This is a genomic window from Nonomuraea sp. NPDC026600, from assembly GCF_040638335.1.
GTDB lineage: Bacteria > Actinomycetota > Actinomycetes > Streptosporangiales > Streptosporangiaceae > Nonomuraea.
On record NZ_JBEZYD010000001.1, the window covers coordinates 56670 to 113747 of the forward strand.

53 protein-coding genes (2 of these 53 running past the window's edge) are annotated in these 57078 nt (G+C 68.9%); 24 read left to right on the forward strand and 29 right to left on the reverse strand.

Annotated elements, in window-relative coordinates; translation table 11 throughout:
* The 3 genes from AB0F17_RS00265 to AB0F17_RS00275 form a co-directional block, all read left to right on the forward strand.
* A protein-coding gene (locus AB0F17_RS00265) for a tyrosine-type recombinase/integrase (protein WP_358013803.1) crosses the window boundary here: on the forward strand, positions 1–467 show its 3' end. It extends 526 nt beyond the left edge of the window; the window shows 467 of its 993 coding nt (coding positions 527–993); the start codon falls outside the window, past its left edge; its stop codon occupies positions 465–467.
* Between the two features lie 488 nt (positions 468–955).
* Positions 956–1399, forward strand: a complete 444-nt coding sequence (locus AB0F17_RS00270) for a hypothetical protein (protein ID WP_358013805.1) — start codon at positions 956–958, stop codon at positions 1397–1399.
* A gap of 518 nt (positions 1400–1917) precedes the next feature.
* A complete protein-coding gene (locus AB0F17_RS00275; protein WP_358013807.1) occupies positions 1918–2844 on the forward strand; it encodes a hypothetical protein in 927 nt (308 codons plus the stop codon).
* A 55-nt stretch (positions 2845–2899) separates the two neighbouring features.
* Here the strand turns inward: AB0F17_RS00275 and AB0F17_RS00280 are convergent, their stop codons facing one another.
* Together AB0F17_RS00280 and AB0F17_RS00285 are read right to left on the reverse strand one after the other, a co-directional pair.
* Positions 2900–3259: a YbaB/EbfC family nucleoid-associated protein gene (locus AB0F17_RS00280; protein WP_358013809.1), complete on the reverse strand. Its 360-nt coding sequence runs from the start codon at positions 3257–3259 to the stop codon at positions 2900–2902.
* A 25-nt stretch (positions 3260–3284) separates the two neighbouring features.
* Entirely contained in the window at positions 3285–3599 is a 315-nt protein-coding gene (locus AB0F17_RS00285; RefSeq protein ID WP_358013811.1) for a hypothetical protein, read from the reverse strand.
* Positions 3600–3705: 106 nt separating this feature from the next.
* Here AB0F17_RS00285 and AB0F17_RS00290 point away from each other — a divergent pair, with 106 nt between their 5' ends.
* Entirely contained in the window at positions 3706–4209 is a 504-nt protein-coding gene (locus AB0F17_RS00290) for a hypothetical protein (RefSeq protein WP_358013813.1), read from the forward strand.
* Here AB0F17_RS00290 and AB0F17_RS00295 read toward each other — a convergent pair.
* Positions 4197–5351, reverse strand: coding sequence for an RtcB family protein (locus tag AB0F17_RS00295; protein ID WP_358013815.1), 1155 nt, complete (start codon positions 5349–5351; stop codon positions 4197–4199). The genes AB0F17_RS00290 and AB0F17_RS00295 overlap by 13 nt on opposite strands.
* Before the next feature lie 184 nt (positions 5352–5535).
* Between AB0F17_RS00295 and AB0F17_RS00300 the strand changes: the two genes are divergently transcribed.
* From AB0F17_RS00300 to AB0F17_RS00310, 3 genes are all read left to right on the forward strand, one after another.
* A complete protein-coding gene (locus AB0F17_RS00300; protein WP_358013817.1) occupies positions 5536–6150 on the forward strand; it encodes a hypothetical protein in 615 nt (204 codons plus the stop codon).
* Positions 6151–6289: 139 nt separating this feature from the next.
* A complete protein-coding gene (locus AB0F17_RS00305) occupies positions 6290–8524 on the forward strand; it encodes an ATP-dependent RecD-like DNA helicase (protein WP_358013819.1) in 2235 nt (744 codons plus the stop codon).
* A 160-nt stretch (positions 8525–8684) separates the two neighbouring features.
* A complete protein-coding gene (locus tag AB0F17_RS00310; protein ID WP_358013821.1) occupies positions 8685–9866 on the forward strand; it encodes an Ig-like domain-containing protein in 1182 nt (393 codons plus the stop codon).
* An 18-nt stretch (positions 9867–9884) separates the two neighbouring features.
* Here AB0F17_RS00310 and AB0F17_RS00315 read toward each other — a convergent pair whose 3' ends face one another.
* The 3 genes from AB0F17_RS00315 to AB0F17_RS00325 form a co-directional block, all read right to left on the reverse strand.
* A complete protein-coding gene (locus AB0F17_RS00315) occupies positions 9885–10616 on the reverse strand; it encodes a TetR/AcrR family transcriptional regulator (protein ID WP_358013823.1) in 732 nt (243 codons plus the stop codon).
* A gap of 90 nt (positions 10617–10706) precedes the next feature.
* Positions 10707–11414, reverse strand: a complete 708-nt coding sequence (locus AB0F17_RS00320) for a hypothetical protein (protein ID WP_358013825.1) — start codon at positions 11412–11414, stop codon at positions 10707–10709.
* Between the two features lie 50 nt (positions 11415–11464).
* On the reverse strand, positions 11465–12094 hold the full coding sequence (locus AB0F17_RS00325) for a class I SAM-dependent methyltransferase (RefSeq protein ID WP_358013827.1): 630 nt from the start codon (positions 12092–12094) through the stop codon (positions 11465–11467).
* Positions 12095–12254: 160 nt separating this feature from the next.
* Here AB0F17_RS00325 and AB0F17_RS00330 point away from each other — a divergent pair, with 160 nt between their 5' ends.
* Positions 12255–13193, forward strand: a complete 939-nt coding sequence (locus tag AB0F17_RS00330) for a TauD/TfdA family dioxygenase (RefSeq protein WP_358013829.1) — start codon at positions 12255–12257, stop codon at positions 13191–13193.
* Between the two features lie 28 nt (positions 13194–13221).
* On the opposite strand, the gene AB0F17_RS00335 is transcribed toward AB0F17_RS00330, so the two are convergent.
* Positions 13222–14433 carry a cytochrome P450 gene (locus AB0F17_RS00335; RefSeq protein ID WP_358013831.1) on the reverse strand — a complete coding sequence of 404 codons (1212 nt, stop codon included), beginning with the start codon at positions 14431–14433 and terminating at the stop codon, positions 13222–13224.
* A gap of 69 nt (positions 14434–14502) precedes the next feature.
* Positions 14503–15432, reverse strand: a complete 930-nt coding sequence (locus AB0F17_RS00340; protein WP_358013833.1) for a radical SAM protein — start codon at positions 15430–15432, stop codon at positions 14503–14505.
* A 99-nt stretch (positions 15433–15531) separates the two neighbouring features.
* Between AB0F17_RS00340 and AB0F17_RS00345 the strand changes: the two genes are divergently transcribed.
* Positions 15532–15897, forward strand: a complete 366-nt coding sequence (locus AB0F17_RS00345; RefSeq protein ID WP_358013835.1) for a multidrug efflux SMR transporter — start codon at positions 15532–15534, stop codon at positions 15895–15897.
* Between the two features lie 121 nt (positions 15898–16018).
* Complete coding sequence (locus AB0F17_RS00350; protein ID WP_358013837.1) at positions 16019–19390, forward strand: BTAD domain-containing putative transcriptional regulator; 3372 nt, start codon at positions 16019–16021, stop codon at positions 19388–19390.
* On the opposite strand, the gene AB0F17_RS00355 is transcribed toward AB0F17_RS00350, so the two are convergent.
* Positions 19287–21599, reverse strand: a complete 2313-nt coding sequence (locus AB0F17_RS00355; RefSeq protein WP_358013839.1) for a DPP IV N-terminal domain-containing protein — start codon at positions 21597–21599, stop codon at positions 19287–19289. The genes AB0F17_RS00350 and AB0F17_RS00355 overlap by 104 nt on opposite strands.
* A gap of 127 nt (positions 21600–21726) precedes the next feature.
* Between AB0F17_RS00355 and AB0F17_RS00360 the strand changes: the two genes are divergently transcribed.
* A complete protein-coding gene (locus tag AB0F17_RS00360) occupies positions 21727–22281 on the forward strand; it encodes a GNAT family protein (RefSeq protein ID WP_358013841.1) in 555 nt (184 codons plus the stop codon).
* Positions 22269–22571 carry a DUF952 domain-containing protein gene (locus AB0F17_RS00365; protein WP_358013843.1) on the forward strand — a complete coding sequence of 101 codons (303 nt, stop codon included), beginning with the start codon at positions 22269–22271 and terminating at the stop codon, positions 22569–22571. Before AB0F17_RS00360 ends, AB0F17_RS00365 begins: the two co-directional genes overlap by 13 nt.
* A gap of 10 nt (positions 22572–22581) precedes the next feature.
* Here the strand turns inward: AB0F17_RS00365 and AB0F17_RS00370 are convergent, their stop codons facing one another.
* From AB0F17_RS00370 to AB0F17_RS00380, 3 genes are read right to left on the reverse strand one after another with little or no spacing between them, the layout of a single operon-like run.
* The gene (locus tag AB0F17_RS00370) at positions 22582–23385 is read right to left on the reverse strand and encodes an ABC transporter permease (RefSeq protein WP_358013845.1); all 804 of its coding nucleotides are present in this window, start codon (positions 23383–23385) and stop codon (positions 22582–22584) included.
* 2 nt (positions 23386–23387) lie between these two features.
* The gene (locus AB0F17_RS00375) at positions 23388–24146 is read right to left on the reverse strand and encodes an ABC transporter permease (RefSeq protein ID WP_358013847.1); all 759 of its coding nucleotides are present in this window, start codon (positions 24144–24146) and stop codon (positions 23388–23390) included.
* Positions 24146–25078, reverse strand: coding sequence for an ABC transporter ATP-binding protein (locus AB0F17_RS00380; RefSeq protein WP_358013849.1), 933 nt, complete (start codon positions 25076–25078; stop codon positions 24146–24148). Before AB0F17_RS00380 ends, AB0F17_RS00375 begins: the two co-directional genes overlap by 1 nt.
* 65 nt (positions 25079–25143) lie before the next feature.
* On the opposite strand from AB0F17_RS00380, the gene AB0F17_RS00385 reads away from it, so the two are divergent.
* Positions 25144–25518 (forward strand): nuclear transport factor 2 family protein, encoded by a 375-nt coding sequence (locus tag AB0F17_RS00385; RefSeq protein ID WP_358013851.1) that lies wholly within the window; start codon positions 25144–25146, stop codon positions 25516–25518.
* 887 nt (positions 25519–26405) lie between these two features.
* On the forward strand, positions 26406–26660 hold the full coding sequence (locus tag AB0F17_RS00390; protein WP_358013853.1) for a hypothetical protein: 255 nt from the start codon (positions 26406–26408) through the stop codon (positions 26658–26660).
* A 331-nt stretch (positions 26661–26991) separates the two neighbouring features.
* Here the strand turns inward: AB0F17_RS00390 and AB0F17_RS00395 are convergent, their stop codons facing one another.
* From AB0F17_RS00395 to AB0F17_RS00420, 6 genes are all read right to left on the reverse strand, one after another.
* Positions 26992–27123, reverse strand: a complete 132-nt coding sequence (locus tag AB0F17_RS00395) for a hypothetical protein (RefSeq protein ID WP_358013855.1) — start codon at positions 27121–27123, stop codon at positions 26992–26994.
* A 185-nt stretch (positions 27124–27308) separates the two neighbouring features.
* Complete coding sequence (locus AB0F17_RS00400; protein WP_358013857.1) at positions 27309–28565, reverse strand: amidohydrolase family protein; 1257 nt, start codon at positions 28563–28565, stop codon at positions 27309–27311.
* Positions 28562–29371, reverse strand: coding sequence for an ABC transporter ATP-binding protein (locus AB0F17_RS00405; RefSeq protein ID WP_358013859.1), 810 nt, complete (start codon positions 29369–29371; stop codon positions 28562–28564). The genes AB0F17_RS00400 and AB0F17_RS00405 overlap by 4 nt, the downstream gene beginning before the upstream one ends.
* Positions 29364–31067 (reverse strand): dipeptide/oligopeptide/nickel ABC transporter permease/ATP-binding protein, encoded by a 1704-nt coding sequence (locus tag AB0F17_RS00410; protein ID WP_358013861.1) that lies wholly within the window; start codon positions 31065–31067, stop codon positions 29364–29366. The genes AB0F17_RS00405 and AB0F17_RS00410 overlap by 8 nt, the downstream gene beginning before the upstream one ends.
* A complete protein-coding gene (locus AB0F17_RS00415; protein ID WP_358013863.1) occupies positions 31054–32121 on the reverse strand; it encodes an ABC transporter permease in 1068 nt (355 codons plus the stop codon). Before AB0F17_RS00415 ends, AB0F17_RS00410 begins: the two co-directional genes overlap by 14 nt.
* An 18-nt stretch (positions 32122–32139) precedes the next feature.
* Complete coding sequence (locus AB0F17_RS00420; protein WP_358013865.1) at positions 32140–33645, reverse strand: ABC transporter substrate-binding protein; 1506 nt, start codon at positions 33643–33645, stop codon at positions 32140–32142.
* Positions 33646–33927: 282 nt separating this feature from the next.
* Here AB0F17_RS00420 and AB0F17_RS00425 point away from each other — a divergent pair, with 282 nt between their 5' ends.
* The 5 genes from AB0F17_RS00425 to AB0F17_RS00445 all read left to right on the forward strand — a co-directional run bounded on the left by AB0F17_RS00425 (position 33928) and on the right by AB0F17_RS00445 (position 41060).
* Positions 33928–34956 (forward strand): Lrp/AsnC family transcriptional regulator, encoded by a 1029-nt coding sequence (locus tag AB0F17_RS00425; RefSeq protein ID WP_358013867.1) that lies wholly within the window; start codon positions 33928–33930, stop codon positions 34954–34956.
* Between the two features lie 146 nt (positions 34957–35102).
* Entirely contained in the window at positions 35103–36356 is a 1254-nt protein-coding gene (locus AB0F17_RS00430; RefSeq protein ID WP_358013869.1) for an amidohydrolase, read from the forward strand.
* Between the two features lie 379 nt (positions 36357–36735).
* The gene (locus tag AB0F17_RS00435; RefSeq protein ID WP_358013871.1) at positions 36736–38439 is read left to right on the forward strand and encodes an enoyl-CoA hydratase-related protein; all 1704 of its coding nucleotides are present in this window, start codon (positions 36736–36738) and stop codon (positions 38437–38439) included.
* A 16-nt stretch (positions 38440–38455) separates the two neighbouring features.
* The gene (locus AB0F17_RS00440) at positions 38456–39985 is read left to right on the forward strand and encodes a UDP-N-acetylglucosamine 1-carboxyvinyltransferase (protein WP_358013873.1); all 1530 of its coding nucleotides are present in this window, start codon (positions 38456–38458) and stop codon (positions 39983–39985) included.
* 64 nt (positions 39986–40049) lie between these two features.
* Positions 40050–41060 carry a tyrosine-type recombinase/integrase gene (locus AB0F17_RS00445; protein WP_358013875.1) on the forward strand — a complete coding sequence of 337 codons (1011 nt, stop codon included), beginning with the start codon at positions 40050–40052 and terminating at the stop codon, positions 41058–41060.
* Positions 41061–41160: 100 nt separating this feature from the next.
* On the opposite strand, the gene AB0F17_RS00450 is transcribed toward AB0F17_RS00445, so the two are convergent.
* A complete protein-coding gene (locus AB0F17_RS00450) occupies positions 41161–41415 on the reverse strand; it encodes a helix-turn-helix transcriptional regulator (protein WP_358013877.1) in 255 nt (84 codons plus the stop codon).
* Positions 41416–41462: 47 nt separating this feature from the next.
* Here AB0F17_RS00450 and map point away from each other — a divergent pair, with 47 nt between their 5' ends.
* Positions 41463–42230, forward strand: a complete 768-nt coding sequence (gene map / locus AB0F17_RS00455) for a type I methionyl aminopeptidase (RefSeq protein ID WP_358013879.1) — start codon at positions 41463–41465, stop codon at positions 42228–42230.
* Between the two features lie 430 nt (positions 42231–42660).
* On the opposite strand, the gene AB0F17_RS00460 is transcribed toward map, so the two are convergent.
* From AB0F17_RS00460 to AB0F17_RS00470, 3 genes are all read right to left on the reverse strand, one after another.
* Complete coding sequence (locus tag AB0F17_RS00460; protein ID WP_358013881.1) at positions 42661–43545, reverse strand: 5'/3'-nucleotidase SurE; 885 nt, start codon at positions 43543–43545, stop codon at positions 42661–42663.
* Positions 43546–43698: 153 nt separating this feature from the next.
* Positions 43699–44211, reverse strand: coding sequence for a hypothetical protein (locus tag AB0F17_RS00465; protein WP_358013883.1), 513 nt, complete (start codon positions 44209–44211; stop codon positions 43699–43701).
* Positions 44208–45200, reverse strand: coding sequence for a MerR family transcriptional regulator (locus AB0F17_RS00470; RefSeq protein ID WP_358013885.1), 993 nt, complete (start codon positions 45198–45200; stop codon positions 44208–44210). Before AB0F17_RS00470 ends, AB0F17_RS00465 begins: the two co-directional genes overlap by 4 nt.
* Before the next feature lie 71 nt (positions 45201–45271).
* Between AB0F17_RS00470 and AB0F17_RS00475 the strand changes: the two genes are divergently transcribed.
* A complete protein-coding gene (locus tag AB0F17_RS00475) occupies positions 45272–46024 on the forward strand; it encodes a MerR family transcriptional regulator (protein ID WP_358013887.1) in 753 nt (250 codons plus the stop codon).
* Positions 46025–46114: 90 nt separating this feature from the next.
* On the opposite strand, the gene AB0F17_RS00480 is transcribed toward AB0F17_RS00475, so the two are convergent.
* From AB0F17_RS00480 to AB0F17_RS00495, 4 genes are all read right to left on the reverse strand, one after another.
* Positions 46115–46414, reverse strand: a complete 300-nt coding sequence (locus AB0F17_RS00480; protein ID WP_358015631.1) for a DUF6204 family protein — start codon at positions 46412–46414, stop codon at positions 46115–46117.
* Positions 46411–47064 (reverse strand): TetR/AcrR family transcriptional regulator, encoded by a 654-nt coding sequence (locus AB0F17_RS00485; protein WP_358013889.1) that lies wholly within the window; start codon positions 47062–47064, stop codon positions 46411–46413. The genes AB0F17_RS00480 and AB0F17_RS00485 overlap by 4 nt, the downstream gene beginning before the upstream one ends.
* Positions 47065–47133: 69 nt before the next feature.
* The gene (locus AB0F17_RS00490) at positions 47134–48186 is read right to left on the reverse strand and encodes a methyltransferase domain-containing protein (RefSeq protein ID WP_358013891.1); all 1053 of its coding nucleotides are present in this window, start codon (positions 48184–48186) and stop codon (positions 47134–47136) included.
* Between the two features lie 167 nt (positions 48187–48353).
* On the reverse strand, positions 48354–49361 hold the full coding sequence (locus AB0F17_RS00495; RefSeq protein WP_358013892.1) for a DUF4037 domain-containing protein: 1008 nt from the start codon (positions 49359–49361) through the stop codon (positions 48354–48356).
* Between the two features lie 190 nt (positions 49362–49551).
* Between AB0F17_RS00495 and AB0F17_RS00500 the strand changes: the two genes are divergently transcribed.
* Positions 49552–50628 (forward strand): M4 family metallopeptidase, encoded by a 1077-nt coding sequence (locus AB0F17_RS00500; protein ID WP_358013894.1) that lies wholly within the window; start codon positions 49552–49554, stop codon positions 50626–50628.
* Between the two features lie 133 nt (positions 50629–50761).
* Positions 50762–51031 (forward strand): protealysin inhibitor emfourin, encoded by a 270-nt coding sequence (locus AB0F17_RS00505; protein WP_358013896.1) that lies wholly within the window; start codon positions 50762–50764, stop codon positions 51029–51031.
* An 18-nt stretch (positions 51032–51049) separates the two neighbouring features.
* Here AB0F17_RS00505 and purB read toward each other — a convergent pair whose 3' ends face one another.
* Together purB and AB0F17_RS00515 are read right to left on the reverse strand one after the other, a co-directional pair.
* Positions 51050–52480 (reverse strand): adenylosuccinate lyase, encoded by a 1431-nt coding sequence (gene purB, locus AB0F17_RS00510; RefSeq protein WP_358013898.1) that lies wholly within the window; start codon positions 52478–52480, stop codon positions 51050–51052.
* A gap of 71 nt (positions 52481–52551) precedes the next feature.
* A complete protein-coding gene (locus AB0F17_RS00515) occupies positions 52552–55773 on the reverse strand; it encodes an efflux RND transporter permease subunit (RefSeq protein WP_358013900.1) in 3222 nt (1073 codons plus the stop codon).
* A gap of 97 nt (positions 55774–55870) precedes the next feature.
* Between AB0F17_RS00515 and AB0F17_RS00520 the strand changes: the two genes are divergently transcribed.
* Positions 55871–56320, forward strand: coding sequence for a MarR family transcriptional regulator (locus tag AB0F17_RS00520; RefSeq protein WP_358013902.1), 450 nt, complete (start codon positions 55871–55873; stop codon positions 56318–56320).
* A gap of 76 nt (positions 56321–56396) precedes the next feature.
* Here AB0F17_RS00520 and AB0F17_RS00525 read toward each other — a convergent pair whose 3' ends face one another.
* Positions 56397–57078: the final stretch of an ATP-binding domain-containing protein gene (locus AB0F17_RS00525; RefSeq protein ID WP_358013904.1), read on the reverse strand. It continues 1460 nt past the right edge of the window; only the last 682 of its 2142 coding nucleotides appear in the window; the start codon falls outside the window, past its right edge — the gene reads right to left on this strand; its stop codon occupies positions 56397–56399.

Consider the following 57078-nt stretch of genomic DNA (forward strand, 5'->3'; position numbering starts at 1 on the left):
TCTCGGAGGCGATCGACGCCGACGTCGCCGACCTCGGCTCCGCCCGCGGCTACCGGACGCTCCGCATCACGCTCAAGGGCGGCACGAAAACGCTGGTCCGCAAGCTGCCGGTGGAGACGACGTACGCCCTGGACATCTACCTGGCATACCGGGCTCGCCGGGACGGCGTCGAACCGCGTGACCTGAAGGGTCCCCTGTTCGCCACCAGCACGGGGCGGCGCTGGTCACGGTCGAAGGCGTACGAGCTGGTGCGGCGGGCCGCGAAGCTGGCCGGCGTCGAGTCGAAGGTCACCCCGCACACGGCCCGCCACACCTACGCCTCGCTCGCGGAAGAGGCGGGCGTACCCATGCGGACGATCCAGCTCGACCTGGGCCACGAGGACGTGTCCACGACGGAGATCTACACGGCGGGCCGGGATCGGCTGGAGAAGGACGCCTCGCAGATCGTCGCCTCAGCCATCGAGTAGAAGCCGTTAGCCGAGATCAGGGCGAAAACATCGGCGCAGGTGAGGGCCAAGCGGACAGTGCTGCTGATCATCGCGGAGCGGGCGCGCCGGTTCTGGGCGCGCAGGGGCGACGACGGCACCCGCATCTCGGCAGCGATAGACGATCGCGATGCGGGCGGGCCTGTCGGAGGACGGCCGGACGAAGGTGTCGCGGAGGCTCGCGGGCCATGGTCCGCAGGTGCCCGCACCGCTCGGCAAGCAGCGGGACGGCACGCCCGCGTTCGCGGTGACATCCACAATCTGGCAATGGCTCATGCCCGGCTATAGATCATTGCGGGTCGGGGACAGATCGGCGCCGACCCCAGCCGGTCGTAAAGCGGAGAAGCCGACGCCGCTCTCATCAGAGCCCGAGGCGGAGCCGAACGAGACCGGCCAGGCGATCACGAGCCGCCCGACGCTTTGGTACCGGACCATTCACCGGTTCTCTCGGTCCCGGATAGTCGTCCAATGTGTCCTTCACGGCATACGGGCGCACGGTCCATCTCCGCAACGGCGCCGCCTTCAACCACAGCTTCGCGGTGATCTACAACGGATATCAGCGCGGCGACCAGGTCTGGGCCGACCGCAGCATCAATCCGATGCCCGCCAACGTCCCCAAGTACTTCTCGGACAACTCCTACGTCACCCCCCGAGGCGGCTGGAAACAGTGCGGCCCATTCCATGCCGAACGCTCGAACCAGGTCATGAACTGGAACACCGACACTCAACACCACTTCGCGGTGCGGGCCTGCTTCCGGCCCGGTGACGGCCGCCCGAGCGTGTGCGGCAATAGGTCGACCGGAGCTGATGCCCCCTCGGGGGTAGGCCGCGCGAGCGGCCCGCCTCCGGCGACATGGCGTCTCGGCGAGCCCGCGTCCGCGCCATTCTGGCGGGCGGTACGAGGCCGACAATGAGAATGGCACAGGGGAGATCCTCTCTGCGAGCTTGATGGCGTGACCGACGGGTAAGGTATCCGCACCCTGGGTGAGGCCGAATGGGCCGGTCGCAACTGCCGGCGATCTCCGCCGGGGTGGGCCTCAATGCGGCGGTCGTAGTGCCGTTAGTGATCGTGGCCGTGCTGGCGGCGCCGGCCATGCTGGGAATGCCCTTTGGCCGCATTCCGGGTTTCGATCGAGTAAAACCTGCGTATCTTTGCCGCCGCGCCAGACTTCCGTCCATGGAAATGGGCGCTCCGCGGAACGACGCCCGCGATGGTGGGACCGGCCTTCCGGGGCTAAGGTAATCCGCAGGATGATCGGGGTTCGGGGGTGCCGGGGCCGGGACAATTCACGAGGGCCCGCGGGTGTGCGGGGGCCCTGGCCCGTGGCCCGTCGCTTCCCGGTTCACCGAAGGACCCGGCAGATCCGACCGCTCGAGCGCGCCGGACAGATCGTCATCCCCGACCTGGAGAAAGGCTTCGCACGTGAGTCCGATGTCGTCCGGCAAGGCGCTTCCGGTGGGAGGATTCGTCCTCTCCGCTGCGGGCATGACCGCCTTGGTCTGGCAGATGCTGGCGGTCACATTTCCTGACGGGGATCCGGAAAAGGCACGCCAGGCGGCGCAATTGTTACGGCAGTTGGCGACGCGGGTGGATGCCAGCGAGGAAACGGCCACAGACGCCGCGAACAGCCTGGGGCAACATAATCTGGGCGCTGGCGTTACTGCCTTCGAAAAATATTTCTGGACCGAGATCGCCCCTTACCCGGTGCGATTGTCGGCGTATTTGCGCGGACTGGCCGACGCGGTGGACGACTACGCCGACATGCTGGCCCAAGTCCAGCACGCACTCCATTCGATGGCGATCACCCAATGGCTGGAACTGCTGATGTTCTTCTGCTGGCCGGCGATCGACAAGAAGGTCCGGCTTTTCATCGACTGGGCGGAGCGCAAGGCGCAGGCGCGACTGCTGACGAAGATATTCGAGCATACCGTGGGAAAGCGGCTCCTGTACGCCACCGGGGGCACTACCGCCTACACGGTCCTCGACCAGTTGATCGTCGACGGGGTCAAGGGGGCGAGGGGCGAGGACATGGGGTCGTGGGGCGACCGCGGCGCGTACATGCTGAAGAACTTCGCAGCGTGCATGGTCTTCTACAACGTGGACCCGGCCAATTTCGGGAAACACGCCTTCAAGATCCTGCCGAAGAACGAGGCGGCGCAGAACGCCGTCGTGTTCGTGGCCGGATCCACCGTCTTCTCCATCACGGGAAACGCGCTCAACAACCCCGGCGCCGTGGTCGATGACCCCCAGAACCTCCTGCCCACGTGGCAGCAGATGCTCGTCAAACTGTCGGTGGCAGGAGGCCAGGACCAGTTCAGGCGCTGGCAGGGCTACTACCCGTCGGCACCGCGCAAGTAGCTGATGCCGATTGCGTCGGCATCCGGTGGGGAATCGCCAGAAGGAGACCGGCCGCTCAGCCCTGTTCCCGGCTGAAGCGCCTGGCCTCCTCCGCGAACGGCGACAGGCCGCCGACCATCATGTCACTCATCTGCCTGGCCGCGTCCGTCGCGGCGTTGTTCGCGGCGGCGAGAACGGCTTCCGCCAGGGCCTCCGAGCCGAGCCTGAGCGCACGAGGATGGATTTTCAGGCCGCTCAACGCCCCGCTCGGCAGCACCTCGACCTCCACCTCGCCGTTCGCCGCCTCGCCTCTGCCGCGAAGAGAGTTGAGGTTCTCCTGCAATGCCTCCAGGGGCCGCGTTTCGGCCTGAAACTCGGCCAGAAGCCGGTGGATCTCGGGGTCGACAATGGGAATGCCGTCATCAGGCGTGGCCATCAGATCTCCACTAGGTGTGCGTACGTCAGGAACTGATCGTGCCGTCCGACTTCGAGAACTTGGGCGGATCGGACACCTTCGGCAGGGCTTGGACGGTGGCCCAGTTCGCGATGTCGACGGCGGTTTTCATGCTGGCCAACTTGTCGGCGATCTCCGAGTATGCGGCACCGAGTTTTCCGGTGTAGTTGCCGGCTTTCTCGAGCCCTTTGGAGTAGCCCTCTCTGAACTTTTTTCCCGCCTCGTCGGTGCCGGCGAAGTCGCCCAGGCCGGCGATGTCGTCGAGAATCTTGCGGGCGTCGCGCAAGAGGTCGGTGTGCTCGTCGTTGAACGCCCCGACCACGTTCCTGAAGTTGGTCTTGTCGGTGAGCGTCTCCGGTTGACCGGAACTGCCGCTGCCAGGCCCTCCCGGCGATGGGAGGGGGTAGTGCGGCGCCGATGGCCGATCCGTGGCAGGCGCCTGCTGCTCTGGCGCGCTGGGTGACGTCGAGGGCGACGGGCTCCCCGGCTGTGCAGGCGTGTCGGAGGGTGAGGGGCTTGGCGACGAAGAGGGAGATCCGGAAGGCGAGGGACTCGCCGACGGAGAAGGGGAGTCAGAGGGGGACGGACTCCCGGACGGAGACGGCGAGTCGGAGGGCGAGGGACTGGCCGACGGACTGGTCGACGGCGACGGCGAGGGGCTGGCCGAGGAGGTCGGCGACTCCGAGGGTGACGGAGTCGTCGGCGAAGGATCAGCAGAGGGGCTGGGCGAAGAGGTGACCGTGGGCGACGGGGATGGGGTGGTGGAATCCGCCGGAGGCATGACGTTCTCCTTGTCGGTACTGCCGGTCACATTGGCGCGAGCGCAGGACAGCGGCCACTCTACGCACTCGATCACGTTTCGGACGGTCGTCGACGTCTCCCAGGCCCGGCCAGAGCGCGCGCCGGCCGGGAACCGGGATCAGCCCTTGTAGTTGAAGACCTGGCGCAGCGTGTGCTGAACGGTGACGAGGTCCTTCTGATCGTCCATGACCTGGTCGATCGACTTGTACGCTTCCGGATGCTCATCCACCAGAGCCCCGGCGCGGTCGGCGTTCCAGGTGCGATCTCCCATCACCTCGGTGAGCGAGGCGGCGGTGAGCTTCTTACGCGCCTCGGTACGCGACATACGCCGTCCCGCGCCGTGGGAGCAGGAGTTGTAGGAGGCGGTGCTGCCCAGGCCGGTCACGATGTAGGAGCGGGTGCCCATGGAGCCGGGGATGATTCCCTCGTCCCCGCCGGCGGCCTTGATCGCTCCCTTGCGGGTGATCCACATATCGCGGCCGTGGTGGCGTTCCATCTGGGTGAAGTTGTGGTGGGCGTTGATCGTGCGCAGCGCCGAACCGTGCCCGACGACCTGGAACAGGGAGGCGACCAGCACCTCGGCCATGCGGGCGCGCGAGGCCATCGCGTAGCGCTGGGCCCACAGCATGTCCTCGATGTAGGCGGTGAACTGCGGCGTGCCCTGCACGAGGTAGGCCAGGTCCGGGTCCTCCAGCTCGATGAACCACTGCTTCATCAGTTTCTTGGCCTGGCTGATGTGCTTGGTGGCGAGCTGGTTGCCGATGCCGCGCGAGCCGGAGTGCAGCACCGTCCACACGTGATCGCGCTCGTCCAGGCAGACCTCGACGAAGTGGTTGCCGGAGCCGAGCGTGCCGAACTGCGCGATGACCGTGTGCTCCTGCTTGCCTGTCAGCGAGGTGGCGGGCGTGCCGATCGCGTTGAGCGAGGCGTCGGTGGACGGGTCGTCATGGCCCTGGCCGACGCCGGCCGGAATGCGCTGCTCGATGAGCGGCATGAGCGCGGCCAGGGTGTCGGGCAGGTCCGCGGCGCTCAGGTCGGTTTCGGTGGCGACCATGCCGCAGCCGATGTCCACGCCCACGGCCGAGGGGATGATGGCGCCCTGGGTGGGGATGACCGAGCCGACGGTGGCGCCCATGCCGACGTGGGCGTCGGGCATCAGCGCGACGTGGCTGGGGACGAAGGGCAGGCGGGCGGCGCGGGCGGCTTGTTCGATGGTGCCCGGCTCGATGTCGCTCGCCCAGGAGATGAGGCCCGGCGCTACTCGCTGCGGCATGAGGGACCGCCCTTCTGCTTGATGATCTCGCAGCAGCGTATGCGAGTGGAGTGCGGTGATCGCTACTGGTTTGTTAGCGGCGTCGCTCCCGGCATCCGGTAAACCTGGCCCAGGTTCCCCTACTCACCCTCCGTGATATTGAGATTACGCAAAACTGGAGGTTGCCGTCACGAGGGAGCCGTCCGTGAAACGTTTACGTGAATGGGTGCGCAGGGACCCCGTCTGGGCGACCGTGTGCCTGGGGCTTTGGGGGCTCCTGGTCACCATTACCGGGGTTGTCCTGAGTGGAGCCGCACTGGGACGCGACTACTTCGACATCACAGCCGAGCCGCCTCCATCAGCGTCCCCGGCACCCTCGATATCGACCACACAGCCGCGGCCCACGCCGGCCAAAACAGCAGACAGACGAAAGACGGAGCCAAAAACCGAACCGCCTTCGCCCACATCGGCCAGGACGGCGGCCGATTCACCGACGGAGCCGGAATCGGCACCGACTTCCGAGGGATCGGTGCCGAAAGGACTGGTGGGCCGGTGGACCGGCAGGGGCAACCAGTACGCCTACGACGACTTCACCCACGAGGTGGATGTGACTCTGGCAGCCGATGCGGAGTTCAGACTGAGTTTCGGCGGCGGCGCCACCAATGACGAGGGCGTTTTCGAGGCGGACAGCCGCACCATCATCTTCCAAGGCCGGACCGGTTCCTATGAATGGCGATGGCGAATGTCGACCTATGCCGGAAGGAAGAAGCTGACCATCACCAATAGCGGAGGCGGGCAATACGTGCTGTACAAGCGCTGATGTACAGCACGGCTCGCTGTAGCCGACGCATCGCCAGCGTCCAGCTCCCCTTGACGCATCCAAACCTCCCCGGGAGTCAACGAGTCTCGGCGAGGAGCCGTCCGGCAGCCCACCGGCGCTGCTCTACGCTGGCTCGGGAATGGTCGGAAGTGAGGTTTGTGTGAAGCCTGGCGCGGATGGTCAACTCGCTGCCCATATCGATGCGGTCTTGGAGCGCATCACGTATGCGAACGAGGAGACCGGCTACACGATCGCGCGTGTGGCCACCGACCGCTCGGGCGCCGAACTGCTGACCGTGGTAGGACCGCTGCTGGGCGCGCAGGTCGGTGAGTCGCTGCGGCTGAGCGGCCGCTGGAGTTCCCATCCCAAGTACGGCAAGCAGTTCGAGGTGTGGTCCTATGCCACCGTGCTGCCGGCCACCGTCCAGGGCATCCGCCGCTACCTGGGCTCCGGCCTGATCAAGGGCATCGGGCCGAAGATGGCCGAGCGGATCGTCGACCACTTCGGCACCGCCACGCTGGAGGTCATCGAGCAGGCACCCGAGCGGCTGGTGGAGGTGCCGGGCCTGGGCCCCAAGCGGACCAAGCTGATCGCCGCCGCCTGGGAGGAGCAGAAGATCATCAAAGAGGTGATGATCTTCCTGCAAGGGGTCGGCGTGTCCACCTCGATCGCGGTGCGCATCTTCAAGGAGTACGGCGAGGGCTCCATCTCCGTCGTCAAGAGCCGGCCGTACCAGCTGGCCGACGACGTGTGGGGCATCGGCTTCAAGACCGCCGACACCATCGCCCAGGCGGTCGGCATCCCCCACGACAGCCCTGAGCGCGTCAAGGCCGGGCTGCGCTACACCCTGTCCCAGGCCGCCGACGACGGCCACTGCTACCTGCCCGCGCCCAACCTCATCGGCGACGCCGTCAAGATCCTCGAGGTGCCCGCCGCGCTGGTCGCCGACTGCCTGGAGGAGCTGGTCGGCGAGGAGGGCGTGGTACGCGAGCAGATCCCGGCCGGCGACGGCATCGTGCCGGCGGTCTACCTGCTGCCCTTCCACCGGGCCGAGCTGTCGCTGGCCTCGGCGCTGCTGTCGCTGCTGCGCGGCGGCCACGACCGGCTGGCCGCCTTCGCCGAGGTCGACTGGGAGCGGGCCGAGCAGTGGCTGCGCGGCCAGACGGGCGCCGATCTGGCCACCGAGCAGCGCCAGGCCGTACGGCTGGCGCTGACGGAGAAGGTCGCGGTGCTGACCGGCGGGCCGGGCTGCGGCAAGAGCTTCACCGTGCGCTCCATCGTGACCTTGGCCCGCGCCAAACGGGCCAAGGTGATCCTGGCCGCGCCCACCGGCCGGGCCGCCAAGAGGCTCGCCGAGCTGACCGGCCACGAGGCGACCACCGTGCACCGGCTCCTGCAGCTGCGGCCCGGCGGGGATGCCACCTTCGACCGCGACAACCCTCTGGACGCCGACCTGGTGGTGGTGGACGAGGCGTCCATGCTCGACCTGCTGCTGGCCAACAAGCTCGTCAAGGCGGTCGCGCCCGGCGCCCACCTGCTGTTCGTGGGGGACGTGGACCAGCTGCCCTCGGTCGGCGCGGGCGAGGTGCTCAAAGACCTGCTGGCCGCCGAGGACATCCCCCGCGTACGGCTGACGCAGATCTTCCGCCAGGCCCAGGAGTCGGGTGTGGTGGTCAACGCCCACCGCGTCAACACCGGCCTGCACCCCAAGCTGGAGGGGATGACGGACTTCTTCCTGTTCCCGTGCGAGGAGCCGGAGGAGATCGCGGCGCTGACCGTCGACGTGGTGGCCCGGCGCATCGCCCGCAAGTTCGGCCTCAACCCCCGCCGCGACGTACAGGTGCTGGCCCCCATGCACCGCGGCGCCGCCGGGGCCGGCGCGCTCAACATCGCGCTGCAGGAGGCCCTGACCCCCTCCCGCGAGGACCTGCCCGAACGCCGCTACGGCGGGCGGGTCTTCCGCGTCGGCGACAAGGTCACCCAGCTGCGCAACAACTACGAAAAAGGCGCGGCGGGGGTGTTCAACGGCACCGTCGGCATCGTCATCGACATCCGTCCCGACGAGCAGAAGCTGAGCGTCCTGACCGATGAGGACGAGCAGGTCGAGTACGCCTTCGACGAGCTCGACGAGCTCGCCCACGCCTACGCGGTCTCCATCCACCGCTCCCAGGGCAGCGAGTACCCGGCCGTGGTCATCCCCCTGGCCACCAGCTCCTGGATGATGCTGCAGCGCAACCTGCTCTACACCGCGATCACCCGGGCCAAGCGGCTGGTCGTCATCGTCGGGTCGCGGCGCGCGCTTGCGCAGGCTGTACGGACCAAGGGCGCCGGGCGGCGGCACACCAGCCTGACCCACCGCCTGGCCCAGCGCTGAGGATTTTTCCTCTCTACCCCTGTGGCGCGCGCTTGACCTGGGGTTCTCAGCAACAAGTGATTTAAACGTTATCGAACTATCCCAAACTCATCCGCGTCTTACATGCAGGAGCATTAAGGTCTTTGACATTGACTTGGCTGTTATGGGGGAGAGGACTGACTTGAACGTCACGCCCGGTTGGAGGACGCCCGTCGCGGGCATGGCCCTGCTCGCGGCCGCGGCACTGACCGCATCCTGCTCCAGCGCGCCCACCGCTGCGCGCAACGCCGAGGCGGCCAAGGCGACCACCTCGGCGACCCCCGAGGCGCCGACGATCAAGATCACGCCCGCGGAAGGCAGCGCGAAGGTCAGCCCTGAGAAGAAGATCGTCGTGACCGCCGCCGGCGGCACCCTGGAAGAGGTCGTGGCCGAGGGCGGCGGCAAGGCCGTCGAGGGCGCCTTCAACGCCGACAAGACCAAATGGGTCTCCAAGGGCACCCTGCGCCCCTCCAGCTCTTACACCATCAGCGCCAAGGCCGGCGTGACCAGCGCCGCCAGCACGTTCAAGACGCTCACGCCCGAGCGCGAACTCCAGGTCGCCGACGTCACGCCGAATGCCAAGGGGGAGACGGTCGGCGTGGGGGCGCCGATCATCGTCACCTTCAACCAGCCCGTCAGCGAGAAGGCCACCGTCGAGCGCGCCCTGGAGATCGACGCGCAAAAGCCCGCCAAGGGCGCCTGGCGGTGGATCAACGACACCACCGTCATCTACCGCACCGCCAAGTACTGGCCCGCCCACCAGAAGGTCACGTTCAACGCCCGCCTGTCCGGCGTCAAGGGCGGCAAGGGCCTGTACGGGGTCAAGGACTACGACACCTCCCTGAAGATCGGCGCCAGGGTGATCAGCAAGGTGGACACCAAGAAGCACATGATGTACGTCTACCGCGACGGCAAGCGCGTGCAGACGATGCGCATCAGCGCCGGCATGGCCACCACCCGCGAGTACACCACCACCTCAGGCGTCCACCTGACCATGGAGCGCGGCAACCCGGTCCGCATGATCTCGCCCGGCCGCAAGAAGGGCGACCCCGGCTACTACGACGTCATGATCAACCACGCCGTGCGGATCTCCAACTCCGGCGAGTACGTCCACGCCAAGGACAACGTCTGGGCCCAGGGCCGCTCCAACGTCAGCCACGGCTGCATCAACTCCCGCCCCGACCAGGCCCTGTGGTTCTACGACCACTTCCAGCGCGGCGACGTCGTCGACATCGTCGGCACCACCCGCGAACTGGAGTGGAACAACGGCTGGGGCTTCTGGCAGATGCCGTACTCCACGTGGAAGAAGGGCAGCGCCCTGTAGAGCGGGGTACTCGCGGCGTCACGATCGCGCGAGCCGGGCCGCCAAGCCGTCCAGCACGCGCTCGACGCCGTAGGCGAAGTTCTCCTCGCGCAGCCGCCGCGGGTCCTGGCCCTGCCGCGCGGCGTACCCCTCGCGCATCAGCGGGTGCTCGCGCACGGCCTGCTCGGCGGCCGGACGCAGGCTCTCCAGCAGGTCCTGCTCGCTCTGGCCGCTGCGGGCCAGCAGGGCCAGGTAGGCCGCCTCGCTGAGGGTCATCCCGATGACGTAGGCGATGATCGTGTTCATGGCCTGGTCGGCCTCGCCGGGATCGAAACCCGCCGCCTGGAACAGGGCCAGCAGCCGCTCGGACTGCCGGGTCAGGTTCGGCCCGAGGTCGGCGAGCCCGACCTGGCCGAGCACCGAGACGAGCCAGGGATGGCGCAGGATCATCGAGCGCAGGCCGTGGGCGCCGGCGGCGACGGCCGCCCGCCAGCCGGCCGGCTCGCCGGCCTCGGGCACCCGCATCTCGCCGTAGACCTCGTCCACGACCAGTTCGATCAGCTCGTCCTTGTTGGCCACGTGCCGGTAGAGCGAGGTCGCCCCGGCGCCCAGCCGGGTCCCGAGGCTGCGCATGCTCAGGGCGTCGATGCCCTCGGCGTCCAGCAGCGCGATGGCCTCGGCCACGATCCGCTCGCGGCTGAGCGCGGGCTGCTCCCGTTTGGCGCGCGGGCGGGCCCATACCGAGGGGATGGGGTGCTGGTCGGCTGGCATGCGGGGTCTCCTCTGCTTCCCGGCCACCGTAGCGTACATCGTGCGCTCCTGCGAACAATCAGTCCTATGCGTACGGCGTTCGCAGCGCTCTCAGACGGCTATGGCGGGGGCCGCACGGGCCGAACCGATGCCGCGATCCGCCTTGCCCAGCCGAAAGCGCACCTTGCCCTTCAGCACGGTCCCCGACTCCGCGAGCCCCCCGGTGAGAGCCTCACCCGCGAACAACGTGAACGTCCAGCGCTCATTCGCCTCGCAGTCAGGCAACTCCCGGCCACCCTGCAGCACCCGGGCGCCCCACACCTGACGGATCATCAACGCCCTGGTGTCGACCTCACCCACCGTGAACGCCCGCGCGGCCCCGTTCACGATCTGGTCGTGACTGCCCAGCGACGGCCCGAACGCGCCGGTGACCGTGACGACCATGGCCCACGGCCCGCCGGGCCGCACCCCGAGCACACCCGCGGGCAACCTCGCGTCGAACACGTCGGCGCCGGCCACGCCGAGCTGATCCCGCCTGATGCCGGCCGCCATGGGCCGCCGCGTGTCGAGCCGGCCCGGATCCGGTACGAGCAGGACCCCGTACGTCGTCTCCTCGGCGAACCGCGCCGCGGCGAAGTGCTCGCCCAGGGCCGACACGGCCTCCTCGGCGGCCTCCCACTGCCCGTCGGCAAAGGCCGTCTCCAGGTAGCCGGCCGTCACAGCCGGCAACCCGGCGGCCACCACCGCCGAGGCCACCGACGGGCACCGCGCCCACCCCGACCCGGCCAATCTCGCGATCTGCTCGGCCTTGAACGACATCTCGCCCCCCGGCTCCGAAAACGCTCCGACTCTACCGGGGGAGTGGGCGCTCAGCCCGGCTGGTTTATCCGCCGTACCTTCAGCGCGCTGTCCGTCCGTACGATCGCCTGCCCGTCGGGGCCGGTCTGGCTGCGTTCGTGCTCCTCACTGAGCAGCACCTCCCACCGCCCCTCCTCCAGTTCCAGAGCCTCCAGCACTTCATCAGGGGTGGGAAAGCTCAGGTCGTGATGGTGATCGTGCTCCCACGGCGGGAACCCCGCGTGGCCCACCACGAGCAACACCCCGCCAGGCGCGACCGCGGCGGCGGCGGCCTGAAGGATCTTCTCCCGCGGCAGGTTCCCGTGAGAGTGCAGGAACTGCGCGGAAATCAGGTCGAAGACGCCGCCGGGGAACGAGGCCGCCAGGTCGTGCCGCTGCCAGTCGATCCGCTCGGCGACGCCCTCCCGCGCCGCGTGCCGGGCCGCCCGCTCCAGGGCGACACCGGAGATGTCGACGGCGGTGACCCGCCACCCGCGCCGCGCCAGCCAGACGGCGTCGGCCCCTTCACCGCATCCCAGATCCAGCGCCCTGCCCGGCTCCAGGTCGGCGGCCTCACGTACCAGGATGACGTTGGGGTTGCCGCTCCAGATCTGATCGCCTTCACGGTAGCGAGCGTCCCAGAGCTCTGTGTCATCGGCCATCCGCGCGTCCCTCCTCGGTTGTCGGGTGGAGTACCTGCCTCGGATGCTCCACCCGCACCCCCCAAGGAGGCAAATTTGTTTGCCGAACCCGCAAACACCTGTTTTCCGCTGTGCGCGATGAAGGGGTGCCACACCCGAGCCAAGCAGGCATGGTGGCGTGATGATGGTCGCGCACGTGCCAGGGCCGGGCCAGTGGCTGGCAGCGGAGATCGGTGACAGTGACGCCTGGAAGGTCCCGCTCACCGCCGAACACCGCCAAGAAGTGCTCGACGCCGTACAAGCGGCCGGGCCGGCGTCGGACGCGACCACCCCCGCCGCCTTCCCGCTGCCGACGCTCGGGCCCCTCCTGCGGCGGGTCCGAGACGAGCTCGCCGACGGCCGCGGGTTCGTCCTGGTCCAAGGGGTGCCCGTCGAGGCGATGAGCGAGCGGCAGTGCGAGATCGCCGCGCTCGGCCTCGGGTGCCACATCGGCCAGATCGCCGGGCAAGGGCCCGGACAGGCGCCGCTGACGCACGTACGAGACACCGGCGCCGACCCCTCCCGGCCGCGAACCCGCAGCTACCAGCACAGCGGGCGGCTCGGCTACCACAGCGACCCCACCGACGTCGTCGCCCTGCTGTGCGTGCGCCCGGCGATGTCCGGCGGTCTCAGCGCCGTCGTCAGCTCCGTGGCGGTGCACAACGAGGTCGTCCGCACCCGCCCGGACCTGGCCGAGGTCCTCTACCAGCCGTGGTGGCACGACCGGCGCACCGGCCAGGGCCCCGACAGCTTCTTCACCAAGCCGCTGTGCACACCACGCGGCGACGGCGGCGTGTCGATCTCCTACGGGCCCGACTACATCCGCTCGGCCCAGCGCGGCGCCCACGTGCCGCCGCTGACCCCGGCGCAGCAGGAGGCGATGGACCTGCTCGACCAGCTGACCGGCGACCCCCGCTTCGCGCTCACCATGGACCTGCGGGCGGGCGACCTGCAGTTGCTCAACAACCACGTCGTCCTGCACGGCCGCACCGCCTATGAGGACCACCCGGAGCCGGAGCGCCGTCGCCACCTGCTGCGCCTGTGGTTCACGGGCGTGATGACACCTGCGGACAAGCGCTGATCACGCGGCTCACCGACCGGGCAGATCCTCACCAGGTGACCCACACGTCCTGCAGCCCCCCCGACAGCAGGCCCGTACGCAGCCGCAGATCGCCGGGAGCATCACGCAGCCCCAAACCCGGAAGCCGCCGCACCAACGTGCCCAGCACGACCTGAAGCTCCATCCGGGCCAGCGGCTGGCCCAGGCAGAAGTGCGGCCCCGCGCCGAAGGCCAGGTGCTGGCCGGCGTTGTCGCGGCGCGCGTCGAACCGGTCGGGATCGGGGAACTTGGCCGGATCCCGGTTGGCCGCGGGCCGGCACGGGATCAGCGTCGTGCCCGCGCTGACCGCCACCCCGTCGAAGTCGACCTCCTCGGTGGCCACCCGGGGCATCCCGATCACGCTGAGCGTGCTGTCCAGCCGCAGGACCTCCTCGACCGTGCCCGCGATCAGGTCCGGATCCTCGACCACGGCCGCATACCGCTCACGCTCCGACAGCAGCATCGCCGCCATGATCGCGATCATGTTCGAGGTGGTCTCGTGCCCGGCGAGCAGCAGCGCCTGCACGGTCGCGATCAGCTCCTCGTGAGAGAGCCGGCCGTCCTGGCTGTCGGAGATCTGCGTCAGCTCACTGAGCATGTCATCGCCCGGCGTCGAACGCTTCTCCTCCACCAGATTCGAGACATACGCCCCGAACTCCGCATACGCCCGCTCCACCTCGGCCTGCTCATAGCGGGTCAGCGTCAGCATGACCTGAGACCAGTACGCGAACTTGTCCTGATCCTCACTCGGCGCCCCCACCAGGGCGCAGATGACCCGCACCGGCAACGGCAGGCCCAGCTCACGCGACAGGTTGGCCGGGGAGTCACCGGCCAGCATGCCGTCCACCAGCTCATCGGCCATCCGCTGCACCCGGGGCCGCCACGCCTCGATCTTGCGGATGGTGAACGAAGGGCTGAGCAACCGCCGCCACCGCCGATGCCCCTCACCCTGGATTGAGGTCCCGCTGGCCATGCGGCGGGCGAAGATCCCGCCGTCGGCCGTGGTGGACACCCGCGCGGCACCGGCCCCGCCGCGGCTGAAGCGCGGGTCGGTCAGCAGCAGGCGCACATCGTCGTAGCGGGTCATCAGACCGGCCGTGTCGCCGCTGGGCAGCTGTACGTGCGCCACGGGACACCGCGCTTGCAACTGCGCCCACTCCTGGGGCGGCTGCAGAGCCTCGGCCCGGTCGAAGGGGTAACGGGAGACGGATTCGGCGGTCATGACGGCGCCCTCCTGCTTGGCTGACGGGACATCCAAGATCCTAAGGCAACGGCCTTAAACCTCGGACGGTCAGACCAGCTCCAGTTGCGGGAACCTCGGCTCACGCTCCGGCGGCTCCGGCGGCCCCGACCGCATGCCGTACATCCGGCACAACTGCCCGATCTGCCCCGTGATCCGCTCCTCATAGCCGGCCGCGGGCAGCCCCGCCCGGTCATACAGCTCCTCATAGCGCTCCACCAGATGCGGATGCGCCTCACCCAGCCACGCCAGATACCACTGCCGCGTCCCCGGCGGCAGCCGCAACACCACCGGCTCCACCACACCGGCCCCCGTGGCCGCGATCCGGCGTACCGTCGCCGACAACTGATCGGCCCCGTCACTCAGCAACGGCAGCACCGGAGCCATCAGCACCCGGCACGACACCCCCGCCTCCACCAGCGCCGACACCAGCTCCAGCCGCGCCTGCGCACCCACCGCGCCCGGCTCGACCGCCCGCCGGATCCGCTCGTCGACGAACGCGATCGAGACCGCCACCTGCGCCCCCGCCCGCGCCAGCAACGCGGCATCACGCAGCACCAGCGGGCTCTTGGTGTAAACGGTGAACGGCACCGCCGCCTCACCCAGCGCCTCCACGACCCCCGGCATCAACCGATACGTCGCCTCCGCCTGCTGATAACAGTCACCACTGACCCCGACCGCCAGCGCCTCACCACCCCAGCGGCCCAGCTCGGCCCGCAGCCGCGACACCGCGTTGGCCTTCACCACGATCCGCGTGTCGAAATCACGCCCGGCGTCCAGCCCCAGCCGACGATGACCCGCGCGGGCACCGCAGCCACGGCAGGCATGGGCGCAGCCACGGTAGGGGGAGACTGCCCACCGCTGGGCGATGCCCGCGGTCTGCGGCACCCGCTCGATCATCGTGCGGGCCTGCGTCTCGTAGAAGCCGCCACGCAGCACCGCCCGCCGCTCGATCACCGGACGGTCGTCTGCGGCGTCCACCAACGAAAGCGCATCCCAACCCACACCCCACAGTGGAACACGCATTCGACTCCCTTTTCAAGCGCTTCCCCACACCGGGGGAGCAGCCCCCTGCCTAAAGTGGGCGGCACACCTACCACCTCATCGGGGGAGGGCTTCACCATGGCCTGGCTGCTGCTCGCGTTCGCCATCGCCGCCGAGGTCATCGCGACCACCGCACTCAAACTCAGCGACGGCCTGGCCCACCTCGGCTGGAGCACCGTCGTGGCCGTCGGCTACCTCATCTCCTTCGTCCTGCTGGCCCGCGCCCTGAAAACGCAGCTCGAAGTCGGCACCGCCTACGCCGTCTGGTCCGGCGCCGGCACCGCCGCCATCGCCCTCATCGGCGCCGCCTTCCTGGGCGAGACCCTCACCCCCCTCAAGATCGGCGGCATCCTGCTCATCATCGGCGGCGTCATCGTCCTCAACCTCGCCGCCGCCCACTGACCGCCACCTTCGCCCACAAGCACCTCCACATCACCGACATACGCGCCGCGGTCGACGAAGCAGGATCAGACTCCGTGACCACGCGTCCCGGCCAAGCCCAAGGCCCGGCACAATCGGCTACGTGTGGATCGCGATGCTGGGACCGCTGGAAGTCCAGGCCGACGACGGCAGCCCCGTGCAGGTGGCCGGCGCCCGCCTGCGAAGGCTCCTGATCGTCCTGGCCCTCCAACCGGACCGCGTCGTCCCCATGACCCGCCTGATCGACGGCATCTGGGGCCACCGCCCACCGGCAGGAGCCGTCAACGCCGTACAGGCACTCGTCTCACGCCTGCGCCGCGTCCTGCCACAAGCCCGCATCGAACCCCATCCCGCCGGCTACCGCCTGGCACTCAACCCCGACGCCGTGGACGTGACCCGCTTCGAACACCTCGCCGCAGCCGGACGCTCCACCCTGGCCCACGACCCCGCCACAGCCGCCCGGACCCTGCGCGAAGCCCTCAACCTGTGGCGCGGCCCAGCCCTCCTGGACGTAGCCGACACCGATCTCTTCCAAGCCACACGGACCCACCTGTCACACCTACGGCTGACCGCCACCGAAGACCGCATCGAGGCCGATCTCCACCTGGGCCGCGCCGGCGAACTGACCACCGAACTCACCTCACTGACCGCCGAACACCCCCTGCGAGAACGACTGACAGCCGCCCTGATGCGGGCACTGTGCGCGGCCGGACACCCCACCGAAGCACTGACAGCCTACGAACGAGCACGACAGGCACTCGCCGAAACACTCGGCGCCGACCCCTCACCCCAGCTGTCCGCCCTGCACACCGCCGTACTACGCGGACAGATGAGCACCACCCCACCACACAGACACGACACCGGGGGAGCACCACCCACCAACCTGCGCACCCCACTGACCAGCTTCGTCGGCCGCGACCACGAGATCACCCAGATCGGCGAACTGATCAGCCGCCACCGGCTCACCACCCTCATCGGCCCCGGCGGATCCGGAAAAACCCGGCTGGCCACCGAAACCGCCCGCACCCTGCTCCACCACAACAGCGGCGGCGTCTGGCTGGCCGACCTCGCCCCGATCAGCCACGACACCGACCTGCCGCAGACGATCCTGACCGCCCTGGGCATCCACGGCCACACCTCAGCAGGCGAGCCGATCGACCGGCTCACAGCCGCACTGCGCACCCGCGACGCACTCCTCATCCTGGACAACTGCGAGCACCTGATCGGCCCCGCCGCCACCCTGGCCGACCGGCTCCTCGGCACCTGCCCCCACCTGCGCATCCTGGCCACCAGCCGGGAACCACTCGCCATCACCGGCGAAGCCCTGTGGCCGGTCGAACCCCTCACCCTGCCACCCCAGGACGCCGACCTCACCACAGCCATGTCCTGCGCCGCGGTCCAACTCCTCAACGACCGGGCCAGCACCGCCCGCCCCGGCTTCGCCCTCACCGAACACACCACCTCAGACGTCGTACGCATCTGCCGCGCACTGGACGGCATACCCCTGGCCATCGAACTGGCCGCCGCCCGGCTGCGCACCATGACCCCCCAGCACCTGGCCGGCCAACTCCACGACCGCTTCCACCTCCTGACCGGCGGCAGCCGCACCGCACCACCCCGGCACCAGACCCTGCGGGCCGTGATCGACTGGAGCTGGAACCTGCTGTCGCAACAGGAACGCGCACTGCTGCGCCGCCTCACCACCTTCTCCGGCGGCGCCACGACCGAAGCCGCCGAACACGTATGCGCCGACCACCCCGCCACAGCCCACGACCACCCGGCAACGAAACCACCCGAACCAGCCCACACCACCACCATCCCCGCCGATCACGTGCTCGACCTTCTCACCGCACTGACCGACAAATCCCTCCTGCTCCCTCCCGACGACACCACACCGCACTACCGGATGCTGGAGACCATCAAGGCCTACAGCCAAGAACGCCTCGACGAAGCCGGCGAACGCGACCGCATCCGCCACGCCCACGCCACCTACTTCGCCCAACTCGCCGAAACCGCCGACCCACACCTACGCCGCGCCGGACAACTCCACTGGCTCAACCGGCTCGCCACCGACCACGACAACCTCAACACCGCCACCCGCACCGCCATCACCGCCGGCGACGCACAAACCGCCCTACGACTCATCGCGGCCACCGGCTGGTACTGGTGGCTGCACTGGGCACTCAGCGGCCACAAAGCCGAAGGCGCCCACCTGGCCGCCCAAGCACTGGCCCTACCCGGCCCCGTCGACGACAACATACGGGCGACCGCCTGCGCGATCGCCGCACAATTCGAACTCAACGGCCTCGGCGACGAACACCAAGCCAGGAACTGGATCGCCACCGCACAACAACTCACCGCGAACACCCACCACCCCCACCCCGTCGTACGACTCATCGGACCACTCGACCGGATGCTGACCAACGCCCGCACCTCCACCGACCCACCGCCAGAGGCCAAAGAGCTGTTCGCCGACGACGACCCATGGGTACGGGCGATGGCCCGGCTCAACCGCGCCCTCACCCTGATCAACGTCGGCCGCCCGCACACCCAGGCCCACCACGACCTCGAGAGCGCCCTCACCGAGTTCCGCGCCATCGGCGAGCGATGGGGCATCACCTCCTGCCTCACCGCACTGGCCGGCCTGGCCACCTGGCGCGGCGACCTGACCACCGCGATCACCTGCTACGAACAGGCCATCACCGTCATCACCGAAGCCGTCGACAGCCAGGACGCGTGGCTGATGCGCCTCAAACTCGCCCACCTACGCTGGCTGCACGGCGACACCGAAGGCAGCGCCGCCGCCATCGCCGAAGTCGAACACGACACCGAGCGGATCGCCCTGCCCGACACACTGGTCGCGATGGCCTACCTCAAAGCCGACCTCGCCCGCTGGAACAACGACCCCGCCGCGGCCCGCACCCACCTGGCCCGCGCCGAAACACTCGCCCGCCACATCACGGTCAACTGGTCATTCCGCGCCATGGTCCTGGACTCACGCGGCTACCTCGACGTACTGCAAGGCGACCTGGACGCCGCCCGCACCCACCACGCCGACGCCCTGACCTGGGCCCTGCGCTCCATGAACGCATCGACGATCAGCCAGACCCTGATCGGCATCGCCAACCTCGCCCTGCACCAAGACCAGCCGCAACAGGCCGCCCGCCTGCTGGCGGCCGGCGACGCGGTACGCGGCACACCCGACCTGTCCCACCCCGACGCCCTCCGCGTCGAAGCGGCCACCAAAGCCGCCCTCGGCGACCGCGAACACGCCGAAGCGGCCCAACGCGGCCGGGAGGCGACCATCGCCACGGTCGCCGAGATCGCCGCCCTCACCCTCAGCCCTGAGCCCGGCCGACCAGCCGCTCAGATCACGCATCCCCAGCACCGATCGGAACCCTGGACAGGCGATACCCCTCCGGCGGCTCCACCCCCAGCAGATGACGCACCAGGAAATCCCACTTACGGCGATTGACGTAATACTCGAACCCGACATACACATGCTCAGCCCGCGGCACGACCAGCAACTCGAAATCCTTGTCAGCCGCGATGAGCCGATCGACCAGCCGCAACGTCAGATCAGGCAAGACCTGAGTGTCCAACCCGCCATGGACCAGCAGCAACCGGCCCGCCAGCCGATCAGCGAGATCCACATTCGACGCACGGGCATACCTCTGCGCATCGAACGGCCCGTGATAGGCCTCGGCGCTCCCCGGATCGCCGTAGCGCAGATCATGCATCCCCGACTCGGCGACACCGACCTTGAACACCTCAGGAAAGTCCAGCATCGCCCGCACAGCCGCGAACCCACCGGCCGAGAGGCCGAAGATCCCCACCCGGCCCAGATCCATCCACGGCCGCCCCGCCGCCAACTGCTCCAGCGCCGCGACATGATCGCCCAGCCCCGCCTCGTCCAGCCGCCCATAGGAGGCGTCATGGAAGGCCTTGCCGCGCCCCGGAGTGCCCCGCCCATCCACGGCGACCACGACGAACCCGAGCGCGGCCACCACCTCGGCGTCATAACCGTGCCACCCGGCATCAAAAGACGGGCTCACCCGGTTCACCGCGGGAAAGGGATAGACATGATCGACGACCGGATAGCTCCGGCCCGGATCGAACCCATGCGGCCGATACAGCACCCCATAGACGTCACTGTGGCCGTCGGCCGCCTTGACGCGGAAACGTTCCGGGGCAGTCCAGCCCGCCGCCATGAGCCGGCCCACATCGGCGCGCTCCAGCTCCACCAGCACCCGCCCGTCCCAGCCGCGCACCGTGACCGACGGCGGCATGGCAGTTGTGGACGCCGAGTCGATGAAGTAGCCCTTGTCGTCCGCCACGATGACGACATGGTCCAGATCATCGTCGGTGATCCGCTCGAACCCCGAACCGTCCAGCCCCGCCCGGCACACCGACCGGCGATACGGATCGGCCACCACCAGCCCCGAGGCGACGAAGTACACCACCCGCGCCACCTCATCGACGTGCAAGATCTCCTGCACCGCCCACGACCCCGACGTCACCTGCCCGCACAACTCACCACTACGCGCGTCGTACAGGTAGAGATGACCCCACCCATCACGCTGGGAGTACCACAACACCTCCCGCCCGCCCGGCAAAACCCTGACCATCGGAGCCTGCGCCAGCTGCTGAGCCGGCTCCACCCGGCTCTCCCCGCTCTCGCTCAGCACACTCACCACCTCGCCGCTGACCGGATCGAGCCGATGCAGCCGCAGCGTGCGCCCATCACGCGAGCGATCCAGGAAGTAGACCGCCGAGCCGTCCTGCGCCCACCACGCCCACTTCATGAAGATCGGCGATATCGTCGGCATCTCCACCGGCTCCGCCCGCGCCGCCACCACCGTGCCACGCGCGACGTCCAGCACCACGAACGCGGCCAGCGGCAGCCGCTCATCGCCGGGAAACGGCTGCCGCAACGTCACCAGGCCGGGCGCGCCGCCATCGTCCGGCATGGACTCCACCAGATGCGCCCGCCGCACCCCCCGCTGATCGGTGCGGTGCGTCAGCACCCGCCGCGAATCAGGCGACCAGGACACGGCAGGCGGCGCGTGGGGGAGCCCCATCTTCTTCAACAACGTTGAATACATGAAAAAATCAGGACTCGCCCCGTAGTCGTGGTCCGCATCCCCATCAGCCGTCAAAGCCCACTCCCGGCCATCCTCCCGCGAACGCACCCACACATCGTGCCCCCGCCGAAACGCCACAAGCCGGCCATCCGGCGAAGCCACCTCCACCGGAGCGACCGGCGCGACACCCGCGACCTGCTCACACGCCGACCCGTCCAACCGGCACCGCCAGCGCCCACCGAACGCCTCGAACGCCACCCCATCACCACTCAACTCCACCCCACCCAACGGCAGCGCCGCCGCATCCACCTCCCGCCCCGACGCCACCGCCAGCGCGGCCGCCACCTTCTCCTGATCGAAGGCCGGCCCGCGGCTACCCGCCACCGGATCGACCAGCACGAACCTGCGGCCCTCAGCGCCGTCCACCACGTACCAGAACCGGGCACCCCCCTCGATCCACCGCGGACTGACCTTGTCCCCGAGCACCAGATTGCCGCGGTTGTCCCGCAGCAACCGCTCAGCCGCCCGATAAGCCCCGGCATCGAGTCGCGTCGTCGTCATCTGTCGCCTCCCGTGGAAAAACTGGATCGCCGCGACCATCCCGCACCACGCTGACACCCCCTTGAGCCCTCGCTGACAGATCGTTGACACGCCGGAAACCACCACCAGCACGGGGCCGAACGAAAACACCTCGCGCCCCCAAAGGCGGGTTATCTACACTGCCCACGTGCTCAAACCCCACTACCCGATCATCACCGACCGCCTCCTGCTGCGCCCCTTCACCCCCGACGACCTCCACGCGCTGCACGCCTACGAATCCCGGCCCGAAGTCGCCCGCTACCTCTACTGGGAACCCCGCGACCTCGACACCGTCCACACCTTCCTCGACAAGAAGATCACCCGCGTCGCCCTCCTCGACGAAGGAGACGCCCTCGACATCGCCATCACCCTGCGCCAAAGCGGCGAACTCATCGGCAACGGCGTCCTGATCTGGACCAGCAAGCAACACCGCCAAGGCGAGATCGGCTACATCCTGCACCCCGACCACCACCGCCGCGGCTACGCCCCCGAAGCCGCCCGCGAACTGCTGCGCCTCGGCTTCGAAGGACTCGGCCTGCACCGCATCGTCGGCCGCCTCGACGCCCGCAACACCGCCTCCGGCCGCGTCCTGGACAAACTCGGCATGCGCCGCGAAGCCCACCTCATCGACAACGAACAGGTCAAGGGCGAATGGACCTCCGAGGTCATCTACGCCATGCTCGAATCAGAATGGACACCATAAACATCCTGCATCTCGCCCTGCGCGCCGACTGGGCCGACGCCCAGCCGGCGGGGGAGTACCGCATCTCCACCCTCGGCCGCACCCTCAAAGAAGAAGGCTTCATCCACTGCAGCCGCGACCTCGACCAACTCCACGGCGTATACGCCGCCTTCTACAGCCACCTCACCGAACCACTGCTCATCCTCGACATCGACCCCACCGGACTCGACATCCGCCTCGAAAACGGCTTCCCCCACCTGTACGGCCCGCTCCCCACCACCTCGGTCACCGCCACGCGCCCCTACGCCTGACACACCCGCGCTACGCGCACAACACCCGCTCAATCCGGCGCGCCGCAAACCACAACCCCGCCACCGCCATCACCACCAGATAACCCGCATGCCCCAGCAACCCCCACTGCGGCACCCCCGAAGCCAGACCCCGCACCAACTCCACCGAGTGATACAGCGGCGTCACCCGCACCACCACCTCCAACACCCCCGGATAATCCGCCACGGGGGAGAAGGTGCCGGAGAACAGGAACAACGAGAACTGCGCCGCCGTCATCAGGTCGAAATCCTGCCAGCCACGCAGCAACGTCGACACCGCCATCCCCAGCGCCCCGAACGACAACCCCACCAGCATCGTCGCCGGAAACGCCGCCAGCGCCCACACCGGATCGGCCAGCCGCAACACCACCATCACCACCAAGAACAACGCCGTGTAAACAGAGCTGCGCACCATCGCCCAGCTCAACTCACCCAGCGCTATCTCGATCGGCCGCACCGGCGTCGCCAAAATCGCCTCGAACGTCTTGGCGTAGCGCATCTTGAAAAAGAAGTTGAACGTCGTCTCCGACAACGCCCCGTTCATCGCCGAAACCGCCAGCATCGCCGGCGCCACGAACACCGCGTACGACACCACCCGGCCATCACCCACCGGGATCCGCCCCACCAGCGCACCCACACCCACGCCGATCGACAGCAGATACAGCAACGGCTCGAAGAACCCCGACACCAGCACCAGCCAGTACGAAGCACCCGAACGCAACGCACCCACATTGCGGCCCACGACCGCACCCACCCGGCCCACCGAAACCAGCCGGGCCACCGCCAACGTCACCATCATCAGTCCTGAAGTCGCCTACCGAACGCCCAACCCGCCCACCACACCCCGCCCACCGCGAACACCAGCAAGCACGCGACATGCGCCCACACCGGCCACAGGGGAGCGGCCCCCGACGTCGCCGCCCGCGACAGCTCCACCCCATGCCACAACGGCGACACGTAAGCCAGCGACCGCACCACCGCCGGCAACTGCTCCACCGGGAAGAACACCCCCGCGAACAACGTCGAAGGCAGCATCACGAACCGAAACAGCAACGCGAAATAACTGTCGTGATCGATCGTCGCCGAGAACGCCGTCACCGGCGCCGCGACCGCCACCGCCAGCAACGCCGCCACCAGCGGCGTCACCACCACCCACGGCGAGGACAACACCCCGAACGCCCCCACCACCAGCAGGAACACCACCACCGCGATCTCGACCCTGAACACGATGTACAGCAGCCAGCCGCCGATCATGTCCCACACCGACACCCGCGTCGCGAACATCGCGTGCGCCCCGCGATTCCACCGGAACTCCCCGAACACCGCGTACGTGCACTCGCCGACCGCCATCTGAAACGCCGTCGAAGCCAGCACACCCGGGACGATCCACTGAACGTAGGGCACGCCGCCCACCTCGCCGACGTAACCGCCCACCCCCAGCCCGATGCTGGCCAAAAACAGCACCGGCAACACGAACGACGAGAACAACGACGCCCGCCACAACCGCTTGTACAACGTCAGGTGCCGCTCCAGCACCGCCACCGCCGGATGCGCCATCACTCCACCAACGTCCGGCCCGTCAGATGAAGGAACACATCCTCCAGCGACGACCTGCGCACCAGCACACTGGAGGGCACCAGCTCACGCCGATGCACCTCCGACACCGCCGCGTCACCGTCCTTGGCGTACAGCAAGATCCGATCCGGCAGCACATCCACCCGATCACCGACCCCGTCCAGCCCCGCCACGAAACCCGCCAGCTCCTGCCCGCCGAACCGCAACTCCACCACCTCAGGCGAGGAGTAGGACTCGATCAGCGAACGCGGCGACCCCTCGGCCACGATCCGCCCGCCGTCCATCACCACCAGCCGATCGCACAACTGCTCGGCCTCATCCATGTAGTGCGTGGTCAGCACCAGCGTCACACCCTGCTGCTTCAACCGGAACAACCGCTCCCACAGCAGATGACGCGCCTGCGGATCCAGCCCCGTCGTCGGCTCGTCCAGCAGCACCAGATCCGGCTCGTTCACCATCGCCCGCGCGATCGTCAGCCGCCGCTTCATCCCGCCCGACAGCGGCTCCACCCGGCTGGAGGCCCGCTCACGCAGCTGCGCGAACTCCAGCAGCTCCTCGGCCCGCGCCCGCGCCTGTGCCCGCGACAACCCGAAATAGCGGGCGTACGTCGTCAAATTCTCGCGAACCGTCAGATCGGGATCCAAGTTATCCAGCTGCGGGCAGACACCCAGCCGCCCCCGGATCCGCGGCCCCTCCCGCGCCGGATCCATCCCGAAGATCCGCAACTCACCCGCGGACGGCATCGACACGCAACTGATCATCCGCATCGTCGACGACTTACCCGCGCCATTGGGACCCAGGAACCCGAACGCCTCACCAGGCGCCACATCAATATCGATCCCGTCGACCGCGACGAAATCCCCGAACCGTTTCACCAGCCCACGCGCGCGAACCAGCGGTTGCACATCAGACACGAGCCCAGACCATAACCAACGCCACCGACAGAATCGACCGGTTAAACGCCGCCACACTGGAGCCCATGGACACCCGAACAGCCGCCCAGAACTTCGCCGACACCTGGCAACACGGCTGGACCCACCACGACGCCGACCGCATCGCCGCCCTCTACAGCCACGACGCCGTCCACACCTCCATGCCCTTCCGGCCACCACACCGGGGGACAGGCGCCATCATCGACTACATCCGCTGGTCCTTCAGCACCGAGACCGCGCCCCAGGTCACCTTCGCCGCACCCATCGTGGACGGCGACCAGGCGGTCATCGAATTCCGCGTCCACGCCACCGACGACGGCACACCCATCACCCTGGCGGGCTGCGTCATCGCCCGCTTCGACACCGACGGCCTGGCCGTACAGACCCGTGACTACTGGCACACCACGAACGGCCACGTATGACCGGCGGCCCGGCCACCGCATCGCGCCCCACCCCGGCGTGACACGCACCCCATCAACCCACATCCGGCACGGCGAAAGCCGGCACGGCGATCAACGCCGCGCCGGCCCGGAAACCCGGCACAGAAACGGTCAGCCCGCCACCCGCGCCCGAACCGGGCCGACGGCGGAGACCATGGAGTACGCATCAGAAGGAGTGACCTCAGGAGCCACCGGGGGAGCGGACTGCGCAACCGGAGCCGAAGGACGCGACATCTGCTGCGTCTGCTCCATCGTGGCCCGCCGGTCGGCGCAACCACCTGCGCAGTAACCGTTGGTCACGATCAGACGTCCCCGCAGTGTCGTATAGGACTCTCGTCCCGAAGCGGGTAGAACTCCCTGACACACTGGACATAACACCGACTGGTTCCCCACGTGCTGCTCCTCTCGCGGCGCGATAGCAGATTTCCCACCCTAAGCTGCCCAGGCCAGCAAGGACAGTGAATCAACCCAAGGTCAACCCGCTGGTCAGAACATTCCCGGCCGCACACACCGTAATGATCAAGAGCCACGGCAGGCCACAGGGGCGGCCGTCACCTCCCGTAACACCACCGGACCAGGACGTGTCCGCCACCGGCCGGCGCAGCGGCACCCAAGGTGACCAACGTCACCACACGCGCACGCCGATCCACCCCAAGTCAGGACCCCTCTCGGACGAAAACCGCTCTACTTGACATAATGTCCATTATCAAGCAACCGGGCACGTCCGCTTACACCCAGAAATATGGCGATAAGGCGAACTGAGGACGCGAGAAGATTTTCAGCGTCGCGGCCCTGATCATCGCACCCGTCGCCGCCGGCGGAGCCGATCGCCGCCGCTGATCACCAGCGAGCCGCGTTACGATCGAGAGATGCACAGCCTGGCGATCTCCACCGCGGGCCTCGTCGCGCTCACCGTCGTCGTCACCGCCCTGATCATCTATCTGATCATCCTGGCCGCCCGGCTGACCAGGAACCCCCGCAACCGCCCCATCCCCAGCCCCGACCTGGTCGACCAGGCGCGCGAGATGAAGGCGCTCGGCCAGCTCCAAGAAGCCGTCTTCCTCGTACGCGGCGAGACCGGCATGAGCCAGCGCGCGGCCGCCCGCTTCGTCAACCGCCTCTGACCACCCCCAATCGCCCAAAAAACCCGATACCGGACAGAAGCTGGATTCTGTCCGGTATCGCTTATTGTTCGCGATCCCGTTCCCGGCCTTTCTACAAGGGCTTGGATGAACGGCGCCGTCGACGCGTGACCCGCGAACCTACGTAGCCGCCTTCGGGCAACGCGCTCATCATTGAGCCCTTGCATTCCACGACGGCGCTCGGAATGCCGATCCAAGCGGCGGATTGGTCTCTGGGACCGTTCACGACATTGCGGCCCATCCAGCGGCCAAGGCTATGGACGGGCGTCCCACGCATCCGACGGGACTCCGGGGCCGCGCAGTTCCCCCTTGATCACCTTTGTGGCGGCGTTCCTGGGTAGGTCGTCGAGCACACGCACCGTACGAACTCCGCCTGCGGCGCGACGGCCGCGCGGCGTTCCAGCACGTCGAGCATCGTCTCAGGCAAGGCCGTGACATCGTCCATGTTTTCCTCACCCCTCGCGCCGATGCGGCAATGTCTCCTGCCTCATCGCCCAGTGGGGTCGGCGGGCTGCGTGGGCGGGGCGTCGTTGTGGCGCTGGCCCCTCCCCTGTTAGCCGTGTGGGTGAGCCCGGCGCGGTCGACTCCAGTGGCTCGGCCTCCCCCGCGGTCGGTTGCCGCCGGTGTCGGTCAGACGGGTGTCGTCTGGGCGGCGGCCTTCCCGAGGTCTTTCATGAAGGCGCCTGCTTTCATCACGATCTCTATGCGTGAGGGATCAGCCAGCGTGTGTATGTCCCGTATCGGATCAGCGTCGGTGACCACGAGGTCGGCGAGTTTGCCGGTTTCCAGGGTGCCGACTTCGTCGGAGATGCCGAGCAGTTCGGACGCGGTCCGGGTGCCGGCGATGAGGGCGTTCATCGGGGACATGCCGAGTTCGACGAGGTATCCGAGTTCGCGCAGGTTCTGTCCGTGGGGGCATACGCCGGCGTCGGTTCCCAGGGCGATCTTCGCTCCGCGGGCGATGGCGTGGCCGATGTTCTTCTTGGTGATCTCGGACCACTTCACTTTCTTGGCGTAGTGGTAGGGCTGCATGGTCTTCTTGTCGATCGCGAACACGGTCGACAGGGTCGGGACGAGGAAGGCGCCGCGTTCTTCGAGGAGGTCGAGGCCTTCGTCGTCGATGCCGTAGCCGTGTTCGACGCTGGTCACTCCGCCGCGGATGGCGGTGAGGATTCCCTTGCGTCCTTGTGCGTGGGCGGCGATGGGTTTGCCGCCGTGTCTGTCGAGTTCGTCGTGGATGGCCCGTACTTCGTCCAGGCGCAGGCCTTCGTCGTCGGGGTGGTCGTGTCTGCTGCCCATGCCGCCGGTTGTGCAGATCTTGATGAGGTCGGCTCCTTGGCGAAGGACCCGGCGGGTGGCTTTGCGGACTTCGTCGACGGTGTCGGCTATTTCGATGAGTTCGGGCATGGTGGGGGCGAGTGTGCCGCCGTGCAGGTGCATGTCGCCGTGGCCGGCGGTGTGGCTGATCGGGCTGACGGCCAGTTTCAGGCGGGGGCCGGGGATCAGTCCTTGGTCGATCGCTTCGCGAAAGCCTTGGGACAGGCCGCCGAGGTCGCGTGCGCTGGTGATGCCGGCTTGGAGTGTGGCGCGGATGCGGGCGACGGATTCCAGGACGATCAGGGCTGGATCGTTCTGCAGGGTGTGGAAGGGTCCGTTGGCCAGGGTGAATCCCAGATGGACGTGCGTGTCGATGAATCCGGGCAGCAGGGTGCTGCCTTGCAGGTCACGTTCGTCGGCGCCGTGGTTGGCGGGGGCTTCGGCCGCGGTGCCGACGAAGGCGATGCGGCCGTCGGGGGTGACGTCGAGCACGCCGTTTTCGATGGGTGGGGCGCCGGTGCCGTCGATGATCGTGGCGTTGCTGAAGCGGAGGTTTCGATCGGGGGTCACGCAGCGTCCTTCCGCGGGCGGGGGTCGATGGTGAAGCCTGGTGCGCCTGGGACCGAGTCGAGCAGTGTTCGGGTGTATGCGTGTTGGGGGTGTTGGTAGAGCTGGGCGGCGGAGGCTTGTTCGACGATGTCGCCGTTGTAGAGCACGACGACTTCGTCGCTGACGTGCCGGATGACGGCGAGGTTGTGTGAGATGAACACCATGGTCAGGTTGAGTTCGCGGCGTAGCTTGGCCAGGAGGTTGAGGATCTCGGCTTGGACGGAGACGTCGAGTGCGGAGGTGATCTCGTCGGCGATGACGACTTCGGGCTGGATCATCAGGCCGCGGGCGATCGCGATGCGCTGTCGTTGTCCCCCGGAGCACTCGTGGGGGTAGCGGCTGATGGTGTCGGCGGGCATTCTGACGGTTTCGAGCCAGTGGACGATCTCGTCGGCGTGCTTGCCGACGTTGGCGCGGCGCGGGTCCACGGCTTCGGCGAGGGCTTGGCCGATCGTGCGGCGGGGGTCGAGTGAGGAGTAGGGGTCCTGGGGGATCATCTGGACCTTGCGCCGCATGGCCTGGCGGTCGGCGCCTCGTGCGGAGGAGACGTGGACGCCGCCGATGGTGACGCTGCCCGCTGTGGGGCGGACGATGCCGACGAGTGCTTTGGCCAGTGTTGATTTGCCGGATCCTGATTCGCCGACGATGCCGACGGTGCTGCCTCGCGCGACGTTCATGGTGATGCCGTGCAGGATGGGTGTGGCGTTGGCGCCCCAGCCGTAGCCGGCTTGGAGGTCGCTGACCTTGACGGCGATCTGTTCATCCACGTGTGTGCTCCTGCGTGCGCTGCGGGGTGGGCAGGTCGCCGATGGGGCCGTCGATGTCGGGGGTGGCGTGCAGGAGTGCTTTGGTATACGGGTGGTGGGCGGATTCGACGGTGAGGTCGTGGGCGGCGATCTCTTCCACGATCTCGCCGTGGTACATGACGATGACGCGGTCGCACAGGGCGCGTACCACGCCGATGTCGTGGGAGATGAACATGATCGAGGCGCTGTATTCGTTGTTGACGCGTTTGAGTTCGCGCAGGATTTCGGCTTGGACGGTCACGTCCAGGGCTGTGGTGGGTTCGTCGGCGATGATCAGGCGTGGCTGGACGGTCAGCGCGGTGGCGATCATGGCTCGTTGCCGCATGCCGCCGGACAGTTCGTGTGGGTGCTGTTTCATGCGGTGTTCGGGTCTGGTCATGTGGACGGTTCGCAGTGCGTCCAGGACGCGCTGGGTGGCCGCGCGTGTGTTGAGGCGTTTGTGGGTGCGGAGTACTTCGGTGAGCTGGGTGCCCATGCGCAGTGCGGGGTTGAAGGTGGAGCCGGGGTCTTGGTAGATGAGGCTGATCGCTTGTGTCATGGCGGTGGGGGGTGCGGGGCGGCGCAGATCCAGGTCGTTGATGGACATGCGGGTGGCCGTGGAGGTGAGGCCGTCGGGCAGGAGTTGGGCGAGCGCCATCGCGGTGAGGGTTTTGCCTGAGCCGCTTTCGCCGACGATGCCGAGGATCTCGCCGTGTCTGATGGTGAAGGAGATGCCTTTGACCAGGGGTGTGTCGCCGGAGTGGATCCACAGGTCGCCGATGTCGGCGAGATGTTCGCTGGAGGGTGGCGTCTGGTCGGGTGTGGTGGGGGGTGGTTGGTTCGGGGTGGGCTTGTGCCGTCCTCGTGGGTTGGCCGCGCTGGCCAGTCCGTCGCCGATCAGGACGGCTGCCAAGCCGGTCAGGACGATGAGGACGGCTGGGCCGGTCATTTGGAAGGGCCGGTCGGCCAGGAGGGAGGGCAGGGCTTCGTTGAGGAGTTTGCCCCAGTCGTAGGAGGGTGACTGGACGCCGAGTCCGACGAAGGACAGGGCGGAGATGGCGGTGAGTGTGGCGGCGAAGGTCGATGCCGAAAGGACGAGCAGGGGTTCGGCCATGTTGGGCAGCATGTGCCTGATGGCGATGCGGCTGTGGCTGACGCCGAGCAGGCGGGCGGTGGAGACGTAGTCCTGTTGGGAGATTTTCGCGGCGAGGTTCGCGGTGAGGCGGGCGAAGTAGGGGATGCCGGACAGTCCGATGGCGATCAGTGCTGAGGTGCCGCCGGCGCCGAGTACGGCGGCCACGACGAGGGCGAGCAGGAGTCCGGGGAAGGCGACCATCGCGTCGATGACGCGCAGGAAGATCTCTCTGGCCCAGGGGCGTACGAGCCAGACGCCGGTGCCCAGGACGATGCCGGAGATGACGGCGATGGCGGTGGCTGCGGCGGTGAGCAGCAGGGTGAGGCGGGTGGCGACGAGGCTGCGGAGCAGGACGTCGTGGCCGGCCGCGTCGGTGCCGAGCCAGTGCTCGGGTGAGGGTGCGGCGAATCTGGGGCCGAGTGTGCTTGCTTGGGCGGTGAACAGGATGGGGGCCAGGGCGGCGATGAGGACGATGATGCCCAGCATGGCCAGGCCGAGGATGAGCCCGGGGTTGCGGTGGCGGGACCGGTCAGGCGGAGACATGGGGTCCTCCGAGGGTCCGTGGGTCGATGAGTCCGAGCAGGATGTCGACGCCGAGGTTGACGAGTGCGGCGATCATGCCGATGACGAGCACCATGCCCTGGATGACGGGGTAGTCGCGGTCGAGGATGGCTTTGATGATGCCGCTGCCGAGGCCCGGTAGGGCGAATACCGATTCGATGATGATGGCGCCGCCGATCATGCCGGTCAGGATCAGCCCGCTGAGGGTGAGGGTGGTGGTGAGCAGGTTCGGCAGTGCCCATCGCAGGTGGCGGCGCAGGGCGGGCAGGCGCCAGCCTCGGGCGGTGCGCATGTAGTCGGTGTCGAGGACGACGGCTGTTTCGCGGCGTACGACGCGGGAGATGGTGCAGATCGGGCCGATGGCGATGGCCGCGACGGGCAGGACGAACGAGGCCGCTCCGAAGCGTGGGGTGTAGGCGGGGGGGAAGAGCGGCAGCAGTCCGATGCCGAGGGCGAACATCACGACCAGGAAGGAGGCCATGATGTAGCCGGGGATGGAGTCGAGGAAGCCGGTGAGCAGGCCGAAGGCCACGTCCAGCCATTTGCGCCGGCCGCCGCGGGTGAGCACGCCGATGAGCATGCCGAGCGGGACCGAGATGAGCAGGACGGCGAGCATGGCGATGGTGGCGATGGTGGCGGTGAAGGGGAGGCGGTTCCAGATGATCGTCTGGACCGGCTGGCGGTACATGAATGATGTGCCGAGGTCGCCGGTCAGGACTGCGCTGACGTGGTCGAGGAATCGTGGCCAGAGGGGCCGGTCGAGGCCCAGCTCGCTCCTGACGCGCTGGATGTCGGCGAGATCGGCGTTGGCTCCGGCGATGCCGACCGCGGGGTCACCGGGGATGAGCTGGACGATCAGGAACGACACGACGAGCAGCGCGGCGAAGATCGCGACGAGGCTGGTCAGGCGCCGCACGGCGAACCGCGGCCAGGCGGAGGAGGTCCGCAGCGGGATGCGCCGTCGGGTTGACGGGGATCCGGTGGGGGGCTCCGGCGGCCGGGCGCCTGGAGCGCGCGGGGATTGGAGAGAGGCCATGACTGAGGCGCCTTCTGGCTATTTGACGATGCGGAGGGTGGCGGGGTCGAGGTATTCGTCGAAGGTGCGGATGCTGAATCCCTTGGCGACGACGGTGGTGTTGGGCAGTGTCGACAGCGGGATGGCGTCGACGCGCTGGAGGAAGGACTTCTGGGCGGACTGCAGGGCGGCGCATTGTGCGTCGCGGTTGATCTCGCCCATGGCGCGGGTGACGAAGCCGTAGCCGTCCTTGTTGATCTGTCCTGTCTTGTTGCGGCCGCCGTCTTCGGTGGCGGGGCCCATCACGCGCAGCAGGGAGGAGGTGAGGGTGCCCATCTGGTTGTTGTCGCCTTGGACGTTGATGTCCCAGTCTTTGCCGCCGGCGGTGGTCAGGGTGGCCCAGTTGGCGTTGTCGAGGGAGTCGACGCTGACGTCGGCGCCGGCGTTGCGCAGGGCTTCGGCGATGTAGTCGTTGCCGCCTTGCAGCAGGGTGGTGCCGACGATGCGGAAGCGGACTCCGGCGAGTTTCTTGGCGGCGGCCGGGTCGGGGGTTTTCAGCAGGGTGCGGTCGGTGTTGGCGCAGGCGAGTTTGGCTGATCCGACCGACAGGATGGTGCTGCCGCGCTTGCCGCTGATGATGTCGCTGAAGGCTTGGGGGTCGATGGCTTGGGCGACTGCGGCGCGTAGGTCCGGCCGGTCGGCGAAGACGGTTCCGGGGCGTTCGTTGAACAGCAGGTAGGTGGTGGTGTTGGAGGTGCTTGAGGTGGTGAAGGCGGCGTTGCCGTCGAAGCGGGCGACGTTCTCGTCGATGATCACGCCGACGTCCAGGCTGCCGGCGAGCAGTTGGGTGGCGATGGTGGCGTAGTCGGTGATGGGGGTGAGGTTGAGTTGTTCGGCGGGTTCGCCTTGTAGGGGTTTGGCGAAGGTGGGCCAGGCTGTGTAGCCGTCGCGTAGCGTCAGTTGGTAGGACACCGCGGGTTGTGAGGCGGTCAGGGTGTAGGGGCCGGAGAAGGCGCCGGTGACCTTGCCGGCTGCGAGGGCTTTGGCGTCTTTGAGGCCTGCTGGGCAGATGATTCCGGCTTGGGGCAGGGCCAGTCCGGTGAGGAAGTCCGACCAGGGAGCTGACAGCGCGGCCTGTACGGTGCCTGCTTTGTCGTCGGCGGTGAAGGTGGCGGTGGCGGGTCCCAGGGTCAGTGTGCGGGCCGAGGAGCCTGTCTCTTTGGCGGCGAATCGTGTCAGGGAGGCCGCTACCACGGACGGGGTGATGGGGGTTTTGTCGGAGCAGGTCAGCCCGCTGCGGATGGTGAAGGTGTAGTGCGCGGCGTCCTGTGCCTGCCAGGAGGAGGCGATTCCGCCTGCCAGGGCGTTGCCTGAGTCTTTGCGTACCACGGTGTCGAACAGCAGGCGGGCCATGGTGAAGTCGTCGCCGCCCTTGGCCAGTGCTGGGTCGAAGGTGGCTGGATCGGTGTTGAGGGACATGTTGACGGGCTGTGTGGTGCCGGCGGCGGTGCCGCAGCTGACCGCGCCCAGTCCCGCTGCGGCCATGGCCGTCAGCACAAGAATCGTTTTGCGAAACACCAATCCTCCAGGTGCAGCCGCGGAAAGAATGGCGCCGAGCCTAGTCGTGTGCGCCGGTCAGAGGCCTTTTGAGGGTCACCGCGCAAGGAATTGGATGATGCGGCGGTTCGTCCGCACGATCCTGTCCGGCAAGTCCGTCTCCTTGCCAAAAGAGGAACAGGTGTCGAACGTTGATGGTCGCCTGCCGGCGGGTGATCGTGGGGCGGCACTCACGACGGATATGCACGATCGTGGGCAGATCGTCCCTTTATGTGCATGATAGACGCCATGGTGGACGGGCTCGACTTTCAGATCATCAACGCACTGCAGATCCATCCGCGGGTCTCGTGGGCCCATCTCGGCAGGATCTTGCGGGTCGACCCGTCGACGATCTCCCGCCGCTGGTCGGCGCTCACGCACCAGCGGCAGGCATGGACGAGTTGCTTCGAGGCCGACGGGCCGCGCTCGGCTGAACGGGAGATCTCGGCGCTGGTGGAGATCCGGTGCACCCCCGGCCGGCGCGCCGACGTGATCGCCGAGCTCGGCCGGCAGGGGCCGATCTTCAGCGTGCACTGCACCTCGGGTCCCCGCGACCTCTACATCATGATCTCGACGCACAGCCTGCTGTCCATGGATCGCTACATCGACGAGCACATCGCCGTGATCCCCGGCATCGTCGGCACCCGCACCCACTACCTGCGGCGGATCTTCCTCGAAGGGTCGGGCTGGCGGCTCAACATGCTCTCCGAGGAGCAGGCCGAGGCGTTGCGCCTGCTGCGGCCCTCCGAACCGCCCGAACAACGAAAGCCGGCCTACCGCGACATCGTCTCGGCCCTCAGCACGGACGTGCGCCGTACCGCCGCCGACATGCAGCGCGAGCTGGGCCGCTCGATCACGGTGATCTCCCGCGACATCGACGCGCTGCTCGCGGCGGACTGGGTGCGATGGCGCGTCGACTTCGCGCACACCCTGATGGGCTGGTCGGCGGCGGCGGTGCTGTGGCTCGACGTCCAGCACGGCGATCTGGAACGCCTGGTCTCCTCGCTGCGCTCGCTGCACCACGTGCGGATGTGCGCGTCGGTGACCGGCGAGGCCAACCTGGCGGTCTTCCTGTGGCTGCACAACCTGCAGGAGCTGGACGAGATCGAGGGCAGGGTGGCGTCGGTGTTTCCGAAGGTGCTGATCAAGGACAGATGGATCGTGCCAAGGATCGCCAAGCGCACGGGCTACATCCTCGATCTGGACAGCCGGCGCCTTCGTTACGTTCCGGTCGGCGGCCAGCCGGTGTTCGAGGACTAGCGGCCCGCGACTTCATGCGGACCCTGCTCGGAAAACTGGTGTTTCATGCAGGATCGCGCGCGGTGGGCCCTGGTTTGCGGCGCCGTGCCTAGCATGTGCGAGGCGACCGCCGGGCCGCTGATCATCGTGGAAGAGAAAGAGGTCTCGTGGACTTCGCGCAGCTCAAGGCGTTCAGGCGAGAACTGCACCGGAATCCGGAACCCGCGTTCGTGGAGATCGGGACGGCCGCCCGGATCACCCAGGCCATCGAGGGCCTGCCGGTGGCCGTCTTGACCGGAAAGGACGCCCACGACCTCTCCCCCGTCGTGAACTACCCCTCGCCGCGCACGCTCGACGAATGGGAGGCGCGCGCGATCGCCTCCGGCGTCGCGGCCGATCGCGCCCGCTACTTCCGCAGGAACGGCACCGCGCTGGTCGTCGACGTGGCCGGCCTGCGGCCGGGCCCGCGATGGGGTCTGCGTGTCGACATCGACGCGCTGCCGATGCGCGAGTCGGCCGATCCGGCGCACTTCCCGGCCGCCAACGGCTTCGCCTCGGTCAACGGCGCGATGCACGCGTGCGGCCATGACGCGCACGCCACCATCGGTGTGGGCCTGCTGCACCGCCTTGCCGACCGCGACTTCGCGGGCTCACTGCGGATCTTGTTCCAGCCCGCCGAGGAGGGGGTACGGGGAGCGCAGACGATGATCGACGCCGGGGTCGCCGACGACATCGACACCATGCTCGCCGTGCACATGGCGGGCGACATGGCGCTCGGCTCGGTGGTGGGCAGCTTCACCGGCGGCCTGGCCACCCGCAAGCTGAAGGTCGACTTCACCGGCGAGGCCTCCCATGCCGCCGGTTCGCCGGAGACCGGTCGCAACGCGCTGCTGGCCGCCGCCATGTCCGCGCTGGCCATCATGGCGATCCCGCGCTTCAGCTCGGCCGACACCCGGCTCAATGTCGGCACGCTGGTCGCCGGTGACGGCGTGAACATCGTGCCGTCCACGGCGGTGATGACGTGCGAGGCGCGCGCCACCGTTGACGAGGTCGCCGAGGAGCTGGTGGGCCGGATCCGGTCCATCGTGGAAGGAGCGGCCGGTGCGCAGGGGGTGGAGGCGGCGCTGGCCGTGATGGGCCGCTCCACGACCGTGACCCCCGACGAGGAGGTGGTCGACCGCATCGTCGAGGCGGCCGGCGCGCACCCCGCCATCGTGGAGGTGATCCGGACCCGCGCCTATGCCGGAAGCGACGACGCCAACCTGCTCATCCGGCATGTGCAGCAACGCGGCGGCCAGGGCGCCTACCTGATGATCGGCACCGGCAGCCCGGGGCCCCACCACAGTGCGACCTTCGAGGTGACGGAGGAGTCGATCCCGATCGGCATCGACATCCTCGAATCACTCATCCGCCGCGACTGAGGGTGTGGTCGAGGGCCGAGCGGTCCCGACGCCGGTGACGGCCGGGAGGCGGGTTCCGGGCGGGGTTTCGGTCTCGCGGGGGTGTGGGTGGTTGGGGGGAGATGGGGTTCGACGGCGCGTCTCCCCCAGATTCGATCCCGACAAAGCGGGTCATTTGGGGCTGGTCCGGGCGGATTTTTGCGGTGATTTGTCAGCAGCACTTGCTGGTTCGTGTCAGCATCGATGACATGCATGGGCCAAATGGGACTGCCGTAAACATCCGGGACCGGTGGGCTCACCCGCGCAACGGTGCGTCCGCCTGAGGCCGGCCCCGCTCCCCCGGGCCCGCACGCGGCGGGCCCCGTCACCCTCGAACGATCCGCCTGAAAGAAGCTCTCCGTTGCGCATCCTGCTGCTCTGCTCCTCCTTCAACGGCCTGACCCAGCGTGCCTGGCTGGAACTGCGCCGGGCCGGTCACGACGTCACCGTCGAGCTGGCCGTCTCGGAGCAGGTGATGGTCGAGGCGGCCCAGCTGGCCGAGCCGGACCTGATCATCTGCCCGTTCCTGAAGGAGAAGGTGCCGGCGCTTGTGTGGCGGAACCACCGCACGATCATCATTCACCCGGGGCCGCCCGGCGACCGGGGCCCGTCGTCGCTGGACTGGGCGATCGCCGACGCCGAGGCGGAGTGGGGCGTGACGGCGTTGCAGGCGGTGCAGGAGATGGACGCCGGGCCGATCTGGGGGTATCGGACGTTCGCGATGCCGGCCGAGCCGCCGCGCAAGTCCGCCCTGTACAACGGTCCGGTGGCCAATGCGGCGGTGGAGCTGGTGGTGGAGGTGGCGGCCAAGGCGATGGACGCGGGGTTCGTGCCGGTGCCGCTGGATTACCGTTCGCCGCAGGTGCGCGGGCGGGCGCGGCCGGCGATGCGGCATGGCGACCGGGAGTTCTCGTGGTCGCAGAGCACCGATGAGGTGCTGCGGCGGGTCCGTTCGGCCGATGGGGCGCCGGGCGGGCGGGTGATGCTGGACGGGCGGATGATGCGGGTGTTCGACGTGCACCGGGGTCCGGTGGGGGCCGGGACGCCGGGAGCGGTGGTGGCGCGGCGTGAGGGCGCGGTGCTGGTGAACACCGGCGACGGCACAGTGTGGGTCGGGCATCTGCGGGTGGAGGAGCCGGGCGCGATCAAGCTGCCGGCGGCGACGGTGCTGGGTGAGCGGGTGGCCGGGCTGGAGGAGCGGCCGGGCTACAGCGAGGTGACCTATGACCGCAGCGACACGGTCGGGGTGGTGAGTTTCGACTTCTACAACGGCGCGATGTCCAGCGAGCAGTGCCGGCGGCTGGCCTCGGCGTTGCGGTACGCGGCGGCCCAGGACACCCGGGTGCTGGTGGTGCGGGGTGGCGAGGTGTTCTCCAACGGCATCCACCTGAACGTGATCGAGGCGGCGCGCCATCCCGAGCTGGAGGCGTGGACGAACATCAACGCGATCAACCAGGTGTGCCGTGAGGTGATCACGTGCGCGGGGCAGCTGGTGGTGACGTCTGTGGGCGGCAACGCGGGCGCGGGCGGCGTGATGATGGGGCTGGGCGCCGATCGGGTCCTGGTGCGTGAGGGTGTGGTGCTCAATCCGCACTATCGGACGATGGGGCTGTTCGGGTCGGAGTTCTGGACGTATGTGCTGCCCCGGCGGGTGGGGGCGGTGGTGGCGCGGCGGCTGACGGGCCAGGCGCTGCCGATCAGCGCGGCGCAGGCGGTGGAGCTGGGGCTGGCCGACCGGATGATGGCCGGGTCGCGGCCGGCGTTCGAGCGGACGGTGCTGGAGTACGCCGAGCGGCTGGCGGCCGGTGACGATTACGGGCGGCTGCTGGAGATCAAGCGCCAGGCGCAGGAGGCCGACGAGCGGCGCAAGCCGCTGGAGGCTTATCGGATGGAGGAGCTGGCCGAGATGAGCCGGGACATGTTCGATGACCGCAACGGGTTCCGGCGGGCGCGTCAGGCGTTCGTGCACAAGGGTAAGGTGGTGGCGACGCCGGATCAGCTGGCGGCCCACCGGGAGTTGTCCGGCGCGTCGGCGGGGCCGGTCGTGGTCGCATCTCATATGTGAGATATGTTGTCGTGTTATGACTGATGACTATCTCGTGCGGATCGGCCGGCTCATTCGCGACGCGCGCCAGCACCGTGGTTGGACGCAGCTGCAGCTGGCGGACGCTCTGGCGACCAGCCAGAGCGCGGTGAACCGGATCGAGCGCGGCAACCAGAACATCAGTCTTGAGATGATCGCGCGGATCGGCGAGGCGCTCGACAGCGAGATCGTGTCGCTGGGCTACTCCGGGCCGATGCACCTGCGGGTGGTGGGCGGGCGCCGGCTGTCGGGCAGCATCGATGTGAAGACCTCGAAGAACGCGTGCGTGGCACTGCTGTGCGCGTCGCTGCTGACCTCGGGGCGGACGATCTTGCGTAAGGTGGCGCGGATCGAGGAGGTGTACCGCATCCTGGAGGTGCTGGCCTCCATCGGGGTCAAGGCGCGCTGGATCAACGAGGGCAGCGATCTGGAGATCGTGCCTCCGGCCCGGTTGGAGCTGGAGGCGATGGACACCGAGGCGGCCCGCCGTACCAGAAGTGTGATCATGTTCCTGGGGCCGCTGATGCATCGCGCGGAGGAGTTCAGGATCCCGTACGCGGGCGGCTGTGACCTGGGGACGCGCACCGTGCAGCCGCACATGTCGGCGCTGCGGCACTTCGGGCTGGACATCGCGGCGACGGGCGGCTTCTACCACGCGCGGGTGGATCGGGGCGTGTCGCCGTCGCGGCCGATCGTCTTGACCGAGCGGGGCGACACGGTGACGGAGAACGCGCTGCTGGCGGCGGCGCGGCATGACGGTGTGACGGTGATCCGCAACGCCTCCTCCAACTACATGGTGCAGGACCTGTGCTTCTTCCTGGAGGAGCTGGGCGTGCGGGTGGAGGGTGTCGGGACGACGACGCTGACCGTGCACGGGGTGGCCTCGATCGAGTGCGACGTCGACTACTCCCCCTCCGAAGACCCGGTGGAGGCGATGAGCCTGCTGGCGGCGGCGGTGGTGACCTCCTCGGAGCTGACGATCTGCCGGGTCCCGGTGGAGTTCCTGGAGATCGAGCTGGCGGTGCTGGAGGAGATGGGCCTGGACCACGATCGGGGCGGCGAGTACGCGGCGGCCAACGGCCGCACCCGGCTGGTGGACCTGACGGTGCGCCCCTCCAAGCTGATCTCCCCCATCGACAAGATCCACCCGATGCCGTTCCCGGGACTGAACATCGACAACGTGCCGTTCTTCGCCGCCATCGCGGCCACGGCGCAGGGTTCGACGCTCATCCACGACTGGGTCTACGACAACCGGGCCATCTACCTGACGGAGCTGACCCGGCTGGGGGCTTCGGTGAAACTGCTGGATCCGCATCGGGTCCTGGTCGAGGGGCCGACGCGCTGGCGCAGCGCGGAGATGATGTGCCCGCCGGCGCTGCGCCCGGCGGTGGTGGTGCTGCTGGCGATGATGGCGGCCGAGGGCACCTCGGTGCTGCGCAACGTCTACGTCATCAACCGCGGATATGAGGATCTGGCCGAGCGGCTCAACGCGCTGGGAGCGCGGATCGAGACCTTCCGCGACATCTGAATTTCTGTCGGTGGGGCCCGCTACCGTCTGCCTTGATGTGGATCTTCCAACGTGAGGGGGGACGGTGCGGCCTGCTGAGCTTGATCGGCTGACGGTGGTCCAGGCGGCCGATCGCTATGTGGAGCTGGTGCGGGCCAAAACGCTGACGGGGGCGCTGTCACAGGCCACAGCCGAGCTCTACGCGCGCGACGTGGCGACGCTGGTGAGGTTGGCCGGGGAGTCGACGGTGCTGGACGACCTGTCGGGCGAGGACGTCGACGCGATCTTGCTGGCGTTCGCGCGCAAACCCGACGGGCGCCGCCCAGCGAGCGAAGGCGGGCAGAGCCCCACGTCGCAGGCGCGGTTTCGGCGCTCGATCTCGGCGCTGTTCAAGCACGCCTCGCTGGCGGGCTGGGTGCAGATCAACCCGATGGCGCACTCGACGGTGACGGCCAGACAGCGGGGCGGGCTGCGGCCGGAGCGGCGGGCGCTGACGCGCGAGCAGGCGCAAGGACTGATCGGGGCGGCGCGCTCCCTGGGTGAGGATCCGGCACGGGGACGGCGTGATCAGCGCACGGAGCTGCGGGATGCGTTGATCGTGCTGTTGCTGTCGACGATGGGGCCACGGGTCTCGGAGCTGGTACGGGCCAACGTCGAGGATTTCTACACCAATGACGGGATGCGTTACTGGCGGATCTTCGGCAAGGGCGGCCGCACCCGCGATCTGCCACTCCCCCGCGATGTGACGCTGGCCTTGGATGCCTATCTGACACGGGAGCGGGCGCCGCTGCCGGACAAGGCGCTGCTGCTGTCGTGGCGGGGGCGCCGGCTGGCGCGAGGTGACGTGCAGGCGGTGATCGACCGGGTGCAGCGGCGGGTGGATGACGGGCAGCGCCGGTCGGTGACGCCACATGGGCTGCGGCATACGACGGCCACGCATCTGCTGGCCGACGCGGTGGACATGGACGCCGTCCGGCGGGTGCTGGGCCACAGCGACCTGTCGACGCTGGGACGCTACCGCGATGAGCTGCCGGGCGAGCTGGAAGGGGCGATGCGGGCGCACCCGCTGCTGAAGCGGGCCGACCCGCAGCAGTGAGCGGGCCGGCCGGCCGGGTGGGTCACGCAGGCCCCGCGCCGTCGAACGGTACAGGGGTTGCGTGAGGCGTGCCATGGCCCACCCGTGTGGCGTCGACGGCTCAGACGGGAGTGGCGGGACTCAGCCGCAGGGCCAGATGGTCGAGGGAGACGCCGAGAACGTCGGCCAGGGCGGCGATGGTGAAGAAGGCCGGAGTGGGGATACGGCCGGTTTCGATCTTGCGGAGGGTTTCGGCGGACATGCCGGCGGCGGTGGCGACATCGACGATGCTCCGGTCGCCGCGCGCGTCGCGCAGCAGCAGGCCGAGCTGCTCACCGCGCCGTCGCTCTTGGGGGGTCAGCGAGGGTCGAACCATGAACCCGAGCCTACAACCGGGATACAAATACCGGTATAGTTATCGACATGGTAGAGATCAAGACACCGTCGGAGATCGACGCGATGCGCGAGGCGGGCCGCGTGGTGGCGCAGGCGCTGCAGGCGATCGTCAAGCACGCCGCGGTGGGCGTACGGGTGAGCGAGCTGGACGAGGTGGCGGCCACCGTCATCGCCGAGGCGGGCGCCACCTCGGCGTTCCTGAACTATCACCCGCCCTTCGCGCCCACACCGTATCCGGCGGTCATCTGCGCGTCGGTCAACGACGTGATCGTGCACGGCATCCCGGACCGTTACCGGCTCAAGGACGGCGACCTGCTCAGCGTCGACTGCGGCGCCTACCTCGACGGATGGGCGGGCGATTCGGCGGTCAGCTTCGTGGTGGGCCTGCCGCGCGCCCGTGACCTGGCGCTCATCGAAGCCACGCAGGAGGCGCTGCGCGCGGGCATAGCCGCGGCCAGGCCGGGCAACCGGATGGGCGACATCGGGCACGCCATCGCCTCGGTCGCGGTGGCCGGAGGTTACGGCGTGCCGGTCGACTTCGGCGGGCACGGGATCGGGCGGCGGATGCACGAGGACCCGCACGTGGCCAACCACGGGCGGCCCGGCCGCGGACTGGTGCTGCGGGCGGGTCTGGTGCTGGCGCTCGAGCCGATGTTCACCGGCGGCGGAGACGGCCGCTACCGTACGGCCTCCGACGGGTGGGCGCTGCGCACCGTCGACGGCTCGCGCGCCTCCCACTCCGAGCACACGGTGGCCATCACCGACGACGGTCCCATCGTGCTCACCGCCGTGTAGCACCTCGCGCTGCGCAGCTCGGCTGCGGGCCCGTGGTGATCTGCCGTGCGGCGGGCCTACAGCCTCCAGTGCGGCGGGCCCGCGCCTTCCCGGCTCCGGCTTCAGGGTGCTCCCTTTCATGGGGCCTCAGCAGCGAGGGAGCAGAATCCAACGGACCTGCCCCTGACCCGCGGTGAGGTGGGTCTGCCCACCCTGGCGCGCAGCCCCACCTCACCGCAGGTCAACGTGAAGAACCTGACCAACTCCTGCCCGCCGAGGTCCGGATACGACCGAAGCCGCTCCATCTGCGCGTCGGAGAGGAACTGGACCGCCAACTCTCACCAACCTCTGCAAACGCACCGAAACCCGTACGAACCGTAGTAGCAGTGATCGTCAAGCGAGCCTCAAACCCCCATGACCCCACGTCGGTGCCGCGATCGCTGGAAACCCCTCATGGCGTCAGGGAGTACAGGCGGACGCGGATGGCGGCCGAGGCGGCCGGCCCGGCCTCCCAGCTACCGTCCAGCGGGGTGACGGTGACGTCGCCGGCCGCCAGCAGGGTGCGGTCGGCATCGGTCACCGGGTCGGCGGCGGCCGCCGGCAGCGGCAGGATGCGGTAGCAGGTGGCGCACGCGGCGGCATCGAGGGTGTAGTCGGTGGAGAACGGCAGCGAGGTGCCGAGCCTGGCCAGGCTGACCTTGCCGTTGGGGGTGACGGGGTAGTTGACGTTCAACGCGGTACGGGCCGGAAGGACGGCGCCGCGTGAGGTCGCCGCCAGCCGGTCGACGAGTTTGACGGCGAAGGTGATCGACCCCTCGGCGCTGGGGAAGGAGCCGCCGCTGCGGGCGACGCTGAGCGCCACGGCGGGGATGCCGCCGGTGATGGCGGTGATCGTCGCCGCCACGGTGCCGGAGTAGTTGGCGGTCGCGGCGACGTTCTCCCCCGGGTTCGGTCCCGACAGCACCAGGTCCGGCGGGTCGCCCGCGAACACGACCCGCGTCCCGAACGCCACCGCGTCGCTGGGACTGCCCGCCACCGCCCACAGGCCGGGCTCCTTCTGCGTCGCCTGCAACGTGGTGCCGAACCTGGCGTTGATCGCGGTGCCGGTGATGCTGACATCGCTTTCAGGGGCCACGACCGTCACCTGGTGGCCGGCGTCGATCAGCTTCTGGCGCAGCTCTTGCAGGTAGACGGAGGTGTAGCCGTCGTCGTTGGTGAGCAGGATGCGCAGGTGGCGCGGCTCGTGCGCCCGCGCCTGCGCCTGGGCGGGCGCGGGGCCGGCCACGGTCAGGAAGGTGAGTAACACCAGGGGGATGAGGGCGATGCGCTGGAACACGGTCTGTCTCCTTGCCGGCTCTTGCCTTCGCGCCCGAGCGTGTTCACGCCGGCGCTCTGGAAGGGGGTGACGCTTCGGAATGTAAGAGCCGTGACGGTGGCAGCGGAAGATCGTGCGACCCCAGATGAACCCCTGATGAACGCTTGCCGCGCCTCAGGCCGGGCGCACAGGCTGGCGCAGCACCGTGCGCGGGTCGGGATCGTCGAAGGCCGTCAGGTACACCTCGTGGTGCGGCCCGTTGGGCACCAGCGCGTGTTCGTCCATGAACTCCTCCATGACCTTCAGCGAGAGGTGTTCCTCACTGAAGGGGCCGTGGTGCAGGATCTCCACGCACTGTCCTTCGGTGAAGACGGCCACGCGTACCCGGTCCACCGCCGCGCCGCAGGCGCGCACGGACTCGCGGGCCCGCTCCAGCCGTCCCGGCTCGGGCGCGGCGGGCAGGGGCAGCAGCAGGTGCCAGCGCCACTGCTCGCGCGGCACCTCAAGCCCGGGCCGCTCGTCCTCCACCCACCACAGGCCCTCCAGCGGCCCGCCGGGGCCGCCCATCGCGCCGGCGACGGTGAACAGGGCGCGGATGGCCGAGACGTGCTCGCCGCCGCCGGGTTCGCCGAGGCCGGTGACGTTCAGGCAGGTGACCGGGCCGTGGGTGGTGAGTTCGGCGTTCATGACTCTTCCTCCAAAGGGATCATCAGGTGGGTGATCAACTCATCCGGTGGGGTGCGGGCCGGGTCGGACACGTACACCTCGCGGACGGGGCCGCGCATGGGGTGGCGGCGTTCGGCGCACCAGGCCAGCAGGGCGTGGGCGGTCAGGGAGATCTGGTCGTAGGGGCCGATGTGGGTGGCGGCGGCGAACGTGCCACCGGGCAGCACGTCCACCCGCGCTCCCCCTCCGGCATCCCCGACGGCGTCCCAGCCGGTGTGCAGGACGAGCGCGACGGTCACGTCGAAGGCGTCGCTCAGATCGACGGGGAACAGCCCGATCAACCGCGGCCCGCCCCCTGCCTCCGAGGCGTCGGCATCCCTTGCCTTCGGGGTGTCAGCGTGCGTGGGCGGCGGGCCGTCGTTGGGATCCCTGGGTGGCGGGCTGCCTCCGGTGTCTGCGTGTACGGGCAGCGGGCCGTTCTCCCTCGGGCGGGTGCCGGAGTGCGGCGGGTGCGGTCCGGTGCCCGCATCAGCCGCCCCGTACCGGCCGGCCATCAGGCGTGAGACGGCGGCGCTGGTGGCGCGGGCGATGTCGGCCGGGCCGCCGGCGCGTTCGCGGACGAGGGCGACGCGGTGCGCCGGTTCGGTGACGATGCGGACCTGGGGGGCGGGCAGGCCGTCGGCCATGACGCGTTCCAGTGACGCCAGGGTGCGCCGCCGCCGGGCCAGTTCGGCTTCCAGCGAGTCGCGTACGGACTCCAGGGCGCCATCGCTGCCGGCCAGGACCTGGCCGACGACGGGCAGCGGCACGTCGAGTGAGCGCAGCAGCCCGATCGACAGCGCCGTGCGGGCCTGCGCGGCGCGGTAGTAGCGGTAGCCGGTGGCGGCGTCCACCCAGGCGGGCCGTAGCAGCCCGATCTCGTCGTAGTGCCGCAACTGCTTCACGCTCAACCGGGCAAGCTGGGCGAACTGCCCGATCGGCAGGAGATCCTCGTCCACGTCCCCCAGCATGGGCCCTCCCTCCGTGGGAGAGTCCAGCCGGGGGTTGCGCCTGACGTAACGTGAGGGTTCATGGTGATGTCATGAGTTTGTCGGTGGGGCAGGTGTCGCGGCTGGCCGGCGTCACCGTGCGCACGCTGCATCACTACGACGAGGTCGGCCTGCTCCAGCCGGGTGAGCGGACGGCGGCCGGCTACCGTCGTTACACCGAGGCGGATCTGATCAGGCTGCAGCAGGTGCTGCTGTACCGGGAGCTGGGCTTCGCGCTGGAGGAGATCGCCGTCATCCTGGACGAGCCGCGCGCCGACGAGCTGACGCACCTGCGCCGCCAGCATGAGCTGCTGGTCCGCAAGTCCGAACGGCTGAGCGAGGTGATCGCCGCGGTGGAACGGGCGATGGAGGCGCGCACGATGAGCGTCGCGCTCACCCCGGCCGAACGCTTGGAGGTGTTCGGCGGCTTCCGGCCGGAGGATCACGAGGCGGAGGTGGAGCGGCGCTGGGGCGGCGCCGAGCAGTACGAGCAGAGCCGCCGCCGGGTCGCCGCCTACACCAAGGCCGACTGGCTGCGGCTCAAGGCCGAGGCGGCGGCCGTGCTGGGGGATCTGGTGGCGGTGTTCGAGGCGGGGCTACCGCCGGATGGCGAGACGGCGATGGATGTGGCCGAGCGTCATCGCGGTCACATCAGCCGGTGGTTCTACACCTGCACGTATGAGATCCATCGAGGGCTGGGCGAGTTGTATGTGATGGATCCGCGCTTCACGGCCTATTTCGACGGCCAGGTGCCGGGCCTGGCCGCCTATTTCCGCCTCGCCATCACCGCCAACACCCGGCGCTGAACCGGCCGCCGTTACGTCAGCGTCCTTGCCCCGCGGCCCGGAACGGCGTCAGAGCGGCTGTGACCTCGGCGTTCACCTTCCGGTGCCCGGTCAGCCCGAGGTCGTCCTCGGACGGCCCTTGTGGCGGATCTTGATGTCGCGCATGTCCGTCACCGCGACATGCAGCAGGTGATAGGAGTGGCCGTGCGCGTCCAGTGCCGCCATCGCCGACGTGGTGGCCTCGTTCTCGCCGTCGTCGGGGCCCGCGGGGACCTGGCAGCGGAAGGTGAACGCCGACACGCTCTGGTCGTGGGTGAACGTCCCGGCCTCGGTGAAGGCGATGTCTCCCGCCGCCCGTACGGCCTCACGGGCGGCGTCGTCCAGGGCCTCGAACGTGCCCCGGATCATCACTCTGAACAAGGTCTGTCCTTTCGAATGGCGTAGGTGAGAAGGCGTTCGCCGAGCAGGTCCTCGAAGACGTCCAGGAGTTCCAGGACGGCCCCGGCGATCGCCTCGGCGCTGTCCCCGGCCGTGGTGCGCTTGCCGATCTCGGCGTACACCAGCGAGTGGAAGCCGCCGATATGCCAGGCCACCATGCGGGGCAGTGGGTCGCCGGGCGCGGCGCCGGTCTCCTCGGCCAGGACGGCGGCCAGTTCGTCGGTCATCTGCCGGCCGAGGTCGTCCAGGCGGGCGGTGAGGGTGGGGGCGGCGCGCATCATCTCGAAGACGCGGCCGAACCCCTCGGTCAGGCCCATCGTGCGGTCGCGCCGCCGTACCTCCGCACGCAGATGGTCGAGCACCGCCGGCACGGCGCCCTGCCCTGCCTGGCGCCGGCGCACGATGTCGGCCAGGCGCTGAGGTGAGGCCTCCTCGGGCGGCAGGACGAGGTCCTCCTTGGTCGGGAAGTAGTTGTAGACGGTGTTGACCGACACCTCGGCCGCGGCGGCGACTTCGGCGATCGTGACGTGCTCGAAGCCGCGGTCCACGAACAGTGCGGTGGCCACGTCGCGGATGCGGCGGCGCGTCTGCTGCTTCTTGCGTTCCCGCAACCCCTCGGCCATGCGGAAAAGCTTAACTCAACCCCAAACTTTAAGTCCATTGCATTTTTGGTGTGGAGTGCAGTTCCGGTGTCAGGGGATGAGGCGGTAGAAGCGCCAGAATCCGAAGTCCTCGATCGGCAGGACTTCGAGGTCGGCGAACCCGGCCTCGCGCGCGTAGCGGCGCAGCGTGTCAGGCCGCATCACCGTTCCCGTGGCGGCCGAGGGCGGGTCGCTCATCCCGTCCGGCAGGCAGATCAGCAGGCTGAAGCCGTACATCAGCCGCTCCACCTCATCGGCGGGCCCGGCGAAGCGCTCGCCCACGGCCTCCTCCATCACGATCACCGCCCCACCGGGCACGACCGCTCGCCGCGCCGCCGCCAGCGTCTGGACCGGTCGCGGCATGTCGTGCACGCACTCGAAGGCGAACACGGCGTCGTAGTGATCCTCGCCGAGCAGGGCGGCATCCCCCTGGCGGAAGGTGAGGCGGGGCCCGGCACCGGCGCTCGCGGCGTTGCCCGCGGCCAGCTCGACGGACGGGGCGTCGATGTCGACGCCCACCACCGTGGCCTCGGGGTAGGCCCTGGCCAGCGCGATCGTCGACCACCCGGCGCCGCAGCCGATGTCGGCGATGCGGGCTCCGGGACGGCGCAGAACCGCCTCCAGGCCGGGCACGCCCGCGATGGCCTCCGGCAGCGCGTGCTCGAACCAGGGCCGGTTCATGTCCGCCTGGGACTCTCGCATGTCCGTTCCGAAGCTCGCCCAGCCGACCCCGCCGCCACGCCGGTAGGCCTCCAGGAGGGCGGGCATCTGCACGGCGGCGCCGGTCAGCATGCGCGCCAGCGGCGCGAGGTAGGCCAGGCTGGACTCGTCGGTCAGCACCTCCGCCGCGCCGTCGGGCAGGGCGAAGCGCCCGTCGGCGGTGACCTCCAGGATTCCGTAGGCGGCCTGCTGTTCGAGCCATTCCCTGACGTAGCGTTCGTGGCCGCCCGCGCGGGCGGCCAGCTCGCCGGGGTCGGCCGGACCGTGCTCGGCCAGCGCGCGATACCAGCCCAGCCGGTCGCCGATGTGCACCGACAGGACCTCTATGGTGCCGAGCGCCGCGTGGAACAGGCGGTCGGCGAACTCGTCGGTTTTCGTGGTCATGATGGTCTCGTGCTTTCCGGTCGTAGGTTGCGCTACCCGGGAGACGGTGGAAAACACCAGCGACGGAAAAACCACCAGATATCGGGCACGTCCTACGACCAGGATCGACGTAGGCTCAGAGCCGCCGGCAGGCCCGCGCGGTGAGCCTGACACCCCGGCCCGGGGCCTCAGGCGCCCAGGCCGAGCGCCGCCGCCGTCACCGCCCGAGCCCGGCCCGGCTCCAGCAGCAGGTCCACCGAGTCCGACAGCTGATCCACACACCCCACCATCGGCAGCCCCCTGATCACCGGATCCGACACCGACCCCAGCAGCGCCTGCGCGAACCGATCACCCCCGATCACCCGGAACGGCCGGTCATGAAAGCCGCGCACCCGCGCATCCAGCGGCTCGGCCAGCGCCACCCGGTTCTGCAACGCCGCCAGCCGCGCGTAGGCCGCGGCCAGCCCGTCCTCCCGCTCCCGCCACGACCGGGCGGCCACCGCCAGCCCCAGCGACTCCCCCAGCTCCGTCGAACCGGGCATCCGCGCCAGGGCACTGCCCAGCCACTTGGCGTACGGCGGGTAGCGGCGGCGCAGCAGCAACGCCAGCCGCATCACCTCCCGGCTCAGCCGCGCCCCCACGACGGCCGAGCCGAGCTCATCACCCACCTCTCCCGACCGGCCGGGAAACGGCTCCTCCTGCGCGATACGCCGCCACTGACACGCCAGCACATAACGCCACACATCCCCCGGATACCAGCGCAACGCCGCCCGAGCCGCCTCCAGCCCGCCCAGCCCGTCATGGAACACCTCCCCCGACGTCACCTCCGCCAGGCTCTGCCACGGCACCGACAGCCAATCCAGCAGCGACACCCCCCGCCGCGGATCGAACCCCAGCCGCTCCACCAGCCACGTCTCCAGATCGGCGACCACCACGCCCGGCCGCAGCGCGCCGTGATAGTCGAACACCGTCGCCAGCCCCCGAAACCGCTCCGGAAGCCCGGCCAGCACCCGCGCCTCCACCTGCGCCACCGCCTCCGGCTCCACGAACACCAGCACCCGCGGACCCCAGTCATGATCAGCGGAGCGGCCCGTGTCGAACGCCAGCACCTCCGACCCCGGCCCGATCAACGCGGCACTGTGCGGCACCCGCGTCACCAGCGGCGCCACCACCTCGGCATAAAAGGCTCGGGACAACTCAATACCAGGCACAAAATCGGACATCACATCGTCAACTGTGCCTGACCACCTGGCGAACCTCATCCGATTTTCCGGCCACCCCCCAAGGCGGCCTAGGGATAGCCCTGAGACCACCACCGATGCGCACCCCAACCGGCCCCCGCTTACGTGGAAACGTCACAACCACCCCCGGCACAAGGGTTGCGCCATGGCATATCGCTGCAGCTTCGTCCCGCCCCACGTCCTCGACCACATCGCCAAAGTCCAGGCACAACAGAGCGCCGAACCCGCATCGGCCCAGCGCTCAGCAGTCGTCTCCGCCCAGTTCCGCCGCGGCCGGCGCAGCGCCGAAGCCCTGCCGCTGGGCCAAGACCAGCGCCTGACCGCCGAACCCGAAACCGTCCCGCCCGGACTCACCATCCCCAAACCCGGCACCGCCGGCCGCCTCATCTACGACGACCTCAACCAGTGGACCTTCGACGTCACCTTCATCCGCGGTGAGGGAGACCCCGCCGTCGCCGCCCAGAACGCCAACGACGCCTACGACTACCTCGGCCTCGTCCGCACCTACTACAAGGACAAGCTCGGCCGCGAATCCATCGACAACGCCGGACTCAACCTCGTCGCCAACGTCAACTTCGGCGTCGGCTTCGACAACGCCTTCTGGGACGACGCCGGCCTGCGCATGGTGTTCGGCAACGGCAGCGGCCTGGTCTTCAAGGACCTGACCGCCAGCATCGACGTGTGCGCCCACGAACTCACCCACGGCGTCACCCAGTTCAGCGCCAACCTCAACTACACCAACGACCAAAGCGGCGCCCTCAACGAATCCTTCAGCGACATGCTCGGCACCGCCATCGACGCCTACGCCAACGACCACGACGCCCAAAGCCACAACTGGCTCATCGGCGACGAGATCATGGCCGACGACCTGTACGGCGAAGCGCTGCGCAACATGGCCGAACCCGGCACCGCCTTCGACAACCCCCTCATGGGCCGCGACCCGCAACCCCGCGACATGTCCGGCTACTTCGAACCCGCCGACCCCCACATCATGTCCGGCATCACCAACCGCTGGTTCTACCTCATCAGCCAGGACCTCGGCCTCGACGCCGCCACCCTGATCATGTACCAGACCCTGCAGAACCTGTGGCCCAACGCCAAGTTCGCCGACGCCGCCACCGTCGCCGTCGCCCAGGCCCGCATCCTGGCCCGCAACAACCTCGTCCCCCGCCAGTCCCCCCAAACCGTCCGCGGCGCCGCCCGGCAGCAGGGATTCTGGTAAGCCACGACAGGCTCTCCGCATGGGCCTGAGGACGCGGCATCGCGCGAGGGTTCCGCGACGACGCCCGCCACAGACCCGTGCGGGGTCTGCCCGCGTACCGTGAAAGGTGAACACCGCGCCGGAAGGGACGCCCATGCGCGTGACGCTCGAAACCAGCGGCGGCTTCACCGGCCTGCGCCGCCACGCCACCCTCGACACCGACCTGGACGACGACCTGCGAAACCTCCTGGCCGGCCTCAGCGCCGCCGAACCCGCCAGAACCCCCGCCACGTCGGCCCAGCCCCGCTACCGGCTCACCGTCCACCACCCCACCGGCGACCAGATCACCGAGCTCACCGAGTCCCAAGTCCCCGCCGCCCTGCGCCCTCTCCTCACCGAGCTACTCCGCCGCGCCACCCCATAAGCCCGCCACAAGCTCAGATCACAAGATCGAGCCCGGCCGATAGGCCGCCGCCTCCGGATACGCCGCCACGACCTCGCCCACCACCTGCGACACCGCCTCCACCTGATCCGCCGCCGCCCCGGTGAACGACACCCGATCACCCAGCAGCGCCTCCAGGCCCGCCCGATCCACCGGGAAACGCTCATCGGCCGCCAGCCGCTCCAGCAGCTCGTTGGCCACGCCCCGCGAACGCATCGCCAGCGCCGACGCCACCGCGTGCTCCTTGATCAGCTCATGCGCCTGCTCACGACCCACCCCGGCGCGTACCGCCGCCATCAGCATCTTCGTCGTCGCCAGGAACGGCAGATACCGATCCAGCTCCGCCGAGATCACCGCAGGGAAGGCCCCGAACTCATCCAGGACCGTCAACATCGTCTCCACCAGCCCGTCGAAGGCGAAGAACGCGTCCGGCAGCGCCACCCGGCGCACCACCGAACACGACACATCACCCTCGTTCCACTGATCGCCCGCCAGCTCGCCCACCATCGAGGCGTAACCCCGCAACACCACCGTCAAGCCGTTCACCCGCTCACACGAGCGCGTGTTCATCTTGTGCGGCATCGCCGACGAACCGACCTGCCCCTCCTTGAACCCCTCGGTCACCAGCTCATGCCCGGCCATCAACCGGATCGTCTTGGCCAGCGACGACGGCGCGGCCGCCAGCTGCACCAGAGCCGACACCACCTCGAAGTCCAGCGAGCGCGGATAGACCTGCCCCACACTGGTGAAACGCCGCTCGAACCCCAGATGCGCCGCCACCCGCCCCTCCAGCTCCGCCAGCTTGCCGCGGTCACCGTCCAGCAGGTCCAGCATGTCCTGAGCCGTGCCCACCGGCCCCTTGATGCCGCGCAGCGGATAACGGGCGATCAGCTCCTCCAGGCGGCGGAAGGCCACCAGCAGCTCATCGGCCGCCGACGCGAACCGCTTGCCCAGCGTGGTGGCCTGCGCCGCCACATTGTGCGAACGGCCCGCCATCACCGTCGCCTCGTGCTCCTCGGCCAGCCTCGCCAGCCGCGCCAGCAACGCCACCACCCGATCGCGCACCAGCAGCAGGCTGTCACGCACCTGCAACTGCTCGACGTTCTCCGTCAGATCGCGCGAGGTCATGCCCTTGTGCACCTGCTCGTGCCCGGCCAGCGCGTTGAACTCCTCGATGCGCGCCTTCACATCGTGACGCGTCACCCGCTCCCGCGCCGCGATCGACGCCAGATCGACCTGCTCGACCACCTTGTCGTAGTCGGCCACGGCATCCTCGGGAACCGCGACCCCCAGCTCCGCCTGCGCCCGCAACACCGCCAGCCACAGCCGCCGCTCGGCGACCACCTTGTACTCGGGAGACCACAACCGGGCCAGCTCCGGGGAGGCATAGCGGGCGGCCAGGACGTCAGGGATGCGCGGCTTGGAAGTCACGTCGCACAAGTCTATTCACACAGCTCCGCCCGCACGGCACCAGGCCGCACGGGCGGAGCAACCCCCGCGACCTACGAGGTCGGGGCCAGCACCTTCGGCTCGGGCTTCGGCTCGGCCGGCTCGCGGCGCAGCCGCTCCTTCGTCCGCTCCACCACGGTGTAGAGCGTCGGCACCAGAACCAGCGTCAGCAGCGTCGAGGTCACCAGACCACCGATGACCACGATCGCCAGCGGCTGGGAGATGAACCCGCCCGACCCCGTCACCCCCAGCGCCATCGGCGTCAGCGCGCAGATCGTGGCCACCGCGGTCATCAGGATCGGCCGCAACCGGCGCCGGCCACCCTCGATCACCGCCTCCACGATCCCCATCCCCTGAGCGCGATACTGGTTGATCAGGTCGATCAGCACGATCGCGTTCGTCACCACGATCCCGATCAGCATCAGCATGCCGATCAGCGCCGGCACGCCCATCGCCGTGTCCGTCGCCACCAGCAGCCCCACCGCGCCCGTCGCCGCGAACGGGATCGACACCAGCAGGATCAGCGGCTGCACGAAACTCCGGAACGTCGCCACCATGATCATGAACACGATCGCGATCGCCGCCAGCATCGCCATCCCCAGATCCGCGAACGCCTCCTGCTGATCCGCCGACGCGCCGCCGATCTCATACGAGGCACCCGCCGACAGCATCACCCCGTCCAGCTTCGTCGTCAGCGCCTGCGTCACGCTGCCCAGATCCGAGCCCGTCGCCTTGGCCGACACCGTCGCCGAACGCTCACCGTCGATCCGCGTCACCTGCGTCGGCCCGGCCACCCGCTCCACATCGGCCACCGACGACAGCTTCACCAGACCCGAGGCCGTCACCAGCTTCAGACCCTCGATCGCCTTGACGTCCTCGGGCACATCACCCACACGCAGCACCAGATCACTGGCCCGCCCATCGAGGGTGACCTGACCCAGCGGCGCTCCGCGGAACGCCTGCGCCACCGACTGACCGATCTGCGCCTCCGACAACCCCTTGGCGGCCGCCTTCTCCTTGTCCACGCGCACCTCGACGCGCGGCGCGCTGGCCTCCAGGTTCGAGGCCACATCACGCAGCCCCGGCACTTGGCCCATCGCCGTCTTGACCGCGTCCGCCGCCGTGCGCAGCGTCTCGGCGTCGGAGGCCTGCACGATGACGTCGATGGAGTCGGAGGAGAACCCGCCGCCGCCGGAACCGCCGACCGTCACCTCGCCGATCCCCGCAACACCGGCCAGCTTGTCTCGCAGCGCCTGCTCCACCACCGGCGTATCGACGCCGTCCTTCAACGTCAGCGAGTACGACGCCCGATCCGCGCCACCGCCCGCGCCACCGCGCATCGCGTTGCCGCCACCCACGTTCACCTGGTACGTCTCCACGCCGTCCAGGCCGGAAAGGACGCCCTCCACCTTCTTGGCCGCCGCGTCCGTCGTGGCCAGGTCGGTGCCCACCGGCATCTTCTGCGACACCGAGATGGTGTTCTGGCCGGAGGAGTCCAGGAAGTTCGTCTGGAGCTGGCCCGCCAGCCCCAGCGTGCCGACGAACACCGCCAGCCCGATCAGCACCGTCACCAGCTTGAAGCGCGTCGCGAACCGCAGCACCGGCAGATAGGCGCGCTGCAACGGGCTGCGCAGCTCCTTGGCCTCGGCCTCCTCGCGCTGGGCCCGCGCCTGCTCCGGCGTCAGGGCCGGCGCCTTCAGGAACCAGTACGCCAGCACCGGCACCACCGTCAGCGACACCACCAGCGAGGCCAGCAACGCCACCGCCACCGTGACCGCGAACGGGCCGAACAGCTCACCCACCATGCCGCCGACCACCGCGATCGGCGCGAACACCGCCACCGTCGTCAGCGTCGAGGCCGTCACCGCGCCCGACACCTCGCGAACCCCCGACAAGATCGCCGTCAGCTTCGCCTCGCCGTACCCGAGATGGCGTTTGATGTTCTCCAGCACCACGATCGAGTCGTCCACCACCCGGCCGACCGCGATCGTCAGCGCGCCGAGCGTCAGCATGTTCAGCGAATAGTCGCCCGCCCACAACGCGATCAGCGCGATCACCACCGACAGCGGGATCGACACCGCCGTCACCAGCGTGGAGCGCACCGACAGCAGGAACACCAAGATGACCAGCACCGCGAACACCAGGCCCAGCAGGCCCTCGGTGGTCAGGTTCTCGATCGACTCCTGCACGTAGGGGGCCTGGTCGAAGACCACCTCGACGGCCGTCTCCGAAGAGTCGCCCAGCGCCCGGCCCAGCTCGGGCAGCTTCTCGCGGATCGCGTTGGAGATCGACACCGCGTTGCCGTCGGGCGACATCGTCACCGACACGCCCAGGCTGGTCCTGCCGTCGGTACGGGTGATCGTCGTCGGGTCGGCCAGGCCGCGGGTGATCTCCGCGACCTCACCCAGCTTGACCGGCTTGAGCGCCTTCGGCTTGACGAGCGTGGCCGTCTGCGCCGGGCCGCCCTGCGGCTGCCCGCCCGGACGCCCCTGCTGGGGCTGCGCCTGCGGCTGGGCCTGAGCGGCCTGCGGCTGGGCCGGGGTCAGGTACAGGTCCTTCAGCTTCTCGATCGAATCGACCCGCTCGCCCACCTGGACCGTCAGCGAGGAGGAGCCGGAGTTCAGGGTGCCCGCCGGGATCGGCGTCCCGTTGGCCCTCAGCACCTCCGGGATCTGCGCCGCCGACACGCCCGCCAGCGCCATCTTCGTCAGGTCCGGCTTGATCGTCACGACCTCGTCACGCGTGCCCGTGACCGTCGCCTCCCGCACGCCCTCCACGGCCTGCAGCTCCGGCACCATGATGCGGCGCAGCTTGTCGGCCATCGCCCGCTCATCGCCGCCGTCACCCACCGCCAGCACCAGCACCGGGATGTCGTCGGTGTTACCCGCGATCACCTGCGGCTCCACACCGGACGGCAACTGCGGCTGCACCCGGCTGACCGCCTGCTGCATCTTGTTGATCGACGCCTCGATGTCGGTGCCGAACGCGAAGGCCACCTGGACCTGCGTCATGCCCTCCTTCGACGTCGAGGTCATCTGCTCCATGCCGGGAATGCCCTGGAAGGAGTCCTCCAGCGGCTTGGTCACCTGGTCTTCCACGATCTCCGGCGAAGCACCGGGATACGACGCGATGACGAACGCGCCGGGGAACGACAGTGACGGCAACAACTGCTGCTTGAGCTGCGGAATCGTGAACGCGCCGAACGCGCTGAGCACGAGAGCCAGCAAGATCACTAAACTGCGGTTGGCAAGACTCAACCGGGCGAAAGCGGTCATGGAGGTCCCTTCAGAGTTCGCTCCAGACTAACACTTCGCCTTTTGCGAATATTTAGCCTCCCTTGGCTTTCCTGATAACCTTCTCAGGAAGCGAGAGGTGAGTGTGGACGACGAACGTGAAGACCTGATCCGCCGGATCACCGAAACCCAGCGCGACCTCGGGCGGACCTTCGCCCAGAGCCCATCGCCGCTGTTCACCTCCAACCTCACCATGCGCCAACTCAAAGTCGTCATGGTGGTGTCCCTCAACGGCTCCACCTCCGGCCAGGAGCTCGCCCACAACCTCGGCGTCGGACTCGGCACCGTGACCGGCATCGTCGACCGGCTGGTCGGCCATGGCCTGGTGAGCCGGCGCGAAGACCCGCACGACCGCCGCGTCCGCCGCGTCGAGCTGACGGACGCGGGCACCAAGCTCATGGCCGAGATCAACGACGCCGGCCTGGACCACTACCGCAACATCATGCGCCACCTCGACACCGAGACCCTGCACTCCCTCCTGCGGGTGACCACCCGCATCCGCGAAGTCGCCGACCAGCTCTACCCATGACCGCCCGCCTACGGCTGCTTGATAGATGAGGATTTATTCGATTGTATGTTTGGGTTTTTGACTTGCTCGAGCGCCTTTACAAAGTAGATTTCTTGGCGAGCCGGGACAGGACCTCCGGCAGGCCGTGCTCGTGGGTGACCGTCAGGCGGCGGGTCGCCCTGGTCACGGCCACATACAGGTCCTGGCCGCCCATCGGGGACTGGGACAGGATGGCCTGCGGGTCCACCACGATGACGGCGTCGAACTCCAGCCCCTTGCACTGGGTCACCGTCAGGACCACCACCGGGGCCTCCAGATCGTCGTGGCCGGGGAACAACGCCGCTATCTCCGCGTGGCGGGCATCCGGGGCCAGCAGGGCCAGGCGGCCCTCGCCGATCTCCCGCAACTCCTCGGCCACCAGGTCGGGCAGGCCGCCGATGCCCGTACGGACCGCGCGGGGCTCGGCCTCTCCGTCCCTGACCGACTCCGGCAGACTCTGGGACGGGTCGACCGCCCGCAGGACGTCGCCCGCCACCCGCATGATCTCCGCCGGGGTCCGGTAGTTGACCAGCAGCCGCTCTTCGCGCCAGCGGCCCCGCAGAAAGGGATCGAGGACCTCCCCCCAGGAACGCGCGCCGGCCGCCGAACCCGTCTGAGCGATGTCGCCCACCACCGTCAGCGAACGGGCCGGCACCCTGCGCATGACCGTCCGCCACGCCATCGCCGACAACTCCTGGGCCTCATCCACGATCACATGACCGTAGGCCCACTGGCGGTCG

What these genes read in the sequence shown, in the direction of transcription:
- AB0F17_RS00295 (WP_358013815.1), bottom strand. Translation starts at nt 5,351, where the DNA reads ATGCCGCAGCGAGTAGCGCCGGGCCTCATCTCCTGGGCGAGCGACATC.
- AB0F17_RS00315 (WP_358013823.1), bottom strand. Translation starts at nt 10,616, where the DNA reads ATGCCAGCCGACCAGCACCCCATCCCCTCGGTATGGGCCCGCCCGCGC.
- AB0F17_RS00335 (WP_358013831.1), bottom strand. Translation starts at nt 14,433, where the DNA reads ATGACCGCCGAATCCGTCTCCCGTTACCCCTTCGACCGGGCCGAGGCT.
- AB0F17_RS00490 (WP_358013891.1), bottom strand. Translation starts at nt 48,186, where the DNA reads ATGACCACGAAAACCGACGAGTTCGCCGACCGCCTGTTCCACGCGGCG.
- AB0F17_RS00485 (WP_358013889.1), bottom strand. Translation starts at nt 47,064, where the DNA reads ATGGCCGAGGGGTTGCGGGAACGCAAGAAGCAGCAGACGCGCCGCCGC.
- AB0F17_RS00415 (WP_358013863.1), bottom strand. Translation starts at nt 32,121, where the DNA reads ATGGCCTCTCTCCAATCCCCGCGCGCTCCAGGCGCCCGGCCGCCGGAG.
- AB0F17_RS00280 (WP_358013809.1), bottom strand. Translation starts at nt 3,259, where the DNA reads ATGGCCACGCCTGATGACGGCATTCCCATTGTCGACCCCGAGATCCAC.
- AB0F17_RS00450 (WP_358013877.1), bottom strand. Translation starts at nt 41,415, where the DNA reads ATGGTTCGACCCTCGCTGACCCCCCAAGAGCGACGGCGCGGTGAGCAG.
- AB0F17_RS00465 (WP_358013883.1), bottom strand. Translation starts at nt 44,211, where the DNA reads ATGAACGCCGAACTCACCACCCACGGCCCGGTCACCTGCCTGAACGTC.
- AB0F17_RS00425 (WP_358013867.1), top strand. Translation starts at nt 33,928, where the DNA reads ATGTGCATGATAGACGCCATGGTGGACGGGCTCGACTTTCAGATCATC.
- AB0F17_RS00420 (WP_358013865.1), bottom strand. Translation starts at nt 33,645, where the DNA reads ATGGCCGCAGCGGGACTGGGCGCGGTCAGCTGCGGCACCGCCGCCGGC.
- AB0F17_RS00305 (WP_358013819.1), top strand. Translation starts at nt 6,290, where the DNA reads ATGGTCGGAAGTGAGGTTTGTGTGAAGCCTGGCGCGGATGGTCAACTC.
- AB0F17_RS00365 (WP_358013843.1), top strand. Translation starts at nt 22,269, where the DNA reads ATGGACACCATAAACATCCTGCATCTCGCCCTGCGCGCCGACTGGGCC.
- AB0F17_RS00375 (WP_358013847.1), bottom strand. Translation starts at nt 24,146, where the DNA reads ATGGCGCATCCGGCGGTGGCGGTGCTGGAGCGGCACCTGACGTTGTAC.
- AB0F17_RS00410 (WP_358013861.1), bottom strand. Translation starts at nt 31,067, where the DNA reads ATGTCTCCGCCTGACCGGTCCCGCCACCGCAACCCCGGGCTCATCCTC.
- map (WP_358013879.1), top strand. Translation starts at nt 41,463, where the DNA reads ATGGTAGAGATCAAGACACCGTCGGAGATCGACGCGATGCGCGAGGCG.
- AB0F17_RS00515 (WP_358013900.1), bottom strand. Translation starts at nt 55,773, where the DNA reads ATGACCGCTTTCGCCCGGTTGAGTCTTGCCAACCGCAGTTTAGTGATC.
- AB0F17_RS00390 (WP_358013853.1), top strand. Translation starts at nt 26,406, where the DNA reads ATGCACAGCCTGGCGATCTCCACCGCGGGCCTCGTCGCGCTCACCGTC.
- AB0F17_RS00475 (WP_358013887.1), top strand. Translation starts at nt 45,272, where the DNA reads ATGAGTTTGTCGGTGGGGCAGGTGTCGCGGCTGGCCGGCGTCACCGTG.
- AB0F17_RS00470 (WP_358013885.1), bottom strand. Translation starts at nt 45,200, where the DNA reads ATGCTGGGGGACGTGGACGAGGATCTCCTGCCGATCGGGCAGTTCGCC.
- AB0F17_RS00500 (WP_358013894.1), top strand. Translation starts at nt 49,552, where the DNA reads ATGGCATATCGCTGCAGCTTCGTCCCGCCCCACGTCCTCGACCACATC.
- AB0F17_RS00370 (WP_358013845.1), bottom strand. Translation starts at nt 23,385, where the DNA reads ATGGTGACGTTGGCGGTGGCCCGGCTGGTTTCGGTGGGCCGGGTGGGT.
- AB0F17_RS00385 (WP_358013851.1), top strand. Translation starts at nt 25,144, where the DNA reads ATGGACACCCGAACAGCCGCCCAGAACTTCGCCGACACCTGGCAACAC.
- AB0F17_RS00325 (WP_358013827.1), bottom strand. Translation starts at nt 12,094, where the DNA reads ATGGCCGATGACACAGAGCTCTGGGACGCTCGCTACCGTGAAGGCGAT.
- AB0F17_RS00320 (WP_358013825.1), bottom strand. Translation starts at nt 11,414, where the DNA reads ATGTCGTTCAAGGCCGAGCAGATCGCGAGATTGGCCGGGTCGGGGTGG.
- AB0F17_RS00330 (WP_358013829.1), top strand. Translation starts at nt 12,255, where the DNA reads ATGATGGTCGCGCACGTGCCAGGGCCGGGCCAGTGGCTGGCAGCGGAG.
- AB0F17_RS00395 (WP_358013855.1), bottom strand. Translation starts at nt 27,123, where the DNA reads ATGGACGATGTCACGGCCTTGCCTGAGACGATGCTCGACGTGCTGGAA.
- AB0F17_RS00440 (WP_358013873.1), top strand. Translation starts at nt 38,456, where the DNA reads ATGACTGATGACTATCTCGTGCGGATCGGCCGGCTCATTCGCGACGCG.
- AB0F17_RS00355 (WP_358013839.1), bottom strand. Translation starts at nt 21,599, where the DNA reads ATGGTCGCGGCGATCCAGTTTTTCCACGGGAGGCGACAGATGACGACG.
- AB0F17_RS00505 (WP_358013896.1), top strand. Translation starts at nt 50,762, where the DNA reads ATGCGCGTGACGCTCGAAACCAGCGGCGGCTTCACCGGCCTGCGCCGC.
- AB0F17_RS00275 (WP_358013807.1), top strand. Translation starts at nt 1,918, where the DNA reads ATGTCGTCCGGCAAGGCGCTTCCGGTGGGAGGATTCGTCCTCTCCGCT.